The 55,593-nt window shown below is 65.4% G+C and carries 56 protein-coding genes and 1 tRNA gene (2 of these 57 cut by a window edge); 26 read left to right on the top strand and 31 right to left on the bottom strand.

The window, feature by feature from the left end; translation table 11 throughout:
* A protein-coding gene (locus GRI99_RS11585) for a coiled-coil domain-containing protein (RefSeq protein WP_160772194.1) crosses the window boundary here: on the bottom strand, positions 1-194 show its beginning. 2,131 nt of this gene lie to the left of the window's left edge; only the first 194 of its 2,325 coding nucleotides appear in the window; its start codon is at positions 192-194; its stop codon lies off the left edge, out of view.
* 70 nt (positions 195-264) lie between these two features.
* On the opposite strand from GRI99_RS11585, the gene GRI99_RS11580 reads away from it, so the two are divergent.
* Genes GRI99_RS11580 through GRI99_RS11565 form a run of 4 tightly spaced genes read left to right on the top strand, consistent with a single transcriptional unit; the run spans position 265 to position 4,197 of the window.
* On the top strand, positions 265-570 hold the full coding sequence (locus tag GRI99_RS11580; protein ID WP_160772193.1) for an Hpt domain-containing protein: 306 nt from the start codon (positions 265-267) through the stop codon (positions 568-570).
* A gap of 43 nt (positions 571-613) precedes the next feature.
* Positions 614-1,795 carry a hypothetical protein gene (locus GRI99_RS11575; protein WP_160772192.1) on the top strand — a complete coding sequence of 394 codons (1,182 nt, stop codon included), beginning with the start codon at positions 614-616 and terminating at the stop codon, positions 1,793-1,795.
* A gap of 34 nt (positions 1,796-1,829) precedes the next feature.
* Positions 1,830-2,786 (top strand): hypothetical protein, encoded by a 957-nt coding sequence (locus GRI99_RS11570; RefSeq protein WP_160772191.1) that lies wholly within the window; start codon positions 1,830-1,832, stop codon positions 2,784-2,786.
* Between the two features lie 4 nt (positions 2,787-2,790).
* Positions 2,791-4,197, top strand: a complete 1,407-nt coding sequence (locus tag GRI99_RS11565; RefSeq protein ID WP_160772190.1) for a sensor histidine kinase — start codon at positions 2,791-2,793, stop codon at positions 4,195-4,197.
* 58 nt (positions 4,198-4,255) lie between these two features.
* Here GRI99_RS11565 and GRI99_RS11560 read toward each other — a convergent pair whose 3' ends face one another.
* Positions 4,256-5,542, bottom strand: a complete 1,287-nt coding sequence (locus tag GRI99_RS11560; RefSeq protein ID WP_160772189.1) for a citrate synthase — start codon at positions 5,540-5,542, stop codon at positions 4,256-4,258.
* Between the two features lie 32 nt (positions 5,543-5,574).
* Positions 5,575-6,996, bottom strand: a complete 1,422-nt coding sequence (gltX, locus tag GRI99_RS11555; protein ID WP_160772188.1) for a glutamate--tRNA ligase — start codon at positions 6,994-6,996, stop codon at positions 5,575-5,577.
* 121 nt (positions 6,997-7,117) lie between these two features.
* Between gltX and GRI99_RS11550 the strand changes: the two genes are divergently transcribed.
* The gene (locus tag GRI99_RS11550) at positions 7,118-9,208 is read left to right on the top strand and encodes a ComEC/Rec2 family competence protein (RefSeq protein ID WP_337192912.1); all 2,091 of its coding nucleotides are present in this window, start codon (positions 7,118-7,120) and stop codon (positions 9,206-9,208) included.
* Between the two features lie 66 nt (positions 9,209-9,274).
* On the opposite strand, the gene lexA is transcribed toward GRI99_RS11550, so the two are convergent.
* The 9 genes from lexA to GRI99_RS11505 form a co-directional block, all read right to left on the bottom strand.
* Positions 9,275-9,961, bottom strand: coding sequence for a transcriptional repressor LexA (gene lexA / locus GRI99_RS11545; RefSeq protein WP_160772186.1), 687 nt, complete (start codon positions 9,959-9,961; stop codon positions 9,275-9,277).
* A 111-nt stretch (positions 9,962-10,072) separates the two neighbouring features.
* A complete protein-coding gene (locus GRI99_RS11540) occupies positions 10,073-11,284 on the bottom strand; it encodes a molybdopterin molybdotransferase MoeA (RefSeq protein WP_160772185.1) in 1,212 nt (403 codons plus the stop codon).
* On the bottom strand, positions 11,281-11,751 hold the full coding sequence (moaC, locus tag GRI99_RS11535; protein WP_160772184.1) for a cyclic pyranopterin monophosphate synthase MoaC: 471 nt from the start codon (positions 11,749-11,751) through the stop codon (positions 11,281-11,283). The genes GRI99_RS11540 and moaC overlap by 4 nt, the downstream gene beginning before the upstream one ends.
* 10 nt (positions 11,752-11,761) lie before the next feature.
* On the bottom strand, positions 11,762-12,133 hold the full coding sequence (locus tag GRI99_RS11530) for a tRNA-binding protein (protein ID WP_160772183.1): 372 nt from the start codon (positions 12,131-12,133) through the stop codon (positions 11,762-11,764).
* A gap of 38 nt (positions 12,134-12,171) precedes the next feature.
* The gene (gene trpC / locus GRI99_RS11525; RefSeq protein WP_160772182.1) at positions 12,172-12,963 is read right to left on the bottom strand and encodes an indole-3-glycerol phosphate synthase TrpC; all 792 of its coding nucleotides are present in this window, start codon (positions 12,961-12,963) and stop codon (positions 12,172-12,174) included.
* Positions 12,960-13,883, bottom strand: a complete 924-nt coding sequence (trpD, locus tag GRI99_RS11520) for an anthranilate phosphoribosyltransferase (RefSeq protein WP_160772308.1) — start codon at positions 13,881-13,883, stop codon at positions 12,960-12,962. The genes trpC and trpD overlap by 4 nt, the downstream gene beginning before the upstream one ends.
* Positions 13,884-13,921: 38 nt before the next feature.
* Positions 13,922-14,521: an anthranilate synthase component II gene (locus GRI99_RS11515; RefSeq protein ID WP_160772181.1), complete on the bottom strand. Its 600-nt coding sequence runs from the start codon at positions 14,519-14,521 to the stop codon at positions 13,922-13,924.
* Positions 14,522-14,528: 7 nt separating this feature from the next.
* Positions 14,529-16,079, bottom strand: coding sequence for an anthranilate synthase component I (gene trpE, locus GRI99_RS11510; RefSeq protein WP_160772180.1), 1,551 nt, complete (start codon positions 16,077-16,079; stop codon positions 14,529-14,531).
* A gap of 5 nt (positions 16,080-16,084) precedes the next feature.
* On the bottom strand, positions 16,085-18,013 hold the full coding sequence (locus GRI99_RS11505; protein ID WP_160772179.1) for a peptidylprolyl isomerase: 1,929 nt from the start codon (positions 18,011-18,013) through the stop codon (positions 16,085-16,087).
* Positions 18,014-18,229: 216 nt separating this feature from the next.
* Here GRI99_RS11505 and tpiA point away from each other — a divergent pair, with 216 nt between their 5' ends.
* From tpiA to GRI99_RS11465, 9 genes are all read left to right on the top strand, one after another.
* Complete coding sequence (gene tpiA, locus GRI99_RS11500) at positions 18,230-18,991, top strand: triose-phosphate isomerase (RefSeq protein WP_160772178.1); 762 nt, start codon at positions 18,230-18,232, stop codon at positions 18,989-18,991.
* A 77-nt stretch (positions 18,992-19,068) separates the two neighbouring features.
* A complete protein-coding gene (gene secG, locus GRI99_RS11495) occupies positions 19,069-19,482 on the top strand; it encodes a preprotein translocase subunit SecG (protein WP_160772177.1) in 414 nt (137 codons plus the stop codon).
* A gap of 106 nt (positions 19,483-19,588) precedes the next feature.
* The gene (pyrG, locus tag GRI99_RS11490) at positions 19,589-21,229 is read left to right on the top strand and encodes a CTP synthase (RefSeq protein WP_160772176.1); all 1,641 of its coding nucleotides are present in this window, start codon (positions 19,589-19,591) and stop codon (positions 21,227-21,229) included.
* Positions 21,230-21,553: 324 nt separating this feature from the next.
* Positions 21,554-22,483, top strand: a complete 930-nt coding sequence (locus GRI99_RS11485) for an IS1595 family transposase (protein WP_160772175.1) — start codon at positions 21,554-21,556, stop codon at positions 22,481-22,483.
* Positions 22,484-22,595: 112 nt separating this feature from the next.
* Entirely contained in the window at positions 22,596-23,336 is a 741-nt protein-coding gene (locus GRI99_RS11480) for a hypothetical protein (RefSeq protein ID WP_160772174.1), read from the top strand.
* Complete coding sequence (locus GRI99_RS11475) at positions 23,333-23,797, top strand: PIN domain-containing protein (protein ID WP_160772173.1); 465 nt, start codon at positions 23,333-23,335, stop codon at positions 23,795-23,797. The genes GRI99_RS11480 and GRI99_RS11475 overlap by 4 nt, the downstream gene beginning before the upstream one ends.
* Positions 23,794-23,928 (top strand): hypothetical protein, encoded by a 135-nt coding sequence (locus tag GRI99_RS18865; protein ID WP_272917405.1) that lies wholly within the window; start codon positions 23,794-23,796, stop codon positions 23,926-23,928. Before GRI99_RS11475 ends, GRI99_RS18865 begins: the two co-directional genes overlap by 4 nt.
* On the top strand, positions 23,921-24,295 hold the full coding sequence (locus GRI99_RS11470; protein ID WP_160772172.1) for a hypothetical protein: 375 nt from the start codon (positions 23,921-23,923) through the stop codon (positions 24,293-24,295). The genes GRI99_RS18865 and GRI99_RS11470 overlap by 8 nt, the downstream gene beginning before the upstream one ends.
* Entirely contained in the window at positions 24,292-24,588 is a 297-nt protein-coding gene (locus GRI99_RS11465) for a hypothetical protein (protein WP_160772171.1), read from the top strand. Before GRI99_RS11470 ends, GRI99_RS11465 begins: the two co-directional genes overlap by 4 nt.
* A 55-nt stretch (positions 24,589-24,643) precedes the next feature.
* Here GRI99_RS11465 and GRI99_RS11460 read toward each other — a convergent pair whose 3' ends face one another.
* Positions 24,644-25,129, bottom strand: coding sequence for an Hsp20 family protein (locus GRI99_RS11460; protein ID WP_160772170.1), 486 nt, complete (start codon positions 25,127-25,129; stop codon positions 24,644-24,646).
* 165 nt (positions 25,130-25,294) lie between these two features.
* Between GRI99_RS11460 and grxC the strand changes: the two genes are divergently transcribed.
* Genes grxC through GRI99_RS11445 form a run of 3 tightly spaced genes read left to right on the top strand, consistent with a single transcriptional unit; the run spans position 25,295 to position 26,866 of the window.
* Positions 25,295-25,555: a glutaredoxin 3 gene (gene grxC, locus GRI99_RS11455; RefSeq protein WP_160772169.1), complete on the top strand. Its 261-nt coding sequence runs from the start codon at positions 25,295-25,297 to the stop codon at positions 25,553-25,555.
* A gap of 5 nt (positions 25,556-25,560) precedes the next feature.
* Positions 25,561-26,376, top strand: coding sequence for a carbon-nitrogen hydrolase family protein (locus tag GRI99_RS11450; protein ID WP_160772307.1), 816 nt, complete (start codon positions 25,561-25,563; stop codon positions 26,374-26,376).
* A 7-nt stretch (positions 26,377-26,383) separates the two neighbouring features.
* Positions 26,384-26,866 (top strand): DUF1178 family protein, encoded by a 483-nt coding sequence (locus GRI99_RS11445; RefSeq protein ID WP_160772168.1) that lies wholly within the window; start codon positions 26,384-26,386, stop codon positions 26,864-26,866.
* Positions 26,867-26,870: 4 nt separating this feature from the next.
* Here GRI99_RS11445 and GRI99_RS11440 read toward each other — a convergent pair whose 3' ends face one another.
* Entirely contained in the window at positions 26,871-27,200 is a 330-nt protein-coding gene (locus GRI99_RS11440) for a hypothetical protein (protein ID WP_160772167.1), read from the bottom strand.
* 59 nt (positions 27,201-27,259) lie between these two features.
* Here GRI99_RS11440 and GRI99_RS11435 point away from each other — a divergent pair.
* A tRNA-Arg gene (locus tag GRI99_RS11435) sits at positions 27,260-27,336 on the top strand.
* 47 nt (positions 27,337-27,383) lie between these two features.
* Here the strand turns inward: GRI99_RS11435 and GRI99_RS11430 are convergent.
* Together GRI99_RS11430 and GRI99_RS11425 are read right to left on the bottom strand one after the other, a co-directional pair.
* Positions 27,384-28,373 carry a zinc-dependent alcohol dehydrogenase family protein gene (locus GRI99_RS11430; RefSeq protein ID WP_160772166.1) on the bottom strand — a complete coding sequence of 330 codons (990 nt, stop codon included), beginning with the start codon at positions 28,371-28,373 and terminating at the stop codon, positions 27,384-27,386.
* Positions 28,374-28,479: 106 nt separating this feature from the next.
* The gene (locus GRI99_RS11425; RefSeq protein WP_160772165.1) at positions 28,480-31,797 is read right to left on the bottom strand and encodes a TonB-dependent receptor domain-containing protein; all 3,318 of its coding nucleotides are present in this window, start codon (positions 31,795-31,797) and stop codon (positions 28,480-28,482) included.
* Positions 31,798-32,459: 662 nt separating this feature from the next.
* Here GRI99_RS11425 and GRI99_RS18985 point away from each other — a divergent pair.
* Positions 32,460-33,767: a MarR family transcriptional regulator gene (locus GRI99_RS18985; RefSeq protein WP_160772164.1), complete on the top strand. Its 1,308-nt coding sequence runs from the start codon at positions 32,460-32,462 to the stop codon at positions 33,765-33,767.
* 19 nt (positions 33,768-33,786) lie between these two features.
* Here GRI99_RS18985 and GRI99_RS11415 read toward each other — a convergent pair whose 3' ends face one another.
* Positions 33,787-34,326, bottom strand: a complete 540-nt coding sequence (locus GRI99_RS11415) for a hypothetical protein (RefSeq protein ID WP_160772163.1) — start codon at positions 34,324-34,326, stop codon at positions 33,787-33,789.
* 202 nt (positions 34,327-34,528) lie between these two features.
* Between GRI99_RS11415 and GRI99_RS11410 the strand changes: the two genes are divergently transcribed.
* The 3 genes from GRI99_RS11410 to GRI99_RS11400 all read left to right on the top strand — a co-directional run bounded on the left by GRI99_RS11410 (position 34,529) and on the right by GRI99_RS11400 (position 37,447).
* Entirely contained in the window at positions 34,529-34,831 is a 303-nt protein-coding gene (locus GRI99_RS11410) for an FtsB family cell division protein (protein ID WP_237438304.1), read from the top strand.
* Positions 34,832-35,070: 239 nt separating this feature from the next.
* Positions 35,071-36,081, top strand: a complete 1,011-nt coding sequence (pdhA, locus tag GRI99_RS11405) for a pyruvate dehydrogenase (acetyl-transferring) E1 component subunit alpha (RefSeq protein WP_237438322.1) — start codon at positions 35,071-35,073, stop codon at positions 36,079-36,081.
* Between the two features lies 1 nt (position 36,082).
* The gene (locus tag GRI99_RS11400; RefSeq protein ID WP_160772161.1) at positions 36,083-37,447 is read left to right on the top strand and encodes a pyruvate dehydrogenase complex E1 component subunit beta; all 1,365 of its coding nucleotides are present in this window, start codon (positions 36,083-36,085) and stop codon (positions 37,445-37,447) included.
* Between the two features lie 57 nt (positions 37,448-37,504).
* Here GRI99_RS11400 and GRI99_RS11395 read toward each other — a convergent pair whose 3' ends face one another.
* From GRI99_RS11395 to GRI99_RS11370, 6 genes are all read right to left on the bottom strand, one after another.
* Positions 37,505-38,440 carry a TadE/TadG family type IV pilus assembly protein gene (locus tag GRI99_RS11395; RefSeq protein WP_160772160.1) on the bottom strand — a complete coding sequence of 312 codons (936 nt, stop codon included), beginning with the start codon at positions 38,438-38,440 and terminating at the stop codon, positions 37,505-37,507.
* Entirely contained in the window at positions 38,437-39,036 is a 600-nt protein-coding gene (locus GRI99_RS11390) for a TadE/TadG family type IV pilus assembly protein (protein ID WP_160772159.1), read from the bottom strand. Before GRI99_RS11390 ends, GRI99_RS11395 begins: the two co-directional genes overlap by 4 nt.
* On the bottom strand, positions 39,036-40,934 hold the full coding sequence (locus GRI99_RS11385; RefSeq protein WP_160772158.1) for a Tad domain-containing protein: 1,899 nt from the start codon (positions 40,932-40,934) through the stop codon (positions 39,036-39,038). The genes GRI99_RS11390 and GRI99_RS11385 overlap by 1 nt, the downstream gene beginning before the upstream one ends.
* 89 nt (positions 40,935-41,023) lie before the next feature.
* Positions 41,024-41,470 carry a TadE/TadG family type IV pilus assembly protein gene (locus GRI99_RS11380; RefSeq protein WP_160772157.1) on the bottom strand — a complete coding sequence of 149 codons (447 nt, stop codon included), beginning with the start codon at positions 41,468-41,470 and terminating at the stop codon, positions 41,024-41,026.
* Positions 41,467-41,931 carry a TadE/TadG family type IV pilus assembly protein gene (locus GRI99_RS11375; protein ID WP_160772156.1) on the bottom strand — a complete coding sequence of 155 codons (465 nt, stop codon included), beginning with the start codon at positions 41,929-41,931 and terminating at the stop codon, positions 41,467-41,469. The genes GRI99_RS11380 and GRI99_RS11375 overlap by 4 nt, the downstream gene beginning before the upstream one ends.
* The gene (locus GRI99_RS11370) at positions 41,928-43,514 is read right to left on the bottom strand and encodes a TadE/TadG family type IV pilus assembly protein (RefSeq protein ID WP_160772155.1); all 1,587 of its coding nucleotides are present in this window, start codon (positions 43,512-43,514) and stop codon (positions 41,928-41,930) included. Before GRI99_RS11370 ends, GRI99_RS11375 begins: the two co-directional genes overlap by 4 nt.
* 167 nt (positions 43,515-43,681) lie before the next feature.
* On the opposite strand from GRI99_RS11370, the gene GRI99_RS11365 reads away from it, so the two are divergent.
* Together GRI99_RS11365 and GRI99_RS11360 are read left to right on the top strand one after the other, a co-directional pair.
* Positions 43,682-44,347: a hypothetical protein gene (locus GRI99_RS11365; protein WP_160772154.1), complete on the top strand. Its 666-nt coding sequence runs from the start codon at positions 43,682-43,684 to the stop codon at positions 44,345-44,347.
* Positions 44,348-44,393: 46 nt separating this feature from the next.
* Positions 44,394-44,852 (top strand): EF-hand domain-containing protein, encoded by a 459-nt coding sequence (locus GRI99_RS11360; protein ID WP_160772153.1) that lies wholly within the window; start codon positions 44,394-44,396, stop codon positions 44,850-44,852.
* Here GRI99_RS11360 and trmFO read toward each other — a convergent pair whose 3' ends face one another.
* Positions 44,853-46,205 (bottom strand): methylenetetrahydrofolate--tRNA-(uracil(54)-C(5))-methyltransferase (FADH(2)-oxidizing) TrmFO, encoded by a 1,353-nt coding sequence (trmFO, locus tag GRI99_RS11355; protein WP_160772305.1) that lies wholly within the window; start codon positions 46,203-46,205, stop codon positions 44,853-44,855.
* A gap of 46 nt (positions 46,206-46,251) precedes the next feature.
* On the opposite strand from trmFO, the gene GRI99_RS11350 reads away from it, so the two are divergent.
* A complete protein-coding gene (locus GRI99_RS11350) occupies positions 46,252-46,926 on the top strand; it encodes a lysoplasmalogenase family protein (protein WP_160772152.1) in 675 nt (224 codons plus the stop codon).
* 20 nt (positions 46,927-46,946) lie between these two features.
* Here GRI99_RS11350 and gyrA read toward each other — a convergent pair whose 3' ends face one another.
* On the bottom strand, positions 46,947-49,688 hold the full coding sequence (gene gyrA, locus GRI99_RS11345; RefSeq protein ID WP_337192919.1) for a DNA gyrase subunit A: 2,742 nt from the start codon (positions 49,686-49,688) through the stop codon (positions 46,947-46,949).
* 298 nt (positions 49,689-49,986) lie between these two features.
* Between gyrA and GRI99_RS11340 the strand changes: the two genes are divergently transcribed.
* On the top strand, positions 49,987-51,288 hold the full coding sequence (locus GRI99_RS11340; protein ID WP_160772151.1) for a tetratricopeptide repeat protein: 1,302 nt from the start codon (positions 49,987-49,989) through the stop codon (positions 51,286-51,288).
* Positions 51,289-51,374: 86 nt separating this feature from the next.
* Here GRI99_RS11340 and ychF read toward each other — a convergent pair whose 3' ends face one another.
* From ychF to GRI99_RS11310, 6 genes are all read right to left on the bottom strand, one after another.
* Entirely contained in the window at positions 51,375-52,475 is a 1,101-nt protein-coding gene (gene ychF / locus GRI99_RS11335) for a redox-regulated ATPase YchF (protein ID WP_160772150.1), read from the bottom strand.
* A 158-nt stretch (positions 52,476-52,633) separates the two neighbouring features.
* A complete protein-coding gene (locus GRI99_RS11330) occupies positions 52,634-52,981 on the bottom strand; it encodes a PEP-CTERM sorting domain-containing protein (protein WP_160772149.1) in 348 nt (115 codons plus the stop codon).
* 161 nt (positions 52,982-53,142) lie between these two features.
* Positions 53,143-53,712: an aminoacyl-tRNA hydrolase gene (pth, locus tag GRI99_RS11325; protein ID WP_160772148.1), complete on the bottom strand. Its 570-nt coding sequence runs from the start codon at positions 53,710-53,712 to the stop codon at positions 53,143-53,145.
* Between the two features lie 76 nt (positions 53,713-53,788).
* Entirely contained in the window at positions 53,789-54,403 is a 615-nt protein-coding gene (locus GRI99_RS11320) for a 50S ribosomal protein L25/general stress protein Ctc (RefSeq protein ID WP_160772147.1), read from the bottom strand.
* Positions 54,404-54,506: 103 nt separating this feature from the next.
* Positions 54,507-55,370 carry a TraB/GumN family protein gene (locus GRI99_RS11315; protein WP_160772146.1) on the bottom strand — a complete coding sequence of 288 codons (864 nt, stop codon included), beginning with the start codon at positions 55,368-55,370 and terminating at the stop codon, positions 54,507-54,509.
* Positions 55,367-55,593, bottom strand: partial view of a TraB/GumN family protein gene (locus tag GRI99_RS11310; protein ID WP_160772145.1) — the 3' end only. Its footprint extends 697 nt past the window's final position; only the last 227 of its 924 coding nucleotides appear in the window; its start codon lies off the right edge, out of view — the gene reads right to left on this strand; the stop codon is at positions 55,367-55,369. Before GRI99_RS11310 ends, GRI99_RS11315 begins: the two co-directional genes overlap by 4 nt.

Genomic DNA, 55,593 nt, shown 5'->3' with positions numbered 1-55,593 from the left:
CCAAGCACTGCCAGCACTGCCAGGGAGGGCCACAGGCGCGAGGGCGGGGGAGCGGGCTCCTCCCACTCCTCCTCGAACACGGGCGAGTGGTCGGTGCCGGTGGCGGGCGTGTCCAGACCGAGGTCGGCATTGTCCGGCGCACTGGTGCCGGGATCCGTGCCGCCAAGGGCCGTCAGGGTCTTGCTTCTGTTCATGGCCGCGCAGGATAGCAGGCCTGCCCCAGGCATTAAACCCGCCTTAACCCCGATGGCGGAAGATAGCGGCATGACCATGGATCGCGCTGATTTCGAGGCCAATATTGCCGCCGCCGCCGGCGACGATCAGGCTCTGCGCGCCGAACTGCTGGCATCGTTTGCCAGCAGCCTCGACCACCAGATCGACCTGCTGCGCCGCTCGCGCTGCGACGGGAACTGGGAGGTGGCTGCCCGCCGCCTGAAGAGCCTGGGCGTCTCCTTCCACGCGTCCGACCTGGCCCTGCTGGCCGATGAGGCGCTGGAAGCGGCCCCCGGCGATCCGGTGGTGCTGCGCAAGCTGGACCGGCTCAATCTGGGATTTGCCGCGCTGGCCTGATCGCCGCTTGGCAGCCGCCTGCCACGGCCCTAGCTAGGCTGGCGTGAGTGACCTCCTGCCCTTCAATCGTCTGGCCCTGATCTGCCTGCCAGCCTTTGGCGGCGAAGGCGCGCCAGCACGCCAGGTGCTGGGCCGCTGGCTGGGCGAGTGGCAAGCCGATCACGCGGTCGATTGTGGGTGCAGCGCGCTGTTCATCCTAGGCGGCGGGGGCGGGGCGGAAGCCATTGCCGTGCGCCAGGCGGCTGAACAGCAGGGTCTGAAGGTGCGTGAAATCGCCACGCCCCATGCCCTTGCCGGCGCTGTCGCTCCGGGCGAATTGCTGCTGGTCATCCAGCCACAGGTGCTGCCATCCAGCCTCGCCTGGGCGGAAGGGACTGACCACCGGGGCCTCGTGTCGGTCTTCCCTTCGGCTCCCGGGGTCGAGGCCGGATTCGAGCGGATCGATCTTGGCCGTGCGTGGGCGGGCGTGATGCTGGTGCCGGGGCACGCGGTGAACCGCCTGCTGGAACTGCCCGAGGACGTGGAAGCCGCCCCGGCACTGCTGCGGATTGCCCTGCAGGCGGGTGTGCCCGACAGACGCCTGCCCGAAGCGATGATCGCCAGCGGTGACTGGCCGCTGCTGGGCCGCGGCGTGCCGGTGCACCTGCATGAGGAGAAGTGGCTGTTGCGCCGTTTCGCTGCCGAGGTGGGGGAGGGCGGTGGCTTGACCACGCGGCTGTGCCATTGGGCCTTGCGCCGCTGGGGAGCCAGCCTGCCGGGGCAGCCGGCGGCGATCCCGGCAGCGCTGGGCGCGGGCGTGGTTTTGACAGCGGGCGCCGTGGCGGCGGCGTGGTATGGCCTTGGGGCGGCGGGGTTTGCCCTGCTGGCCCTGGCCGCGCTGGCGCTGGAAGCGGCCGGAGCCGTGGCCAGCCTCCAGCGCGGTCGGGAGCGGTTCCGGCGGCGGCTGCCCCTGCTGCGCCGTGTAATCGATGCTGGCCTGCTCGCCTGTGGCTACCTGGGGGTGGAGGGCCGCTGGTTTCGCCAGGCTTTCCCGGCATTGGTGCTGGTGCTGGGCCTGAACCTGCCCGCTGCGAAAGACGCGAAGGGCTGGCAGGCCGCGCTGGGTGACCGGGCGCCGGTTGCGGCCGTGCTTGCCGGGCTGGCGCTGGTCACATCGCCCGAAGTGGCCATGATGCTGGTTTCTACGCTGTTGCTGGTGGCCAGAATTTGGCCCCATCGCGGCTAACGCGGATTTAACCCTGCTGGCGTAGGTGGGCAGGATGATCCAGCAAGGGCAAATTCCGACCGGTGCCGACGCAGTCGAGCAAGTGATGCGCGACGAGCTGGCCGAAGGGGACGGCGTGCTCGCCGCCGCGCGCCCGATTCTGGCCATGCTGCTGAACAATCGCGACCAAGCGCTTTTCAGCGACGAGGTGATCGCCCGGGTGCGCGGCATGATCGCGCACGTTGCCAGGCAATTGCTGGTCGCCTGCGGCGAGGCCGCGGGGGATGCCGATCCCTCGAACATGGTGGAGCAGGCGAACGAGGGCCTCACCCAGATGTTGCTGGGCGATGCGGCCATACTGGCCCACTCGCACGCGCTGACCCAGGAATTCGCCTTGGCCGAACAGCTCCAGCGTCGCAGCGGGATCGATGGCGTGCTCTCGCCGCTGTTGCAGGAACTGGCTGCCAGCAGCGATGCCGATCTGGCAGGCGGGGCGATGCGGGCAATTGCCGCGCAGGCCCGTTTCCTGCAGCAAATGCGCCGCATGGAACTGCCGCTGGGCGAGCTGCCGGGTGACCTGTTCCACAAGGCCTTGCTGCTGCTGCAGAACCACTTCGCGGATGATGATGTGGCCATTGCCGCCGGCGCTGCCCTGCGCGCCGGGTTTGACGAGGGCGAAGGTCGCATCGGCCAGTTGAGCCGCCTGGTCAGCGCGCTTGGCCCGCGTGCCACCCGCGCGCTGGCGATCGACCATGCCGGCCCCGCGCTGTTCGCCACGGCGCTGGGCATGGCCAGCAACCAGGAGCGCAACCTGGTGTTGCTGTCGTTCAGCGAAAACCAGCTTGGTCGCCTGGCCCTGTCGCTGCGTGCGGCGGGCCTGGGGCAGTCGGCGGTGGAAGAGCAGTTCCTTTACCTGCATCCCGATGCAGTCCTGCCGGCCGGGTTCGATATGCTCACTCCCGCACGGGCTGCCGCCCTCCTTGCAGAGGCTCCGGTGGAGCAGGCGATCTGAAACGATGGCCAGCACTGTCCCCTTGCTGACCCGGGCCCGCACCGATGGACGCGATTGGCTGGTCGAGGCGGACGAGCCGCTGGCCGGCCTGCAACGGCGCACCGGCGGTGACCTGCCGGGCATCATCATCGCTCCGGCCCTGCTGGAACTGGTCCGCAAGGCGCGCACCTATGGCCTGCGCCTGGCCCGTGCCGTGCAGGCGCGCGACGTTTCCGAGCAGGTCAGCGCCTGGGTGGAGGTGGAGCCCGACGCCGAGGGCGGGGGTTGCCGGATCACGATTTCCAACTGGCGCAGCATGCCTGTGTCCGACCCTGCCCCTTCGCTGGAGCGCGAACGGCAGGTTGCCCTGGCACGGATGACCGCAGAACTGACCGCCCGTCTTGGCCCGAAGCAGGAAGTGCTGGTGGCCGAGAGCGCCTCGCCCGAGCTCCAGCCGCTGCTGGCGCGGATGGTGGAAGGGCGCTGGCGGCCGTGGACCGATTTCGTGGAGCTGGAAGGCGACAGCCACCAGCAGCCGGTCCACTGGCGGCTGCTTGACGGGGCACGGCTGAAGCTGGCCGGATCGGACCGCGACTGGCGCGCCACGCTGGTGCCGCTGGGCAAGCCGATCGCCGGCAGCGGGGGATTCGAACTGCTGCTGAGCCCGGACCTGCCGCCGCCCGAAGCGCCGCCTGCTCCGCCGCAGCCCGAACCGGTGACCGACGCGCGCAGCCGCCAGCCGGGTCTGGGCCGTGATATCGCGCCGGTGCTGCGCCAGCCGGTCGCGCGTATCATCGCGAATGCCGAGACCATCCGAACCCAGATGGCTGGCCCCCTGGCCGACGAGTACAGCGCCTATGCAGCGGACATCGCCGCTGCCGGCGAGCACCTGCTGGCCCTGATCGATGACCTGACCACGCTGGAACTGGTGGAGGACGAACAGTTCACCACCGCTCCCGACAGGATCGACCTGGCCGACGTCGCGCGCCGGGCCGCGGGCATCCTGGGCGTTCGCGCGCGCGATCGCGGGATCACCATCGATGCGCCCAAGCCCGACGAGGCCGCGCCTGCCGTGGGCGAGTTCCGCCGCGTGCTGCAGATCCTGCTCAACCTGCTGGGCAATGCGATCAACTATTCACCCGAAGGCGCGGGCGTGTGGCTGCGGGTGGAGCAGGAAGGCGATCGGGCCCGCATCATCGTGGCCGACCAGGGCGAGGGGCTGGACGAGGAGCAGCAGGCCCGCGTGTTCGGCAAGTTCGAGCGCCTCGGCCGCAGCGGCGATGGCGGATCGGGTCTGGGCCTCTATATCTCGCGCCGCCTGGCCGAGGCGATGGGCGGATCGCTGGGCGTGGAAAGCGCGCGCGGGCAGGGCGCCCGGTTCATCCTGGAACTGCCCGGCTTTGCCGACCGGCGGGCCGAGCCGCGCGCCTGACCCCTAAGGAAAACGGGGCGACCGTGGCCGCCCCGTTTCAACCTCGCTTCGGCTACGTTCAGCGCTTCTCGACCGGCACGTAATCCCGCTCGGTCGGGCCGGTGTAGCGCTGGCGCGGGCGACCGATCTTCTGGCCGGGATCGCTGATCATCTCGTTCCACTGCGCCACCCAGCCCACGGTGCGGGCAAGGGCGAACAGCGCGGTGAACATCGTGGTCGGGAAGCCGATGGCCGAGAGGATGATGCCCGAATAGAAGTCCACGTTGGGGAACAGCTTCTTTTCCGCGAAATACGGATCGGACAGCGCGATTTCCTCCAGCCGCAGGGCGGTTTCGAACACCGGATCGGTCACCTTCAGCGCGTCGAACACCTCGCGCACGGTCTTCTGCATCACCGTCGCGCGCGGATCATAGTTCTTGTACACGCGGTGGCCGAAGCCCATCAGGCGGAACGGATCGTTTTTGTCCTTGGCGCGGTCGATGTAATGCTGGATGCGGTCGGGCGTGCCGATCTCGCGCAGCATGTTGAGCGCTGCCTCGTTGGCGCCGCCATGCGCCGGGCCCCACAGGCAGGCGATGCCGGCGGCGATGCAGGCAAACGGATTGGCGCCCGAGGAACCTGCCAGGCGCACGGTGCTGGTCGACGCGTTCTGTTCGTGATCGGCGTGGAGGATGAAGATCCGGTCCATGGCCTTCTCGACCGCCGGGATCACCTCGTATTCCTCGGCCGGAACGCCAAAGGTCATCTTCAGGAAGTTGCCGGTATAGGACAACTTGTTGTCCGGATACATGAAGGGCTGACCCACCGAATACTTGTAGGCCATGGCCGCAATCGTTGGCATCTTGGCGATCAGGCGGTGGCTGGCAATCTTGCGCTGCACGGGGTCGGCGATGTCGGTGCTGTCGTGATAAAAGGCAGATAGCGCGCCCACCACGCCGCACATGATCGCCATCGGGTGCGCATCACGCCGGAAGCCGCGATAGAAGGTCATCAGCTGCTCGTGCAGCATGGTATGGCGGGTGATCGTGGTCTCGAAGTTCGCCAGCGTTTCGGCGTCGGGCAGCTCGCCGTTGAGAAGCAGATAGCTGACTTCCATGAAGCTGGAGTGCTCGGCCAACTGGCCGATGGGATAGCCGCGGTGCAGCAGCACCCCTTCCTCGCCATCGATGAAGGTCAGCGCGCTTTCGCAGCTCGCCGTGCTGGTGAAGCCCGGGTCATAGGTGAACATGCCCGTCTGGCCATAGAGCTTGCGGATATCGACCACGTCCGGGCCGGTGGTGCCGGCCATGACGGGCAGATCGATCGTCTTGTCACCCACGGTGAGCTTGGCGCTGGTATCGGTCAATGGTGCTCTCCTGAAATTCCTCTGGGTCCTGTTCAGCCGCCAGCCTGGTCGGCGATGCGCGCCAAGCTTTCCTCGCGGCCCAGCAGGACCAGAACGTCAAAAATACCGGGCGATGTGGCCTGGCCGGTCAAGGCTGCCCTCAGTGGCTGCGCCAGCTTCCCCAAACCGGCCCCAAGCTCTTCCGCGTAAGCCTTGAGATTGGCCTCCAGCGCTTCGGTTGTCCAGTCCGTTTCAGCCGCAAAGCGTTCGTGAATCGCGCCCAGACGGGTGCGGGCTTCGGCGTCCAGCAGCGCGGCGGCCTTCTCGTCCAGCGGCAGCGGGCGCTGGCGGAACAGGAACATGGCGCCATCGGCCAGCTCGATCATGTCGCGGGCGCGGGTTTTCAATACCGGCATGGCCTGGGTAAGCAGTGCCTCGTCCGCCTCCGGGCCGATCCGCGCTGCCGCTAGCGTGGCCAGGCGGGCATCGTCCGCCGCGCGGATATAGTGCCCATTCATGTTGAGCAGCTTCTTCATGTCGAAGCGGCTTGCGCCCTTGTTGACGTCAGCGATGTCGAACAGCGCCACGGCCTCCTCGCGCGTGAACTCCTCCTTGTCGCCGTGGCCCCAGCCCAGGCGCAGCAGGTAGTTGAACAGCGCTTCGGGCAGCACGCCCAGCTCGTCGCGATAGGCGTCCACGCCCAGCGCCCCGTGGCGCTTGGACAGCTTGGCACCGTCGTTGCCATGGATCAGCGGCACGTGGCCATAGGTCGGCTCGGGCCAGCCCATCCCGCGAATGATCACGAGCTGGCGGAACGCGTTGTTGAGGTGGTCGTCACCCCGGATCACGTGGGTCACGCCCATGTCGTGATCGTCCACCACCACGGCGAGCATGTAGGTAGGGGTGCCATCGCTGCGCAGCAGGATGAAATCATCGAGCTCGGCATTGGCCACCGTGACATTGCCCTGCACGGCATCGGCAATGGTCACCTCGCCGGTCTTGGGGGCCTTGATGCGGACCACATAGGGTTGCTCCGCCGGCCACTGGTCGGGCGAGGTATCGCGCCATTCGCTGTCGATCCGGAAAGGCTTGCGCTCTGCCTGCGCCTTCTCGCGGCGGGCGGCGAGTTCCTCGGGCGTCAGGTAGCAGCGATAGGCGTGGCCGGCTTCCAGCAACTGGTGCGCCACCTCGGCATGGCGGGCCGAGCGGGCGAACTGGAACACCGGCTCCTCGTCCCCGCCAAGGCCCAGCCAGTCCAGCCCGTCGAAGATCGCGGCAATCGCCGGTTCGGTAGAGCGGGCGCGATCGGTATCCTCGATCCGCACCAGGTACTTGCCGCCATGGTGGCGGGCGTAGAGCCAGTTGAACAGCGCCGTGCGCGCGCCGCCGATGTGCAGGTAGCCGGTGGGCGAGGGAGCAAAGCGCGTGACGACCGGGCGGTTCTTGCCGGCGGGTGTTGCGCTGGTGCTTGCCATAAGGCCCGGGTTCCTGTGTTATCAATCAATGGCGACCGGCCAGGCCCCCTTGATCCCCATGGGCGGGGAAGAGCCCGACTATGCTGCGTTGCGGCATTCGCCTTGGCGAAAGCGATGGTCTTTGTCCAGCGCGCTTGATGGCGCGGAGCATTTTCTCGAAGCGGCCGGGTTTGATCGCGGGCCGTGGCTGGCGGTGGCGCTGGTGGGGGGCATCGCCGCGTGGTTTGCCCTGCCGGGGCCGCTGGCCTGGGTTATCGCGCTTTCCGGCGCATTGGCGGTGGCGCTGGGCGCGCTGGCGGCGTGGCGCGGGAATGATTCACGCGCGCGGTTGCAACAGGCGGCCGTGGTGCTGGCGCTGGTATTTGCCGCCGGGCTGGCGCTGGTCTGGCTGCGATCAGGGCTGATCGGCACTGCGGCGATCGAGCGGCCGCTGTCCGGCACCTTCCAGGGCCGCATCCTTGAGCGGATCGAGCAGCCGGCGGAAGACCGTGTCCGCCTGGTCCTGGCGATGCGTGAGCCGGAAACGGGGCGTGCGATCAAGGTGCGGGTCAATGTGCCGCTGGAACACGTCATTCGGGGGCTGGGCGAGGGGGCGCTGATCCGCTTCCAGGCACGGCTCATGCCACCTGCTCCACCCATGCTGCCGGGGTCCTACAACTTTGCCCGGGCGGCGTGGTTCGAGGGGCTGGCGGCCACCGGCAGCCTCCAGCGCCCGCCGCAGGTCATGGAGCCCGCGGGGCGGCCGCCCCTGCTGGCCAGCACCCAGCGCAGTCTGGCCGATCATGTGCGCAGCCAGGTGCCGGGTTCCGCCGGCGCCATTGCCGCAGCCTTTGCCAGTGGCGATCGCGGTTCGATCAGCCCGGCCGACGAGGAGGCGATGCGCGATTCCGGCCTCACCCACCTGCTCTCGATCAGCGGGCTGCATGTGAGTGCGGTGATTGCCGCCGCCTTCTTCGTGGCGCTGAAAGTGCTGGCGCTGTGGCCCTGGCTGGCGTTGCGGGTGCGGCTGCCGGTTGTGGCGGCGGGCATGGGGGCGCTTGCGGGGATAGGCTATACCTTGCTGACGGGCGGCGAGGTGCCGACGCTGCGCTCGTGCCTTGCAGCCCTGCTGGTGTTGGGCGCGCTGGCGATGGGGCGCGAGGCGCTGTCGATGCGGATGGTGGCCGTGGCGGCCTGCGTTGTCCTTGTCCTGTGGCCCGAAGCCCTTGCTGGGCCGAGTTTCCAGATGAGCTTTGCTGCTGTGATCGCCATCGTGGCCCTGCACGAAGCGCAGCCGGTGCGCGATTTCCTGGCCCCGCGTGAGGAAAGCTGGCTCGCCCGCGGCGGGCGGCGGGGCGTGATGCTGCTGGTGACGGGCCTGGTGATCGAGGTGGCGCTGATGCCGATCGTGCTGTTCCACTTTCACCGGGCGGGCGTCTATGGCGCGCTGGCCAACGTGGTGGCAATTCCGCTGGTCACCTTCATCGCCATGCCGATGATTGCCCTAGCTCTACTGGCGGACCTGGTCGGGGCCGGCGCGCCGTTCTGGTGGCTGACCGGCAAGGCGCTGGACCTGCTGCTGTGGATTGCGCACTTCACCGCCGGACAGCCCGGTGCTGTAAAGCTGATGCCGCAGATGACCCATACGGCCTTTGCCCTGTTCTTGGCGGGCGGGCTGTGGCTGGGCCTGTGGCACGGCCGGCGCCGGTTATTGGGCCTCCTGCCGGTGGGCGTGGCGACCGGCCTGCTACTGGCGACCCCCGTGCCGGACGTGCTGGTCTCCGGAGACGGGCGGCACGTGGGGATCACCGGCGAGGGCGCGGAATTGCTGGTCCTGCGTGAAAGCCGCAGCGACTACACCCGCGAGAACATGCTTGAACTGGCCGGTGTTGCGGGTGAGCCGGTGCCCCTGGCCGACTGGCCTGGCGCGGAGTGTTCGACCGACTTCTGCGTCATCACCCTGCGGCGCGGAGGACGAGACTGGCACCTGCTGATGAGCCGCAGCCGCTCGCGCATCGAGGAGCGCGCGCTGGCCGCCGCCTGCGAGCGGGCCGATATCGTCGTGTCGGAGCGCTGGCTGCCGCGATCATGCCGGCCGCGCTGGCTGAAGGCGGATGGCCGCTATCTGGAGGAGAACGGCGGCCTGGCAATTATCCTGGACGGCGCCGAGCTGCGCAGTGTGGCCCAGACCGAGCGCCAGCACCCATGGTGGCAAGTCACCGACCGGAGTTAGACTAAGCCAGTCGGCCCGGTGCGGCGGCCGGCCCCACCTGCAAAGGCGGCCCGGCCGTTCACACGATCAGTGGTAGCGGCGCAGCAGCCCCGCCAGCTTGCCCTGTACCTGCACTTCGTGATCGTCATAGATCTGCGGGGCATAGGCGCCGTTGGCCGGATCGAGGACGATCTTCCCGTTCTCGCGCCGGAGGAACTTGAGCGTCGCCTCCTCATTGCGCACCAGGGCGACCACGATCTCGCCATCGCGCGCCGTGCTGGTCTTGCGGACAAGGGCATAATCGCCATCGAAAATGCCGGCCTCGATCATCGAATCGCCCGAGACTTCCAGCGCATAGTGCTCGCCCGCGCCCAGCAGGGCGGCGGGAACAGGCAGCGAGCTGTAACCCTCCAGCGCCTCGATCGGGGCGCCGGCCGCGATGCGGCCATGCAGCGGCACCTCGATCACGTCATTGGCCGGCTGCGGCGCGGCGCGCGGCGGGGTAACGACATTGCCCACGGCATCGTTGGCGGCGCGCGCCGGGCGGGTGGCGGCCACGTCATCCGGCTGCTTGAGCACTTCGAGCGCGCGGGCGCGGTTGGGCAGGCGGCGGATGAAGCCCCGTTCCTCCAGCGCGGAGATCAGCCGGTGGACGCCCGACTTGCTCTTCAGGTCAAGCGCGTCCTTCATCTCCTCGAATGAAGGTGAAATCCCGCTGTCTTCCAGCTTGCGCTGGATAAACACGAGCAATTCGCGCTGCTTGGCAGTCAACATCTGTCTGTTCCCCTCTCTGCAGCGGAACCGGCAAGCGGCCCCGTGAGAACCAGTGAGTTCGCTCCATTAAGTGAACGAACAAGGAACAATTATGAAACATCATTTACCAAGTCAAGCATTACCGCCATTTTCGAGCCAGTAGACCGGAACGGGCGTTCCCTTCTCTGCCGGTGGCGAGCCGGCTTCGCGCCGGATCAGGGCGTCGGCTTGGGAAAGCGCTCGCAGGGCGCTCGAATCCCGCTCGGAAATGGGGGCAATTCCCGAGCCATGGCGGCGGGCGCGGAAGAATTCGGTCCGGTTGCCGACTGCGGGCAAGGGGTCGGCCAGCGGCAGCATGACGGGCAGCGGGAACGGCTGCCTCGATCCCGCAAGCGCTCGCAGCAGCGGCAGCAGGAACAGGGTGGCGGTAACGTGGCTGGAAACGGGGTTGCCCGGCAGGCCCAGGATGTGGCGATCGCCCTTGCTCGCCACCAGCAGCGGCTTGCCGGGCCGCAGGGCGATGCGCCAGAAGTCAATCTGCGCGCTCCACGCTTCCAGCGCCGGGCGCACCAGGTCATGATCTCCCACCGAAGCGCCGCCGCTGGTGACGATCACGTCGCACCCCGCGGCCGCCTCGAAGGCGTTGATCAGCGCATCAAGCCGGTCAGGCACCGGGCCCAACCGCACCGCTTCGGCGAGTGGCGCGGTCATGGCGGCGAGCATGGCGCCGTTGCTGGCCGGGATCTGGTGAGGCAGCGCTGCCGCGGGATCGGCGGCCAGTTCGTCCCCGCTGTCAATGATCGCGAGGCGGGGATGGCGATGCACCAGCACGCCGCTGGTCCCGCTCATCAGGCCAAGGGCAATGCGGGCAGGTGACAGGCGGGTGCCTGCCGCCAGCACGGTGTCGCCGGCGGCGAAATCGAACCCCTTGCGGCGGATATGGCGCGGGGTGGGTCCATCGGCACCGGCGAGAGCCAGCAGGTCGCCATCACGCAGGGCGTTTTCCTGCAGCAGTACCGCCCCGTCACCCGGCGGCATCAGCGCCCCGGTGGATAGCCGCACAGCCGTTCCCGGAGCCAGCGCGTCGGGCCACGGATGTCCGGCAGCGCTCTCGCCCACCACCCGCCACGGTCCTGCCTGATCGTCTGCCCGGGTGGCATAGCCATCCATCGCGGAAAGGTCCGCCGCGGGTTGGGTGCGTCCGGCGATCACATCCTGCGCCAGCCACCGGTCACAGGCATCGACCAGCGCCAGCGGCTCGGCGGGCAGGGGGGCAACGCCAGCAATGAGGCGCGCCTGGGCCTCGTCCAGCGCCAGCAGAGGAGACGGCGCAGAAGCGCTCATTCCGTGTGCCAGTCGCCGCTCTTGCCGCCGGTCTTGGCCACCAGGCGCACCTGCTCGATCACCATGCCCTTTTCCAGCGCCTTGGCCATGTCATAGATCGTCAGCAGGGCGATCGAGGCGGCGGTGAGGGCTTCCATTTCGACGCCGGTCTTTGCGGTCAGGCTTGCGGTGGCTTCCACCACCACGCCGCCATCGTCGAAAGTGAAGGCTACCGTCACGCTGTCCAGCGCCAAGGGGTGGCACATGGGAATCAGCTCACCAGTCTTCTTGGCCGCCATGATACCGGCAATACGCGCGGTGGCGAGCACATCGCCCTTGGGGCCAGAGCCTTCGCGCACTGCGGCAAGGGTGGCGGGCTGCATCGCGATGCGGCCGCGCGCCGTGGCGCTGCGGCGCGTTTCCGCTTTGCTGCCAACGTCCACCATGCGGGCGGCTCCGGTTTCGTCCAGATGGGTCAGCTTGTCCATGCCACCGGTCCTAGAACAGCCGGCCGCCGTTTGGCACGGTTTTTGTGGGGGTGAACAGGACCACGCTGCCATCCTCGGCCGGGAAACCCAGCGTCAGCACCTCGCTGACCATCGGGCCGATCTGGCGCGGCGGGAAGTTGACCACCGCTGCCACCTGCATACCGAGGAGGTCCTCCAGCCGGTAGTTCTCGGTGATGCGGGCGGAGCTTTTCCTGAGGCCGATCGCCGGGCCGAAGTCGATCAGCAGGCGAAAGGCCGGGTTGCGCGCTTCGGGAAACTCCTGCGCATCGACAATAGTGCCAATCCGAATGTCGACCTTCAGGAAGTCGTCGAAGGCAATTTGCGGGGCGGCGGGCGCGTCAGGATCGTGATTGATATGCATCCCGGTGCGGTAGGGCGGCGCGCACCGGCGGGCAAGTTTCAGCCTTCCAGCAGGGCGCGGGTGGCCGCAGCCACATCGTCCTGCCGCATCAGGCTTTCCCCCACCAGGAAGCTGCGCGCGCCGCACGATGCCGCCAGGCGTTGGCAGTCGGCATGGCTGTTGATGCCGCTTTCGCTGACCAGCAGGGTGCCTTCGGGGGCCAGCGGTGCAAGCCGTTCGGTGGTCGACAGATCGGTGACGAAGCGGCGCAGGTCGCGGTTGTTGACCCCGATCAGGCGCGAATGGAGGCGCGCAGCACGCTCCATTTCCGCCTTGTCGTGCACTTCCACCAGCACGTCCATCCCGCGTTCGCGCGCGGCAGATTCGATTTCGGCCATCTGGCCATCGTCCAGTGCAGCGACGATGATCAGGATGGCGTCGGCGCCGATGGCGCGGGCCTCGGCCACCTGCCAGGGATCGATCATGAAGTCCTTGCGCAGCACCGGCAGGGTGCAGGCAGCGCGGGCATCCATCAGGTAGTCCTCATGCCCCTGGAAATAGGGCGCATCGGTGAGGACCGAGAGGCACGCGGCACCCCCCTGCTGATAGGCCAGCGCGTGCTCCGCCGGGCGGAAGTCGGGGCGGATCAGGCCCTTGCTGGGGCTGGCCTTCTTGATCTCGGCAATCAGGGCGAAGCCGGTGGCGGCGCGGGCACGCAGAGCCGCCTCGAACCCGCGCGGGGCGGTCTGTTCGGTGGCCTGCCGGTCAAGGTCGGCCACGGTTGCCAGGCCCTTGCGGGCGACCACTTCCTGGGCCTTGGTGGCGCAGATTTCGATCAGCTTGTTGGTCATTTGCAGGCATCCACCCAGCAGGCGAGCAGCGCTTTCGCAAGCCCCTTGTCGATCGCCTCGGCGGCTTCTTCCGCCCCTTCGCGCCAGTCGCGCACTTCACCTGCCACCAGCAGCGCGGCGGCGCTGTTGAGCAACACGGCATCGCGATAGGCACCGCGTTCCCCATCGAGCAGGCGGGCAAGGGCAGCGGCGTTGAAATCCGCCTCTCCGCCGCGAATGGCGCTGAGCGGGTGGCGGGTGAGGCCCGCGTCCTCCGGCGACACTTCCGGCGCGATGCCCGGAATGCCGATGGTTGCCACCTTGCTGGGACCGGCAATCGACAACTCGTCCAGCCCTTCCAGCCCCGCGACGATCATCACCTTGTCCATGCCCAGCAGCTTCATCGCATCGCGATAGATGTCGACATAGGCCGGGCTGGCAATGCCGATAAGCTGGCGGCTTACCCCGGCCGGATTGGCGATGGGGCCGATCAGGTTGAAGATGGTCCGCCGGCCCAGCGCCTTGCGGATCGGCATGACGTAACGCATCGCCGGGTGGTGCGTCTGCGCGAACAGGAAGGCGATGCCGATGTCGGCCAAGGTCTGCTCGGCGCGCTGGCCCGCATTGTCGAGGTTGAGGCCCAGCGCCTCCAGCGTATCGGCCGTTCCCGCCTTGCTGCTGGCGGCACGGTTGCCGTGCTTGGCCACGGGCACCCCGCAGGCGGCCACCACCAGCGCGGTGGCGGTGGAGATGTTCAGGCTGTGCTGCCCGTCACCCCCGGTGCCGCACACGTCAATGGCATTGGCGGGCGCGCTGATCCGTGTCATCCGGTCGCGCATCGCCTTGGCTGCGCCGGCAATTTCCTGCGCGGTTTCTCCGCGCTCGGTCAGGGTCAGCAGCGTATCGCGGATCTCCTCATCCGTCATGCCGCCATCGAGCATGCGCGCAAACAGCGCCTCGGCTTCGGAGAAGGTCAGGCTCACGCCACTTCCCGCGTCTTGATACCGCAGATGTTGAGGAAATTGGCCAGCAGTGCATGGCCGTGTTCGGTGGCAATGCTTTCGGGGTGGAACTGCACACCATGGATCGGCAGGTCACGGTGGCGGAAGCCCATCACGGCGGTGCCATCAAGGCCCGGTGTCTCGCTGGTTGCGTTGACCACCAGGCAGTCGGGAATGTCTTCCACGATCAGCGAATGATAGCGCGTGGCGGTGTAGGGGCTGGGCAGCCCTGCAAACACGCCTGTGCCGTCATGATCGACCAGCGAGGTCTTGCCGTGCATCAGCCCCCCGCGCACCACCTTGCCGCCGAAGTGCTGGCCGATCGACTGGTGGCCCAGGCACACGCCCAGCAGCGGCACTTTCTGCTCCGCACAGGCTGCCACCATGTCCAGGCAGATGCCGGCATCGCTTGGCGTGCAGGGGCCGGGGCTGAGCAGCACGCCGGCCGGCTTCAGCGCCAGCGCCTCGGCCACGGTGATGGCATCGTTGCGCACCACCTTCACCTCGGCACCCAGCTCCATCACATAGTGGACCAGGTTGAAAGTGAAGCTGTCGTAGTTGTCGATGACGAGTATCATGGCGCGCTCACTGCCCGAAGGCCGCTTCGCCCGCAACCCTGGCGGCTTCGCGCGCGGCGGCGACCAGGGCGCTGGCCTTGTGGCGGCACTCGGCGGCTTCGTAGGCGGGTTCGCTGTCGGCCACGATGCCGGCCCCGGCCTGCACATGCATCACTCCGTCCTTCACCACGGCGGTGCGCAGCACGATGCAGCTATCCACCGAACCATCGGGCGCGAAATAGCCGACGCCGCCGGCGTATGGCCCGCGCGTTTCCGGTTCAAGCTCGGCAATGATCTGGCAGGCGCGCACCTTGGGCGCGCCGCTGACCGTGCCCGCCGGGAACCCGGCAAACAGCGCGTCGATCGCGTCCTTGTCAGCCGCCAGGCGGCCCACAACGTTGCTGACGATGTGCATAACGTGGCTGTAGCGCTCGATGGTGAAGCTGGCGGTCACCTTCACACTGCCTTCGCTGGCCACCCGGCCCACGTCGTTGCGGCCCAGGTCGAGCAGCATCAGGTGCTCGGCGCATTCCTTGGGATCAGCGAGCAGGCTGGCCTCGTTGGCACGGTCCTCGTCGTCGGTCTTGCCGCGCGGGCGGGTGCCGGCGATGGGGCGGATGGTCACCTCCGCATGGCCTTGCGCATCGGGGCGCACCCGGACGAGAATCTCCGGGCTGGAGCCGACAACGGCAAACCCCGGCAGGTCGAGGAAATAGAGGAAGGGCGACGGGTTCACCCGCCTGAGCGCGCGATAGAGTGTGAACGGCGGCAGCGGGAACGGACAGGTGAAGCGCTGCGCCAGCACCACCTGGAAGATGTCACCGGCGGTGATGTAGTCCTTGGCCTTGAGCACGATGCGCTCGTAATCGGCCGGATCCATCACTGCTTCCAGGTCCATCTCCGGCAGGTCCAGCGCGCGCACCGGGGCGGGGGCGGCCTTGCCGAGCTGGCGCAGGGTTTCGTCGATCCGCTCGCCGGCGCGCTCGATCGCGTGGTCCGGGTCAGTGCCGTCGGCCCACAGCGGGGCGATGCAGAACAGCGCGTCGGTCAGGCGGTCGAACACCAGCACCAGCGTGGGGCGGGCGAACAGCATGTCCGGCAGGGCCAGGTCGCTCTGCGGTGCGCGCGGCAGCTTCTCGACCAGGCCGATGGTCTCATAGCCGAAATAGCCGACCAGGCAGGCCAGGGCACTGGGCAGTTCCTTCGGCACGTCGATCTGGCATGACTGGGCAAGGGCGCGCAGTTCATCGAGGCTGTTGCCGGGAAGCGGCGCGAAGGCCTCGCGATCATGCTGCCACTGGCGGTTGACCTCGGCCGCGGCGCCGGTAGCGCGAAACATCAGGTCGGGATCGATGCCCAGCAGCGAATAGCGCCCGCGCACCTCGCCGCCTTCAACCGATTCGAGCAGGAAATCGCCCCGACCGGGCACGATCAGCTTCAGCGCCGCGCCCACCGGCGTTTCGGTGTCTGCCACCAGCTTGCGCCAGACGAGCGCGTGCCGCCCTGCGCCCAGCGCCGTGCGCGCAGATTCGGCGTTGCTGGGAAGGCCCGCCAGCGGCTGTGGTTCACTTGCGGACATCAGCGTCAATTGCCGTTTCCGGCCAGGAGCTGACCCAGCGCGGTCACGGCCTCGTCATCGATCTCGACGTCGACTTCCTGGCGCATCGCGGCGATGAACTGCTGGGTGTACTCGTCAGGCAGCAACTGCGCCAACTGGGCGCGCTGCGCCTGTACCCGAGGATTGTTGGCGGGCACGCTTTCGGTCTCCACATCGCTCAGCTGGATCACGTACCAGGCTTCGGCTTCGGCCACTTCCAGTGCCTTGGTGGTGCCCTTGGCCATCGAGAAGAACAGGATGGTGGGGCGCGTCACCTGGGGCTGGCGCTCGATCTCCTGGCGCGAGAGATTGAGCGGGGTCACGCCGGGCAGGCTGACCTGCTCGACGGCCACCGCTGCTGCAAGCGTAGTGCCACCTTCCACGCGGCGCTGGATGCGGGTGGCGGCAGCGGCGGCGCGCTTCATTCCTTCGTCAACCCGCCAGGCGGTGGCGACGTCGTTGCGAATCTGGGCCAGGGGCGCGGCGGCAGACGGGGTCACGCGGCTGACATCGAAGATCAGGAACTGCTGGCCCGGCACGGATTCCACCAGTTGCGGCTCGCTCTCTTCCATTTCGAAGGCGGTGGGCAGCACGGGGCCCAACGCGGCAGGCGCGGCCTCGGTGGTGCCATAGACCTGCCCGCCGGCGGTGAGCGGGCGGGTGGTGGTCAGCGTCAGGCCCAGTTCGCGGGCGACCTCGGCCAGCGACTTGCCTTGCGAAAACTCCTCGTCGATCCGCGCGGTCGCTTCGTTCAGGGCCTCGCGGCGCTGCTCGGCGGTCAGCGCGGCGGTGATCTCGGCGCGGGCCTGGTCAAGGGTACGCGCGGGCTGCTGCACCACCTCGTCCACCCGCAGGATGTACCAGCCCAGGCTGCCCTGCGCCGGAGCAGACAGGCTGCCCTGCTGCGCACTGAAACCGGCATTGGCGACGGCGGCAGACGTGGCCGTGGTCAAACCGGCCTTGGTGGTGGAGGCGATCGAGGTGGTGGACAGGCCCTTGGCCCGCGCCGACGCTTCCAGGCTGGTGCCGCCATTGACTTCGGCGATGATCGCCTGGGCAGCGGCGCGGGTGGTCACCACCAACTGGGTGAAGCGGCGCGTCTCGCTGGCAGCATACTGGGCCCGGTCACGGTTATAGCGCGCCGCCACCTGCGCAGCGGTGGGGGCGGGGATGTTGCCGAAGGCGTCCTCGCCGAACACGGCATAACGGATCACGCGCCGTTCCGGCCGCAGGTAGCGGTTGCGGTTGGCGGCATAGAAAGCCTGCAACTGCGCGTCCGTGGGCGCGGCGGTTGGGGCGAAGGCCGAGGCGGGCAACTGGATGAACGATCCGGTGCGCGTTTCCAACCCCAGTTCCGAATAACGCCGGGCAATGCTGGCGGGAAGCTGTGGCACCGCCTGGGCAGGGGAGACCACCAGCTGGGCCAGCAGCCGCACGCTGATATCCTCGCGATAAGCCTGCTCGGTCACGCCGATCTGGGTCAGCACCTGGCGGAAGGTGTCCTGGCTGAAATTGCCATCCGGTCCGCGCATGTTGGGGTCCTTCACCAGCTCGCTGTCGACCAGGCGCTGGCCGGTGCGGAAGCCTGCCATGGCGGCGAACTGCTGCAGCACGCTGCGGGTAACCAGGCCATCCATCACCTGCTGCAGGCCATCGGCGGCGACGAAGGCCTCCATGGTGATGCCCGGGTTCTCCTGCCGCTCGCGCTGCAGCGATTCACGGGCCGCGCGGTCCAGATCGGTCACGTCGATCCGGTCATCGCCCACCACGGCCACCTTGTCGGTGGCAGAGACCGATCCGGTCAGCGTGCCGAGCGAATCCGCGCTGACAAATGCCACCGCCATCAGCACCAGAAAGGCCAGCGTTACGCCGACGCCCAACTTGGACTTGAAGAAGTTGCGGAACATTTGCAGCATTTGGTGTGACTCTTTTCGATAATTGCGCCGCCGGTGGCCCCGGAGAGGCTTTCGGGCAGGCGCTTGGGCAGGCGCTTTATCGCCCCTGCGGCGTGCCCGCAACAGCCGAAGCCGCATTGTCCGCCTCTCTCCAACTGGCCCTTTGACAAGCGGCCCCGCGCAGATTAGCGGCGATGGCCTTCCCCCCCTGAACTGCACAGATTGCAAGGTATCTTGATGGCCATGCGCCCCTACATCGTCGGCAACTGGAAAATGAACGGCACGCGCGCCATGCTGTCCGAAGCGCGCGCGATCGATCGCGGGGCCGAGCGTCTTGTGAAGGTGGAAGTGGCTCTGGCGCCGCCGTTCACCCTGATCCACGCCACCCGCAAGGAAGCTGCGCTGATCGGCGTTGGCGCGCAGGATTGCCACGCGGCCGAGGGCGGGGCCCACACGGGTGACATTTCCGCCGCCATGATCAAGGACGCCGGGGCCGGCTTTACCATCGTCGGCCATTCTGAGCGCCGCGCCAACCATGGCGAGAAAGATGCCGACGTGCGCGCCAAGGCCGAGGCCGTGCTGGCCGCCGGCATGGCCGTGATCGTGTGCGTGGGCGAAACCGAAGACCAGCGCGATGCCGGCAAGGCCGAAAGCGTCGTCGCCCGCCAGCTCCGGGGCTCGCTGCCCCAGGGCGACAATGCCGGCGAAAAGGTCACCGTGGCCTATGAGCCCGTCTGGGCCATCGGCACCGGCCGCACGCCTACCGTGGAAGAAGTCGGCGCGATGCACCGCTCGATCCGCGCCGTGCTGAAGGATCTTTACGGCGAGGAAACGGGCGGCAAGGTGCGCATCCTCTACGGCGGCTCGGTGAAGCCCGAGAACGCCGTGGAATTGCTCGGCGCTGACGAGGTGAACGGGGCGCTGGTGGGCGGTGCCAGCCTGACTGCGGAAAGCTTCCTGGGCATCGTGGTGGCCGCTGCAGAGTCGCTGGAAAGCTGAAAACTTGCCCTGCGGGGTTCCTGTCCCTAAATGAGCGGCGCGCGAGCCCGCGCCAAGCTAGCTGGAATTGTCGTCACATGAGCCTGTTCATCTTCCTTACCGTGGTCCAGGCGCTGGTCGCTCTGGCGCTGGTTATCGTGGTGCTGATGCAGCGCTCAGAAGGTGGCGGGCTGGGCATTGGCGGCGGCGGCAGCCCCGGCGGCCTGATGTCGGCCCGTGGCGCGGCGGACTTCCTGACGCGCACCACCAAGTGGCTGGCGATCGTCTTCGTCGCCTTGTCGATTGCGCTGGCCATCGTTTCCATCCGCGCCAACTCGGGCGGTGATGTCGATCAGTCGCTCGACCGTTCGGTGACCCCGGCCCAGCAGGGCGGCGTACCGCAGGGGCTGGAAGGCGTGCTGGGTCAAGGTCAGTCTGGCGGGGCTGCGGCCCCGGTTGTGCCGGCTTCGGCTGCGCCGCAGGACGATGCCCAGTCGGGCGTTGCCGAATAAGCGATCTGCGGCTCATCAGGGGCAATGTGAAAAATCGTTTCAGTGGTGAATAAGGGCATTTGCCCGCTTGCCACGAATCCGGTTTGGTCCCTAAGGCCCGACTCCCATGGCGCGGTACATTTTCATCACCGGCGGCGTGGTCTCCTCGCTTGGCAAAGGTCTTATGGCGGCAAGTCTTGCTGCCCTTTTGCAGGCGCGTGGCTACAAGGTCCGCATCCGTAAATTCGATCCCTATCTCAACGTCGATCCGGGGACGATGAGCCCCTACCAGCACGGCGAAGTCTACGTGACCGATGACGGCGCGGAGACCGACCTGGATCTGGGCCACTACGAGCGTTTCACCGGCGTTTCCGCACGGCAGAGCGACAACGTGACCAGCGGCCGCGTCTATCGCGACATCATCACGCGCGAGCGCCGGGGCGACTACCTGGGCGCCACCGTGCAGGTGATTCCGCACGTCACCGATGCCATCAAGCAGTTCGCGCTGGACGACCAGGGCGACCATGATTTCATCCTGTGCGAGATCGGCGGCACCGTGGGCGATATCGAGAGCCTGCCGTTCATCGAGGCTATCCGCCAGTTGCGCAACGAGCTGCCGGCCGATCACACCTGCCTGATCCATGTGACCCTGGTGCCCTATGTTTCGGCGGCGGGCGAACTGAAGACCAAGCCCACCCAGCATTCCGTGCGCGAGCTGACCAGCCTGGGCGTGCAGCCCAACGTGCTGCTGTGCCGCTGCGAGCATCCGCTGCCGGACAACGAGCGGGCCAAGATCGCGCTGTTCTGCAACGTGCGCAAGGAAGCGGTGATCCAGGCGCTTGATGCCAGCAGCATCTATGCCGTGCCGCAGCAGTACCACGCTGAAGGGCTGGACCGCGAGGTGCTGCGCCACTTCGCCATGCTCGGCACCTCCAACCCGCCGGACATGAGCCGGTGGGATGACGTTCTCGACCGCTACGAGAACTACGAAGGTGAGGTGACCATCGGCGTGGTCGGCAAATATGTCGGCCTGCCCGATGCCTACAAGTCGCTCAACGAAGCGCTGATCCACGGTGGCATGGCCAACCGCGTGAAGGTGCACATCCGCTGGATCGACGCCGAAATCTTCGAACTTCCCGACAACGACATTGCCGCCCACCTGGAGCCGCTGCACGGCATCCTGGTGCCCGGCGGATTCGGCACGCGCGGCAGCGAGGGCAAGATCGCCAGCGTGCGCTTTGCGCGCGAACGCAAGGTGCCGTTCTTCGGCATCTGCCTGGGCATGCAGATGGCCTGCATCGAAGGCGCGCGTAACACGGCGGGAATCGCCGAGGCCAGTTCCACCGAGTTCGGCGAGACCAGCGAGCCGGTGGTGGGCATCATCACCGAGTGGATGAGCGCCGAAGGCCTGCAGCAGCGCTCTGCTGAGACGGACCTGGGCGGTACCATGCGCCTGGGGGCCTATGAGGCGAAGCTGGGGGCTAACAGCCACGTCTCGAGCATCTATGGCGGCGCCACCTCGATTTCCGAGCGTCACCGCCACCGTTACGAAGTGAACTCGGCCTACAAGGATGCGCTGGAGCAGGGCGGGCTGGTCTTCTCCGGCATGTCGCCCGATGGCCTTTTGCCCGAGATCGTGGAGCGGCCGGATCACCCGTGGTTTATCGGGGTGCAGTACCATCCGGAGCTGAAGAGCAAGCCGTTCGACCCGCATCCGCTGTTCGCCGGATTTATCGAAGCGGCGGTGAAGCAGTCACGCCTGGTCTAAGCGATTGAGCGCAAACGCGTTCGATTCTTGCTTAGCGCCTATGGTTAATCAGCGACTAGTTGCGCAGGAAATTTCCCTTGCGTTACGCTGTTGCGTGGCCCTAGGATTTGCGTGGCTTGGGGCGGCCGCACTTTCTTAAAATCAGCTTGTGCGCCGGAAAGGTTCCTCACTGCGACCCGGGGAACTTGGTCGGCGAGCGGGTCGGCGTTACACGCGCCGAGGGGGCGGCGTTCTTGGTAACGCCGCCCCCAATACGTTTGGCGATAATATACTTTGCAAACACGGCGCGTTGGTGTTATAAGACTCCCATACGGAGTTAAGCCAATGTCTGCCCTTTCCCGCCCCGAGTTTCACAGTGAAGAAGCTGCCTTCGCCCACCTCGAAAAGGTGATCTGGGCAGGTGAGCCGGTTTGCCCGCACTGTGGTTCTGTGGACCGTATCACGAAGGTGAAGGCCAACCCTGCGAAGCGCATTCGCGTTGGCCTCTGGCGCTGTGGAAACTGCAAGGGCCAGTTCACCGTCAAGGTGGGCACCGTGTTTGAACATGCCCGCATTCCGCTGCACAAGATGCTCCAGGCGGTTTACCTGATCACCAGCAGCAAGAAGGGCGTAAGCGCCCACCAGCTGCACCGGACGCTGGAAATCACCTACAAGAGCGCGTGGTTCCTGATGCACCGCGTTCGTGAAGCCATGCGCGATGGAAACCTTGCCCCGTTCGGCGGCAATGGCGGCATTGTCGAGGTCGATGAAACTTTCATTGGTCGCAAGAAGGGCGCTGAAAAGAAGCGCGCCTTTCACCACAAGATGAAGGTGCTTGCGCTGGTGGACCGCGACACTGGCAAGGCTCGCACGATGGTCATTGACGATGTGCGGGCCGAAACCCTCATGCCGCTGGTGATTGCCAACGTGGAACGTGAGGCGCGGATCATGACCGACGAACATAGCGGCTACCGTGATGTGAAGCGCTATTTCGCCGGTCATGGCACCACCAGCCACGGCAAGGGCGAGTATGTAAACCTTGAGGATCGCAGCATCCACAGCAACACCGTGGAAGGCTATTTCAGCATCTTCAAGCGCGGCATGAAGGGCGTTTATCAGCACTGCGGCGAGGGCCACCTGCACCGCTATCTGGCAGAGTTCGAGTTCCGCTATAACAATCGCGCGGCGCTTGGCTGCAATGACGGGGACCGTTCCAGTGCGGCGCTTGCTGGCATCACCGGCAAGCGCCTCACGTATAAAACAACTCATTGCTAAAAGTGAGAAAGCCTATGAAACTCAATATGAGTTTGATTTCATGGGGGATTAGTCGTGGTTGCGCCAAGGAATCTGGTCGTGTAGAATCTCCCAAAGGGAGATTTTAGGGTAAGTGGCGACCGAGAAGGACATTGAAGCGCCGCTCACGCTTGAGTTGAACGGCGAAGATCTAACCCCCGAACTTTTTGTTCGGGGGGTCCGTTCGTTCTTTGCCGTCCTAAACCAACTTACCGACCAGATCGACGATACTGTTGGCTGGAGGGTCCAAGTCAAACAGGGCAGCAACCTGATCGGAGTTTACCCTAACGGAGGCGCAAACTCCGCCTCTGTAGGCAGTATCTACAGCAGCATTGAAGCGGGCCTTTCGTCCCTTGAGAGGGATGCTGAGGAGCCTGAGAATTTTCCTCCACGCGCCCTCGAAGGTGTAAGGGATTTGGCCAAGATTTCGCTTGGTGCCGATGCCGATATTGGAGTCAGGGTGTGGGTCGAGAAGCGGCCCCACGGGTTGTCTGCCCATTCGATTGCCAACATCGATGACATTCTCAAGTCGGGCTTCGAAGAACACGGAGCGGTCGTCGGGCGGATCGAAACGATTTCCGAACATGGGAATGCAAAATTCATCATCTTCCAACCGCTGGACGGAAATGCGGTCCATTGCATTGTCCCCCCTGAGCGGTTGCCTGATGCGCTCAAAGCATTTGGCCATCGAGCCGAAGTTTATGGTTTAGTGCGATACGGGAAGGATGATAAGCCGAAGCGCATCAAGGTTGAGGATATTACGATATTCCCGCCTGACGATGAACTTCCCTCCGCTTATGACGTGGTGGGGCTCTTGAGGAATTCGCCACGGTGAGCGCTGTTTATTGGGATAGCGTGTGCTTTTTGGGCTGGCTCCAAGACGAGCTAGACAAGGTGGATTCCTGTCGCGAGGTGCTAGACGAATGTGAGGCTGGACGGCTGATGATCGTTACGTCCGCTTTGACCCTTGCGGAAGTTCTCGCGATGCGCGGTAAACCGAGGGTGCCAACCACTGACCTTGGTAAGGTTGAGGCGTTTTTTAAGCGAAGCTACATCGACGTCCACAGTGTCACTCGAAAGACTGCAGAGGATGCCAGGCAACTGGTTTGGCATCACAACGTTGCACCCAAAGATGCCATTCATATGGCGACGGCACTTCGTCTTGGCATGGATGAACTGCACACGTTTGACGGACCTCTAATTGACCAAAGTGGCTTACACGGAACCCCTACTCTCATCATTCGCAAGCCATCGATCGCGCAACCCAAACTGAAGCTTGTTGGGGGCATTCATTGACCGACGAACCCAAACAAACTGACAAGTTCAAACGTCTCGCCCGCGAACTGGAAGCGGATGAGGACGAAGCCCATTGGGATGAGCGGCTCAAGAAGCTGGCGAAGGTGAAGCCAGAGAGACCCGATGCCTGATTTTCTGAGGTTAGTTTCCACTCTGCGAGAGCAGATGCAGGCCGAATTGTCTCGTTCGGATGTGCTGCGAGTGCTTATATGGCCCATCCTAATCCTGTTGCTGATTTTCATCTCGGCGACCTACGCGAAAGCGCCAGGCTGGGCTTTGGTTGCTATTGCGGCATTCGCTGGCCTATTTCTGGCTATCTACGCAATCTCCTTCATCTATCTTCTTTTCACTGATCGCGACGCCCTTCGCTCCGAGAAATACAGCTTGCACAAGATGGCGATTCAACACGGCATTTATGGTGACAGCAACATTGGCTTGATAGAGGCCCCGAAACGAAGTGCTCAGAACCTTGAGCCAGATACCGAGACGGGTCGATGAGCAAAAAATTCATTCTCTCGACGGACGTGCTCAGTGCTGAGGAAGAGCGGCAACTCAAAGAGAAGCTGAAAGGCATGGGGTATTGGCATTGGCTGCCAAACTTCTGGCTCATCAAGTCGATTAGCGACACCGTGACCGCCTCTCAGATAAATTCGATGATTGAAGAAGTTGCCCCGCATGCCCGATGCTTTGTGACAGAAGTCGAAGCTATGACTTGGGCCGCAAGAACACTTCCAGACGCCAATGGAAACGACATGGGCAAATGGATCAGGAATGAGTGGCAAACGCCCTAGGCTCATTCTGTTTGCAAAGTATACAATCGCCATACGTTTTACACCTGAGGTATCGTCAGGCTGCGTCAGCCTCGTCGCCGGTCTTGACCACTTCCAGCCTGGCCTGGTCGGACTTGCCGACCCCGCCGATGGCGATCTTCTTCGGCTTCATCGCTTCGGGCACTTCGCGCACCAGGTCGATCACCAGCAGGCCGTCGGCCAGGTCCGCATTGGCCACGCGGACGTAGTCGGCCAGTTCGAAGCGGCGCTCGAACCCGCGGTTGGCGATGCCGACATGGAGCATTTCGCCCTCGGTCACCTCGTCACGCTTGCGGCCCTGCACCACCAAAAGGTTCTGCTGCGCGGTGATATCCAGGTCCTCACCACGGAAGCCGGCGACTGCGATGGTGATGCGGTAATCATCACCACCCCGGCGTTCGATGTTGAAGGGGGGGTAGTTGTCACCGCCGCCGGCGCTGCGGGCCTGCTTTTCGAGAAGATCGAAAATGCGGTCGAAACCTACGGTGGAACGGCGATAGGGGGTAAGGTCGATACGGTTCATCGCGAAACAAATCCTCTTCTGAGCAATTTGGGATGACGGGGCCCGCATTCGGCACCCCGCCTGTCCACCACGCCTCGCGCAGCGAACCGTTTTGAGATAAGGCAGGGCAAACAGGTTTCAACCCCCGCCGGTCGCGCGGCGGAAGCAGACGGAAGGACGTTGCCAGTGGCCGCGAAGGTCGAAATTTTCACCCGGATGATGTGCGGCTACTGCACCCGCGCCAAGCACCTGCTCGACAGCAAGGGTGTCGACTATACCGAGTATGATGTGACGATGGGCGGGGAGGCCAAGCGTGACATGCTGGCCCGCAAGCCCGATGCCCGCACCGTGCCGCAGATCTTCATCGACGGGCAGGCCATCGGCGGCTCGGACGATCTCGCCGCGCTGGAACGCGCCGGCAAGCTGGACGCGTTGCTGGGACTGTGACTGCCATGCGCGTCGCCGTGCTGCAGATGACCAGCGGGATCGACCCTGCTGCCAATGCCGCAACCATCGTTGATGCCGTAGCCACAGCAAAGGCAGGCGGAGCGGCCATGCTGTTCACCCCAGAGATGAGCGGCCTGGTTGATCGCGACCGCGAGCGGGCGAGGGCGCACATCGTGTCGCCGCAAGCCGATCCGGTACTGGCTGCGGTGCGCGACGCTGCGGCCGCGCAGGGGATATGGGTGGCGCTCGGCTCGCTTGCCGTGCTGCGTGAGGACGGACGCTTTGCCAACCGCACCTTCGTGATCGACGCGCAGGGTTGCATCGCGGCGACCTATGACAAGCTGCATATGTTTGACGTGGCGCTGGCCACGGGCGAAAGCTGGCGCGAGAGTGCGGCCTATGCACCCGGCGATGCCGTGGTTACAACGGCCGTTCCCGGCCTTGGAACCTTGGGCTTGGCGATCTGCTACGATATCCGGTTTCCCGCTCTGTTCCAAGAACTTGGCAATCGTTCCTGTGATGTGATCGCCATTCCTGCCGCCTTTACCAAGCCCACCGGCGCCGCCCACTGGCACCTGCTGCAGCGCGCGCGCGCGGTGGAGGCAAGCGCCTATGTGATAGCTGCCGCGCAGGTTGGCCGGCACGAGGACGGGCGCGAAACCTATGGCCATTCGCTGGTGGTCGATCCGTGGGGTGAGGTGCTGCTGGACATGGGTGGCGACAACGCGGGGCTGGGCTTCGCCGAGATTGATCCTGCGCGGATTGCCGAGGTCCGCGCGCAGCTTCCCAGTCTTGCCAACCGCCGCCCGATGCCCAAATAGCACGACAATGATTGTCTATGACCTTGCCTGTGGCCAGGGGCACCGGTTCGAAGGCTGGTTCGGCTCCTCGGCAGATTTTGACCGTCAGTGCTCGGCGGGCCTGCTCGCCTGCCCGCAGTGCGACAGCAAGGACGTGGCCAAGGCACCGATGGCCCCGGCCGTGCCGCTGAAGGGCAACCAGCGCCCCGAGCCACTGCCAGGCCGCCTGCCGGGCCCGCCACCGATGCAGGGCATGGCCAACATGCCGATGCCGCCCGAGGTGCAGCAGGCGCTGGTCAAGCTGGCCGAGGCGCAGGCCAAGGCACTGGCCAACAGCACGTGGGTGGGCAAGCGCTTTGCCGATGATGCCCGCGCCATGCACTATGGCGAGCGCGATGCCGCTCCGATCCACGGTGAAACCACGCCCGATGAGGCGATGCGCTTGCTGGAGGAGGGGATCGAGATTGCGCCCCTGCCGTTCCCCGTGGCTCCGCCCGATGAGCTGAACTGACGCGTCAGTACTCGCGCCCGTACTGGTGCCAGTAGTCCAGCGCCTCTTCCCAGGTAGGCTGCCGGTCCGCTTCATAGCCGCAGATTCGCCCGCTGCCGATTTGGCGGAATGCCCCGATGGCCTGGAGGTGCGCGCCGGACGTGAGGTAGGCGCGCATGGCCGCCCGGTCTTGCCACACCGACAGCGTGTGCTGGACGCCGGCCACCCGGCGGACATCGGCAAACAGGTTGCCCGGGGCCTTGCGGGCCTGCGTGAGGGAAGGCACCGCATGACGGAAGAACAGCGGGAGCAGCAGCAGCGAACGGACCTTCAGGCCGGTGATCGAAACGTACATGCAGGCGGCGTCCCCAACGAATTGCCAATCCTGCCCGATCGCATTAGGGCGATCAAGGCGCACCCGTAGCTCAGCAGGATAGAGCATCGGATTCCTAATCCGGGGGCCACAGGTTCGAATCCTGTCGGGTGCACCAAGGGCGGGGCTTCGCAAGGAGCCTCGCCCTTGGTGTATCGCCGGATGCTAGAGGCGCACCACCACCTTGCCGATCTGCTGGTTCGACTCAAGGAAAGCGTTGGCTTCGGGCAGCGATCCCAGTCCGTGGAACTCGCGGGCGATCACCGGCTTCAGCCGGCCGCTGGCAAGGCCCGCCAGGACCGTTTCGCGCGCGGTCTTGAACCGTTCGGGGTGGTTCCAGATCTCGCTGGCTACCCAGCCGCGCATCGAGGCGCCCTTAAACGCCATCGGCCAGTGCGGGTAGGGCGTGGGCTGGCCGCTGAGGCCACCGTAGACAAACAGGATCCCGCGCGGCGCCAGCGCCTGCGCCAGCGTGTCCACGTACGGCCCTCCTACCGGATCGAAGGCACAGCGCGCACCCTTGCCGCCGGTAATGTCCATCACGCGAGCGACCAGGTCTTCCTCCTCCGAGGCGATGACATGGGCCGCCCCCAGTGCCTTCAGGGCGTCTGCCTTGGCGCTGGTGCGGGAAACAGCGATGGGCACCGCGCCCGCCCAGTTGCACAACTGGATGCAGGCAATGCCCACGCTGCTGGATGCGGCAGGGATGATCACCGCATCGTTGGGGCCCACCTCGGCCACTTCGTAGACGGCATAGGCGGTCATGTATTGCATCCAGATCGCCGCAGCCTGGGCCACGTCCATGCCATCGGGCGCGGGCAGCAGGATGCGGGTGGGGACGATCGCTTCTTCGGCCCAGATGCCATACTGGCCCTGGTGGATCATCGGCAGCACGCACACGTGCTGGCCCACGGCATAGTCCCCGGCATCCGGCCCGACAGCCGTGATCGTGCCCACGCCCTCGTATCCGATCAGGCTGGGGAGCTGCGGCTTGGTGGGATAATTGCCCGCCCGGTACATCGCTTCGGCCCGGTTGAGGCCCACGGCCTCCACGCGAATGCGGACATGGCCGGGGCCGGGCGCGCCGATGTCCAGTTCCTCGATCTGCAACTGCTCGGGCCCACCGGTCTGGTGGAAGCGGATCACCCTGGTCATTCCTGCATGTCTCCCTTTGTTGTCATTCTGCCGCCGGCGTGCGGCAAAAGAAAGGGGCCCCTCCCGAAGGAGAGGCCCCGATCCGTCAGTCTATCCGATCGCTGGATCAGAAGGACATGTTGGCGCCGACGTAGAACCGGCGACCGACGATGTCGTAGTTCTGCGCATCATAGCCTCCGCCGCTCAGCTGGAAGGCTGCCGGGTTGGCCAGCGGGTTGGTGTTGCCGAACACCGGGCCGCGGTTGAACAGGTTGTCGATACCGAAGCGCACCGTCACGTTATCGGTCGCGGCATACGAGCTGTTCAGGTTGAACAGGTCGTACGAGCCGTAGCCGGTGTTGGTGTTCCCCGACTTGATCGACGGCAGGTGACGCCACTGCAGACCCACCGAGAACTGATCGAGGCGATAGTTCACGTTGGTCAGCACCTTGTAACGGTAGGCGAACGACTGCAGCCCGGCATCCGGAGCCGCGAAAGTGCCCGCGAGCTGACGGAACGGCGTCTGCGAAGCGGCCGGCACACCCGAGTAGAACGGCGAAGACCGCAGCGACATCAGGTAGTTGAACACGGTGTTCAGGCTCAGCGTGCCCGGACCCACGTCCATCCGCCAATCCAGCTGGGCGTCGATACCCGACGTGCGGAACGCCGCCGAGTTGGTGTAGGCCAGGCGCACTGCGCCGATGCCGCCACCCGTACCACGCTGGAAGTTTTCGCAGGCGAAGCTGTTCGGATCGAACGTCGGGTTGAAGGCCGGGTCCAGACACAGCTGCTGCAGCGTCTGACCGGACAGCAGACCGATCGCATCGTTCACCTTGATGTTGTAGTAGTCGACCGCCAGGCGCATGCCGCTGAAGGCGCCGCTGGCAACCGGCGATTCCAGCACCATGCCCGCCGTGATCGTCTTGGCCGTTTCGTTGGTCAGGTTCGGGTTGCCCACGAAGTAGGGGAACGCGAAGCCCGGAGCAGTCGACGTGCTGGTCGAACCCGCCGACGGGGCGATGTACGCCGGATCGGTGGAGGGCAGGCCGTTGCCGTAGTACAGCTCGGAGTTGAGCGGCTGACCCGGGATGCGGGTCTTGTCCATCAACTGCACGCACAGGGCCTTCACGCGGTTGCCGTTCGCATTGGCCGGGTTGGCCGAATACGAGAACGGGTTGCCGGTGGAGCAGGCATCGCCGCCCGTCAGCAGGCCGAAGTTCTGGGTGAACGAGTAGAGTTCGCCCATGTTCGGCGCACGCTCTGCGCGGTTGTAGCCGCCACGGAAGCGCAGCCAGTCGGTCACTTCCCAGCTAGCCTCAACCTTCCAGGTGGTGCTGCCACCGGTCTGACTGGAGTCGGTGTAGCGGATACCGCCGACCAGGTCGAACTGCTGGATCAGCGGCAGATCGTGCAGCAGCGGGATCGAGACTTCGCCGTACACATCGCGGTTGCTGATCTGCTCGTCGATGCTGCGGGCGGGGTAGATGCCCAGAGCCTGGTCGAGGAAGCTGCTGGTCACTTCCTTCAGCGTGTCTTCGCGGAACTCATAGAGATTCTCGCGATACGACGCGCCGATGGCTGCGCGCATTTCACCGGCGGGCAGGTCGAATAGCGACCCTTCCATGTTGGCTTCCCACACGGTCTGCCGCATGGTGCCGGTTTCCTTCAGGTCGGCGTTCACCGCATCGATACAATCCTGCGACGGCGTCACGCCCGAGAACGGGTTGAGGCCGGTGGTGCAGGTTGCCCGGTTTGCACCGAAGCCACCACCCGCAGCGTTGCCCTGGCGCACGAAGCCAGCGCCGAAGTTCGGCGCAGACATCACCGCGCGCAGGCGCTCCAGCGAGGCAACACCGGTGGTGATGAAGTTGGTGGCCGATTCACCGCGGTTCCATGTGATGTCCCAGCTCCAGTCGGAACCCGGGATCACGCCCTGGAGGCCAAACACCATGTTGTACGTGTAGTTGTCGGTGATAACCTCGCGGTTGCCGAGGCCTGGCACATAGCCGGTCGGCGACCACGAACACGCCCGCTGCGAAACGAAGTTGTTGGCATCCGCCGAGCCCTGGCCGGCCGCGAGGCACGCCGTCGAGTCAAGCAGCCGCTGATACGCTGCCTGACGTGCCGCGTAATCCACAGCGGATTCTGCTGCGCCCTGAGGAGCCAGCGGAGCAACAGTCGTTCCGCGAGCGTTGAGCAGCGCCGTCAGGTTAGCCGGCAGCCAGGTCGCATCGTTCACCGTGGCGCCGTTGACGCCGCTGATGTAACGCGGGACCACCACGTTCCAGCCACCCACGATCGGACCCGGCTGCTGGACGGTTTCGGTGTGCGAGGTGCTGAAATAGCCCTGGGCAATCGCCGACACCCAGTCATTGATGTCGTACGAACCGCGCACATAGAAGTTGTAGCGGGTCAGCGGCAGGTTCAGGTAATCGTCCTGGAAGTTCTGCGAGATGCCGCCCAGCGACGAACGCACGGTTTCCTGGCCATCGATCAGGCTGGTCGGGAAGTTCGACACGCCCGAAACGCCTGCCGCGCTGTTGCCGAAAGTGAACGGCGTGCCGTCCGGCAGGAAATACAGCGAGCCGGTGGCCGACACGTTGGTGCCCGGCGTGCGGTTCGGGAACATGGCGTTCAGCAGCGCCTGGTATTGGGCGTTGGCACCCGTCTGGGTGATGCCCGAATAGGTCGGGAAGAAGTAGTTGCCGCCCACATTGGGGTTGGCCCACAGCTCGTTGTACCAGCTGCGGTCTTCACGGTAGGACGCCTTGCGGTCCGAGGTCGACATGGCGAGGCTGATGTTGCCGCGCCCGTCTGCGAAGTTGGTGCCCATCAGCGCGCTGAGGTCGTATTCCGCCCCGTCGCCTTCCTGGGTGATGCCGTAACGGCCGCTGAACTCGATACCCTCGAAGTTCTTCTTGAGGATGAAGTTCACCACGCCGCCGACGGCGTCGGCACCGTAGGTGGAGGACGCACCACCCGAGATGATTTCGACGCGCTCGATGGCGGCCGAAGGCAGGGTGTTGATGTCCACCGCCATGCTGGCGCTGCCGGGGGTTGCACGGCGACCGTCGATCAGCACCACGTTGCGGTTCGAGCCGATGCCGCGCAGCGACACGGTGGCCGAACCCGGGGTGTTGGTCGGGGTTGCCTGGATGTCGCCGCCCTGGGTCGGGGTCTTTTCAGGCACGAACTGCGGCAGGCGGTTCAGGTTCACTTCGACCGACGAAGTGCCCGAGTTCTCCAGCAGGTCGGCACCGACGGTGACGATCGGGCTGTTGGACTCGTAGTCCTGCACGCGGATGCGCGAACCGGTCACGACGATGCGGTCGTCCGAGTTCGCACCATCTTCCTGTGCCGCTGCCGGAATGGCAGTGACAATGGCGCTGGCTCCACCTGCCAGCAGCAGGGCCTTGACGACCCGCTTGTTGTTAAAACCTCTCACTTCGTGCTCCCTTCACTTTAACGTTGGCGGCTGATGCCGCCCGCGATTTTGCGTTCCTTCCGTTCCGGTCGCGCGGCATCGGGCCACGCACGATGCTCACCTGCAGAGCAGGGCGGGCACACCGAAAAGATAGGACAGGTTGCGGGAATCATCCGCCCGGAGCGCTACAGCGCTCCGCATGCGACTGGCGCAGGAATATGCTGCACTCATTGATTCCTTCCCCCAACGGTCAGGCCATGAATCGCCTGTTGCCGTGCCTGGCCTGCATATTGTCGCTTGTTGACTGTGTCTAGCCTGCCTTCCCCCACATTCCGGAGCGCCGTTTGACTATGTCCCGAAAAATGCGGCCAAAACCGGCGCGCCGCAGGCCTCGTCACCGATCGTAATACGAATAAAAGTGCTTTAAACACAACATGGTAACATGTGATAGAGTGTGGCGAGCCCGGCCGGGTGTTGCTTACCTGCATCGCCCTGCCAACTTCCGCCGGGTGAAAAGGTTGATAACATCCGCTCCAATTCGCCGCCCTTCGGGCCCTTCGGGGCGACCTGTCAGGCAGAAGGCAGATTTGCCGAATGGTTGACAACGTCCGCCATAGCCAAAGCAGGCGGAATGTGCTGTCTTACTTCGGATAGTTTGGGGAGTTCGGGGTTTGGGAAAAGGGGTGCACCAGGATCGCGACGCGGTCGCCGGCCCTGACTGGCGCAGCAGCCTGATCGAACGTGCGCTGGACTTGCGCTCGGCCATCCTGACCGGTCAATGCGGCACGGATGATCCCATGCCCTGTGCACCCCCGGCGATGGAAACGATCGTCGCAGGCCTTGGGCCGATGGCAGCCGAAGCTATCCAGATCGTCGAGGCCTATGTTATCGGCAGCGTTTCGTCAGAACGCCAGGCGAGTGGCGGGGGCGCACCCGACTCTCCGCCCTCGGAATTCGCCCTTCGCCTGAACATCATCCTCAACGGGCTCGAGCCGGCCAAGGCATCCGGCACCGCCGGCCGCCCCGCCACCTCGGTGATCCAGAGCGAACTGTGGCAACTGCTGTTCAAGGTGCGCGAAAGTGCCGAGATGGCCTATGCGCGCGAGCTCGACCTGATCGAGCTGGACCGGCGCATCCTGTTCCTGCTGCATAATCTTGGCCCACTGGTGCCGGCCGGCATCTCGGCGGCGGTGGGGGTGGACAAGGCCCAGGTCAGCCGGTCGGTCAAGCGGCTGCTGGAGATCAGGCTGGTCGAGCGCGAACAGCTTCGCTCGCCGCTTTCGCTCACCCGCAAGGGGCAGGAACACGCGGTGCGCCTGTTGCGCCTGGCGGACCTGCGCAACCGTGAGCTGACCTTCGACATCGGCGATGCCGAACTGGCGCGCTTCTTCAACGTGATCGAGAAGCTGCTGGAACAGTCCGTGCTGCTCTATGAGCAGGAGCGCAGCCTCAGCCAGGGGCAGGAGCCGTCCAACTTCCCGCGGCCCGGCGCAGCGGTGGAAAGCGAGGGCAGCGGCGATCGGATCGTGATGGACCGCAGCCGCATCATCTCGCCGTTGATGACGCTCAGTTCCTATTTCAGCCGCAGCGGCTCGCTGACGTTCAAGCGGCTGACGGGCCTGTCCAGCTTCGAAGCCTGGGTTCTCAACGAGATCGGGCTGGCTCCGCCGATCGACTGGCACGTGCTGGTCGACCGGATCGATCGCGATCACAGCCAGGCGGGACGCACGGTCAACGCGCTGATCGAGCGCGGGCTGGTGGAACGCGAGGGCGGGCCGGGCCGGCGCCACGGACGGTTCAGCCCAACGGAGGAGGGCGCCCGCCTGTTCAACGTGATCCAGGATGCCAGCCGCCAGCGCAGCGCATTCCTGCTGGGGCCGCTATCCGAAACCGAGCGGGACGAATTCCTGGCGACCTTCGACAAGATCCGCCGCAACGCCGTGATCCAGCTGGAGCGCGAACGGGCCTATGAGGAACTGGGGCACCGCTGAAGCGGCAGCCCTGCAAGCCTCACTGGACCCGGCGGACGCGCACCGACTCCTGATTGTCGAACCGAAGCAGGAAGCTGTCCATCGCGCCGCGCATGATTTCCACCCGCGATCCGCGACGCGGCGGGTTGTACGACATGCTGACGCCTTCCGTGAACACCCACTGCGCGTCGCCTTCCAGCGTCAGCAGATAGATGCCGGGGCCACGCTGGGTCACTTCGGTGACCGTGGCCGTAATCTCGTCCGGACCATAGCTCTGGGCCTGTGCTGCCTGCGGCACGGGCAGGTCCTCGCGCCCGAAACCTGCCGGGCGGCCGTCCGTGCTTACCGCACCGCCACCTTGCACCTGTACCTGGCCCGGGATGGTGTTCCGGGCCTGGCCGCCAGCCGCGCGCATGTTGTTATCATAGCAGGCCAGGCGAGCAGAGGGATCATCGATCCGCGAACACTCGCGCAGGATATTGAGGGTGACCCCTTCCGGCACCTGGGCAAAAGCCGGAGCAGGCAGGCAGGCGAGGGCACTGCTGCCGGCGAGAACGATGGCTACGCGCTGCGCGAACATGATCGGATGGGTCTCCCTTGCGATGCCCCCTAGTGGCCTTGCCCGGCGTTACAGGCAAGTAACTTGCGCTGGGCTTAATCAACAATTTGGCAGCCTGCGCTCCGGAAATTCGCAAGGCACTACGGGGGAGATGTTCTGGCACCGTCAACGAACACCGGCGAAAGTGCTTGAATCGCCGCCTGAAGTATGATTCTGTTGCATCATGAACGCTCAATCGGCCCGGCGCGAGAAACGCATGCAGTGGTTCTCCCTGGCATGGCTGCTGGGGCTGGGGGCCATGGCGCTGATTGGCCCGTTCGGCCTGCTGGCGTGGAGCGAGCAGTCTGCCCTGCTGGATCATCGCGAACAACAGATCGCCGCGCTGGAACAGCAGCGTGCCGTGCTGCGCAACCGGGTTGACCTGCTGGACCCTGATCATGTCGATCCGGACCTTGCCAGCGAGCAGGTGCGGCAGAACCTCAACGTCGCCCACCCTGACGAATACGTCATCGATCTGGAGCAGTAGCTCCCTCCGCGCAAACCGCGCGGGTACCCACTTGCAGCTTTTCTAACCGCATCGGTTCATTGCTGATTCGCCCCGTTGCATGGCCGCCGATGATCTGCCTATAGCCGAACGGCAAGCGGCGCCGGCCCCTCCGGCGCGCATCGGGATGGTGGATTTTGGCACGATCAGCTTCTTCTTCTGCATCTGGCGGCAAGACCGCAAAGTCTGCGGCAAATGCCGGTAATGGCGACAATTTCGAGCTGCGCAGCCTGCAGGAACGGTTCGAGAAGGACCGCCGCTTCAACGCCAGCGAGGAAGAGTTGCTGGGCTTCTACCAGAAGATGCTGCTGATCCGCCGGTTCGAGGAGAAGGCCGGCCAGCTATATGGCCTGGGCCTGATCGGCGGTTTCTGCCACCTGTACATTGGCCAGGAAGCGGTTGCGGTGGGTCTGCAAAGCGCGCTGAACGAAGGCAAGGACAGCGTGATCACCGGCTATCGCGACCATGGCCACATGCTGGCCTATGGCATCGATCCCAAGATCATCATGGCCGAACTGACCGGGCGCGAAGCCGGCATCAGCCGGGGCAAGGGCGGCTCGATGCACATGTTCAGCACCGAGCATGCCTTCTACGGCGGCCACGGCATCGTCGGCGCGCAGGTGTCGCTGGGCGGGGGCCTGGCCTTTGCCCACAAGTACAACGAGGATGGCGGCCTGTGCATGGCCTACTTCGGTGACGGTGCGGCCAACCAGGGCCAGGTCTATGAAACCATGAACATGGCCAGCCTGTGGGGCCTGCCGATTATCTTCGTGGTCGAGAACAACCAGTACGCCATGGGCACCAGCGTCAAGCGCTCCAGCGCCGAGACCGAGTTCTATCGCCGCGGCACGGCTTTCCGCATTCCCGGCATGGAAGTGAACGGCATGGACGTGCTGGAAGTGCACCAGGCCGCCCGCATCGCGGTGGAACACGTGCGCGGCGGCAACGGGCCGGTGCTGATGGAGCTCAACACCTATCGCTATCGCGGCCACTCCATGTCCGACCCGGCCAAGTATCGCACCCGCGAGGAAGTGCAGGGCGTTCGCGAGAAGAGCGACCCGATCGAGATGGCCAAGGCCGAACTGCTCAAGCTGGGCGTTTCGGAAGACCGGCTGAAGGATATCGAGAAGGACATTCGCACCAGCGTGGCCGAGGCGGCTGACTTTGCCGAAAAGTCGCCCGAACCGGCTCCGTCCGAACTCTATACCGACGTGCTGGTGGGGACCTACTGAGATGGCGATTGAACTGAAGATGCCCGCGCTCTCCCCCACGATGGAGGAAGGCACGCTGGCCAAGTGGCTGGTGAAGGAAGGCGACAGCGTGAAAGCCGGCGACGTGCTGGCCGAGATCGAGACCGACAAGGCGACGATGGAGTTCGAATCCATCGACGAGGGCACCGTGGGCCAGATCCTGGTTCCCGAAGGCTCCGAAGGCGTGAAGGTGGGCACGGTAATCGCCGTGCTGAACGGCGAGGGCGAGGTGGCGGCGCCCGTTGCATCGCCTGCGGCCGCAGCAAAAAGCGCTCCGTCCCCGGCTCCCGAGGCGGCGGCACCCGCCGAACGCCCGGCCCCGGCCGCAAGGGTGGAAGACCCCGCAATTCCCGCCGGCACCAACATGATCAAGCTGACCGTGCGCGAGGCGCTGCGCGATGCCATGGCCGAGGAAATGCGCCGTGACCCGCGCGTCTTCGTAATGGGCGAGGAAGTGGCCGAATACCAGGGTGCCTACAAGGTGACGCAAGGGTTGCTGGAGGAATTCGGCCCCAAGCGCGTGATCGACACGCCGATCACCGAATACGGCTTTGCCGGCATCGGCACGGGTGCGGCGATGGGCGGCCTGCGCCCGGTGGTCGAGTTCATGACCTTCAACTTCGCCATGCAGGCGATTGACCACATCATCAACTCGGCGGCCAAGACCAACTACATGTCGGGCGGCCAAATGCGTTGCCCGGTGGTGTTTCGCGGCCCCAACGGCGCGGCCAGCCGCGTGGCCGCGCAGCACAGCCAGAACTATGCCCCGTGGTATGCCAGCGTTCCGGGCCTGATCGTTATCGCTCCGTACGATTCGAGCGATGCCAAGGGCCTGCTGAAGGCGGCCATCCGCAGTGACGATCCGGTGATCTTCCTGGAAAACGAGCTTGTCTACGGCAACAGCTTCGAGCTGGCCCAGCTTGACGATCACGTGCTGCCGATCGGCAAGGCGAGGATCATGCGCGAAGGTGCCGACGTGACCATCGTGTCCTACTCCATCGGTGTGAAGTTTGCGCTGGAAGCAGCTGAAAAGCTGGCGGAAGAAGGCATCGATGCCGAAGTGATCGACCTGCGCACCCTGCGCCCGCTCGATAGCCAGACCATCCTCGACAGCCTGGCAAAAACCAACCGCCTGGTGGTGGCCGAGGAAGGCTGGCCGGCCTGCTCGATCGCGTCGGAAGTGATTGCAGTGTGCATGGAGCAGGGCTTCGACCTGCTCGACGCACCGGTCATTCGGGTGTGCAACGAGGACGTGCCGCTGCCCTATGCCGCGAACCTGGAAAAGCTGGCGCTGATCGATGCCTCGCGCATCGTCACGGCCGCAAAGAAGGTCTGCTACAAGGGCTGAGTCGATAGGGCAGCAATACCGGCGCGGGGCGGTGTGCCCCGGCCGGTTACCTGCCTGTCAGCAGAGGAACAGCAGCCGCATCAGGAAGGTGCAGGTCGTCCCGCCCGAAGTGCTGGAGCCGCCGGACGTGGTGGTCGAGCTGCCCGATGTCGTGCTCGTTCCTCCGGTGGTTGTGCTGCTACCCGTGGTTGTAGTGCCGCCCGTCGTAGTGGAGCTAGCCGAGGTTCCGCCACTGGTTGTGCTGGTCGACGATGTGCTCGATGTGGAGCTGGAACTGGATCCGGCAGGCAGGGGATCGCTGTAGCTGGTGGTGCCATAGCTGCCGCAGGATGCCACCGTCGCCGGGTTCGATGCGTCCTTCTGGTAAATCTGTGACAGGTCGCGGTCATCGCGCACGGTGAAGCTGGCGCGCGAATGAATCTGTGATGGGCTGCCAAACGGATTGCCGATGATCGGCTTGTATTCGTAATGCAGCTCCACGAACATGACCGCTTCGTCGGGAAAGGCGAGCACTTCCTCGCCCGGGGGGCCCATGCCGGGAAAGCCGCCGTTCCGCCCGTCACCCTCATTGCCATAGGTTGAATTGGAACGCAGCGCGCCCATGCAGCGCTGCCAGTGAATATACTGGTTGTTGGTGCCGGGCACCACTTCCAGGCTGCTGAGGATCACCCGCCCCTGGCCATAGAGGTTCAACGACGGGCCAGCCTGCAGCTCCGCGCCATAGAACAGGTCCTGGATATCGCTTTCGTAGATCCGCCGGTCCTGGAGCATGGATTCGTCACCGATGCGCGAGGCGTTGTCGGCCAGCTGCACGGCCAGCTGGTTGACCTGCATGGTCACGATCGTGCGGTTGCACAGCTCCAGCCCGGTCAGCCCCAGGGCGAGGATGATCGGAAAGGTCAGGGCAAACTCGGTCGCGGCCAGGCCGGCGGTGCAGCCCCGCAGGCGGGCGGCGAGGGCGCGCAAGGGGCGGGCAGGGGGGCTTGCGGTCATGTGCAGTTGCCCACCCGCACCGAAGTCTGCTGCATGCCAAAGGGCTGGTTGCGCAGGATCGTGCGCGCCACGGTCGTCACCCGTGCGTCCATGCCCGGGACAAAGCGCGAAATGGGGAAGGGCCGCGGATAGCTGACCGTCACCTCGTACATCACCGCATCGCGCGCGCCGCCGAAGCCGGAGCTGCCCCGGTCCCGGTCCCAGGTGTTGTTGCCGTTCACGTCCTCGAACGGCTCGCCGGCATTGCAGGCCCCGTTGTTGTCAAGGTCGGTAAAGTCTTCCGGCTGCGCGACATTGGCATAGGTGTCATAGGCGCGGCGGCTGAAGGTAAGGGTGGCATCCGGCGCGATGGACTTCACTGCGCTGGTGACGCGGTTGTCCACCACGGCATCGGCATCCTCTACCGAGGAATCGCGCGCGGCCTTCTGGATCGATCCTTCCAGCATGGCGGAGGTGTAGATGTTGTAGGTGAGGTCGAACATGCCCATCAGGGCCATGATCAGCACCGGGGCGATCAGGGCGAACTCCACCACCGCAGCCCCGCCGGTGTCGGCACGCAGGGCGACAATGCGGCGGTAAAGGCGGATGCGGGCCATCAGCGGGTGATCCGCAGCGCCGCCATGCGACGGGCGATTTCGCTGAAGGTGTTCTGCAATTCGGCGGCATTGGCGGCCACGAAATAGTGGCCCGAGCCGGCGCAGTTCTGCATGATCGCATTGGCACTGGTGCCGAAGCTGACCACCCAGACCTGGATGTTGCGGCGCTTCACTTCCTCGCAGGCGAAGCTGAAGCGCGCTTCCACCGTCTGCGTCAGGCTCATGCTGGAGGTGGGCCGCCAGCGCCGCCGGTCGAGGGGCTCGATGCCGTAGGAGCCATAGGAGATGTCGAGCGGCGCGGTCTCGCCGTCGGTCAGGAAGATCATGTGGCGGGTGGTGGGCACGTTGCCCACGTCTGCGTTCTCAGCGGCGAACAGACCGGTGGCGGAAAGCAGGCGGCCGCCCCAGATCATGCCGATATCGTGGTAGGTGCTGCCTTGGGGCACCAGATTATCGACATAGGTGGCAATCTGGGCGGCCGTCATCACCTGCAACTTCTGCGCCGGTTGCGGGCAGGCGCCATAACCCCACCACCAGGAATTTACGAATTCCAAAGGACTCCTGACTGGTCCGGGCGTGAACATGCCCTGCCCGTTGGTGCGAACCTCACGCAGATAGCTCAGTTCGTTGAGCATGGGGCGCCATTGGGTGTCGGGATTATTGCGATCTGGCACGCGGTCAATATCCAGGTCCAATGCCCGGCCAAGATCGACGTTGCCGTAGTTGTTGATCTCGTATGTGCTGCGCTCCTCGATGCAGCCTCGATAAGACACGGTGACATCGGTGGGCGCCAGCGGCGTGCCCCCCATCGGCACGGTGGTGCTGTTCGAGCTTTCAAGGAAGTCGAGGTCTACCGGCATCGAGGCATAGCGCCATTCGAAGTTGTCGACAGTCTCCATGCCGGTCTGACGGGATGCCCAGGCGAACCGGTGGTCGTTATAGGTTGTGCCCGACACTGTGTAGGTGTTGGCATCGATCTGCGAGCAGTTGTAGCGGGTTCCGGTTTCCTTGATTTGCTGGACGGTCCAGCCGTCGGCATCAACGGTTTCGCTAAGCACCTCGCGCGCTTGCGTAGAGGCAGGGCACGAGGACGCGACGTAGGATGAGGTGTTGGTGAAGGTGCCGCTGATGTAGGTGTATCGGGTTTCGTAGATCGGCCTGGTCGTTGTGCCACCGGCCGAGCGGGGCAGGCGGTAGTTGTAGTTCCACTCGTCCACCAGCCAGTCGTCCTGAAGCAGGTGGCCAACATTGACGTTGGTGGAATAGGGCACGAAGCCATAGCGGATGCGCGAACCCGGGGTCTTGCTGGCCTCCATCTGGGCATAGAAGCTCTTCACCGTGGCGCGCAGGGCCTGGATGCGGGTCTGGCTGTCACCGGGATTGGTCCACGACATCGAGCCGGTTGTATCCAGCACCATCATCACGTCCATGTTGCCCATGTTGATCTGGGCCTGGCAGGCGACGGAGACGGGGATGCTCTCGAAGCCGAACACGGCCATCACCGTGGTCTCGATATCGGCCGTGGCCGTGCCGCTGACCGAATAGTCCTCGTTCAGCCGCATCGAGAAGCTGCGCGTATTGCTGCCGTAGGACCGGTTGCGGAAGTTGAGGTTGAAGAACCGCTGCCCGGTGTCTGCCGCGGACGAAGGGATGGTGGTGCTTACCGCAGCCGCGGTACCCAGGCGCTTGCGGGCGGCCAGCACGCCGGCATCGCAGGCCTGCTGCAGCCGCGTCTCCGCAAGATAGCCGCGCCCCATGTCGATCCCGCTGCCGACCAGTGCCAGCAGCGGAAACAGCGATGCCGCCACAATGATGATGACGTTACCCGCCGTCTCGCGCGATAGCCGCGCAAGGAACCGGGCTGCCCCGCGTCGCCATGATTGGAAGGACACTGCCATCATGCTCGGCCTCATAGGGCACAGGGCGTAAGGCTATCCCCAAGGGACATGGTTAATATGCTTACACTTCTGGCCTTTTCGCCAAGGTGTCAGGTCGTGCTGAGGAAGACTGGGCGCGTGTAGGTGAAGAAGGGGGCAGGGATGCCGGCGAACTCCAGCATGTTGTCCACCTGGTAGGTTACCACGATCTCCAGTTCGCGCACGCCGGTAATCCGCTGGGTGGCGGCATCATCCACCCGCACCTCCAGCCGCGAAGGATCGAGCATGTAGGGCGCGCCACCCGCCCGCGAGAACGCGAAAGTGCGGATCTGCGAAGGGGACAGCGTATTGCCGTTCTGCTGCTGCACCAGCGCCTGGCGCGCTATGTCGGCCGAAAGGTTGCGGATTGCGTTATAGTTCTGCAATCCCATGCCTACGTACATCACCCCGAAAATCATGACCAGGAAGGCCGGCGCCAGCAGCGCGAATTCCACCACCATCGCCCCGCGATCATCGCGCCGCAGGCCGGCCAGGGTGGCGAGCAACCGACGCATCATCCCACCTGCACCGTACGGGTGACGTCAAACGTCAGCTCCGATCCGATGCCGAATTCGGCCCACAGCGGATGATAGGTATCGGCAATGGCCAGGCGGATGAACTTGTTGATCACCACGCCGGTGCTGCAATCGGCCTCGCTGGTCACATAGGCCGTGGCATCGGCGCAGCGGTAGATTTCGGTTACGCTGACTTGGCCGGTGCTAAGGCCGGTAGACGTCGCCACCACGTCGCGGATGGCGGTGCGCTCCTCCGAGGTTGCAGGCGTGGCCGCACGCACGATGGCCGCAGCCTCGGCCGCCGCGCTCTGCAGTTCCGTCTGGCGGGCCACGATCGAGCCGATCTCGAACCCGCCGATCGACAGCGCGATCAGCACCGGGGCGATAATGGCCGTTTCGATGGCCATCGATCCGGCCTGGCAGCGCAGGGCCCGGCGCAGCAGGGAGAGGGCGCGGCGCATCATGCCACCAGCTTCACTTCGCCGATGGTGGTTGCCACCGTGGTGTCTTCCGAAGAACCGCTGGGGCAGAAGGTCGACATGTTGGTGGTGCCGGTCAGCGTGATGGTGTTGGCAGCGATCATCAGGCACTGGCTGGTCACCTGTGCCGTCCCCGAGAAGGTGATGTTGCTGACGGGGAAATAGAGCGTGCCGTTGAGAATGGTCGTGGAATTGCCGTTGATGTCGTTCCGGCTCGTTCCCTCGGAATCGCGGTCCTCGAACACCAGCATCCCTGCCAGGGCGTTCGCATCGGTAGTGCTGACGCCGCGGGCAATCAGGTCCGATGCCTGGATCGCGGTAAGGTTGATCGTCGAGCCGCCGCGGATCTTTATGTAAGCGCCGTTCTTCAGCACGAACATCACGCCATTGCCGGTCACCTCGTACTGGCTGGTCAGGTCCAGCCCGCCGCCGTCGATGATGTAGACCCCGGTGGCGAAAGTGGTGTTGCAGCTCACGAAGATGTCGCTGTAGGTGCCGGGCACCACGCTGCCGCCCACCGTGCCGCCGGTTGTCACCACATCGGAATAGGTGGTGGTGATCTGGGTGATCCGCCGTTCCCAGATTTTGTTGCTGCCGCTGCCAGAAACGTGCGTCCACGAGGTCGACGTGGCGGTACTGGACCCCGCCTGGGTGGAGTTGCTGACGATCTGGTTATACTTGGTGTTCGAACTTGTCGTGTTCGGCTTGGGGCTGCCATAGGTGTAGGCCGTCGCGTTGTTCGAGTTCGAACCACGGAAATAGGCATAGGTCATCGTGGTGACCGTGCCCACCGTGGCGCTTGTGGTGCCGGCCGAGGTTGCACAGCTGTACGTGCGCTGCACCTGGCTTTCAGTCGGGTTGGGCGGGGTGAGATTCTCGAACGGATCGTACAGCCCATCCATGTTCTCGATGATGACATCATCGGTATTGGTCGAGAACCAGTCGTCGATCCCGCCCCGCGCCAGGATCCAGCCGGCATCCACCGTGGGGTTACCGTTGGCGATCACCGCATTCGGGTCACTCGAGAGGGCGGCCATGCCGCAGCCCGCAGTAAGGCTGGCGCTGCCGCCGATGGTGATGGCGCCGTCCTCGTCCTCGTCCACCGCGATCAGGCACGAAGTGAACGTGGCCCCGCGCGTGAAACTGGCCTGGGCATAGGCGGTGATCGTGGCCGTGGTGCCGCTGACGAAGCTGCTGAAGGGCAGGGCCTTGGTGGCTGAGGCCGAGACGATCACCGAGTTGTTGCTGCCGCCCGAATAGTTGGCCAGCGACACCTGCGGCGTGGCGGCAAAGTCCTCGGTAACCGAAAGGTTCGCGGTGAATTCCTGCGTCGCGCGGGTGGCATAGGTGGCGGACGTGGCATCGTTGGTGCGCGCCCAGGCCCCGGCCACGGCGGCCTGGTCCACGGCGAACTGCAGCTCGCGCTTCCACATGTACCACTGGGTTAAGTCGACACCCAGGCCCGCGCCGCCGATCAGCACCGGCGCGCCAAGAGCCACGATGAGCGTGGCATTGCCGCTGGAGCAGTTACGCAGATCGTTTGCGAGACGCTTGAGGGAGCTTAGCATTGCACTTGTTTCCCGCCTTGGCACCTAGTTCTGAACGGGCTTTGCAAGGAATTTGGTGTCCTTCGTGTTCCCAAAACTGGTTACCGGTCTGTAAACCACCGTCTTGCGCGATCATGGCTGCGCGCGCTGCCTTGACCTTTGGGCGGGCGGGCCGGAAGGGTGCGCCGATGTCCGACCCCGCCACCGATTTCGCCGCCGATGCGCTGCCGTTGCCGCAGCGACTCGCGCTCAGCTATGCGCCGCGCGGTGCCCGCACGCTGGTGGGGGCGCTGTGGCTGCTCGACCGGCGACTGGCGGGCATCCTGCAGGCGCAGGGCGAGGTGATGATCGCCCAGATCAAGCTGGCCTGGTGGCGCGACCGGCTGGGCGAGGATCCGGCACTGTGGCCTGCCGGTGAGCCGCTGCTGGGCCTGTTGAGAAATGGTGAAGTGGCACCCCGGGACTTCGTGCCGCTGGTTGACGGATGGGAAGCCCTGCTGGCGGAGGACCTGACTGCCGCCGGCGTGGACGAATTCGCGGCAGGTCGCGCCGCTGCCTGGCGTGCCCTGGCGCTGGCCTTCGGGGCCCCGCAGGCGGCCGATGCAGCGGCCCAGGCGGCCCGCGAGACCAGCTATTTCGACCTGGCCATGCATCTGGGAACCGAAGCTGAGGCCGCGGCCGCGCGGCAACTGGCGCTGGCCTGCAAGTGGCAGAAGCCCAACCTGCCGCGCGCGCTTCGTCCGCTGGCCGTGATCCATGCCCTTTCAGCCCGCGCGCTGCGGCGGGGATCGGCGGAGCTTGGCGGGGCGGGCGCCGGATTGCTGGCCTTGCGGACCGGGCTGTTGGGGCGCTAACTGTCTGGCGGGCAACGGGTCTGGCAGGAATTGGGGGGAGCGGGGCATGAACCGCCTGGTCTTGGGAGCGTTCTGTGCACTGGTGATGGTCGCCGTGGGCCTGTTCTGGTGGCAGGGCAGGGCAGCGGTGGAACGCGGCGCGCCGCCGCCGGAGCCTGCCGCGAGCAGCCCTGACCCCAACGCGCTGCCAAGCGCCAATGTGGCGGACATGCGCGGGCCCGCGCCGCCCGAAGCCAGCGAATTGACGCGCGAGGAGCAGCGCTTCTTCCGCTATGACCGCGACCGGGACCGGCGCATCACCCGCAACGAAATGATGTCCACCCGGACCGACGGGTTCCGCGCGCTCGACAAGGATGGCAACAACCTGCTGACCTTCGAGGAATGGGCCGTGGCCACCAGCACCCGCTTCTCCGGGATGGACAGCGATGGCAACGGGTGGCTGAACCCGGCCGAGTTCGCCACCAGTGCGCCGCGCCCTGCGGCAACGCCGCGCTGCCGCTGCTGATCAGGCGGGCACAGGCTCCAGCGCGGCCAGCCACTGGCCGAAATCGGACTTTGCGCGCGCGGTATAGGCCTCCTTGCGGGCCTTCTTGTTGACATCGGGCAACGGCGGGAAGAGGCCGAAGTTGATGTTCATCGGCTGATAGCTCTCGCCCTCGGCATCGCCGGTCACGTGCGCCAGCAGGGCGCCCATCGCCGAAGTGCGCGGCGGGCCGATCCATTCGCGCCCCGTCACCTGATAGGCGGCCATCATGCCCGCCAGCAAGCCCACGGCGCTCGATTCCACATAGCCTTCGCAGCCGGTAACCTGCCCGGCAAAGCGGATGTGTTCCGCTCCCTTCAGCCGCAACTGCCGGTCAAGCAGCACTGGCGAGTTGATGAAAGTGTTGCGGTGCATCCCACCCAGGCGGGCAAATTCGGCATTCTCCAGCCCTGGGATGATGCGGAACAGGCGGACCTGCTCGGCATATTTCATCTTGGTCTGGAAGCCGACCATGTTCCACAAGGTGCCCAGCTTGTTGTCCTGCCGCAGTTGCACCACGGCATAGGGCCAGCGGCCGTTGGGATGCTCGGGCGTGGCCCAGTGCGGGTTGTCCAGCCCCACCGGCTTCATCGGGCCGAAGCGCAGCGTTTCTACCCCGCGCTCGGCCATCACCTCGATCGGCATGCAGCCCTCGAAATAGGGGGTGTTAGCCTCCCATTCCTTGAACTCGCCCTTTTCGGCGGCGTTCAGGCCATCGACGAAGGCGAGGTACTGCTCCTTGGTCATCGGGCAGTTGATGTAGTCCTTGCCCCCCTTGTCCCACCGCGCGGCCATCCAGCAGATCGACATGTCGATTGTCTCGTGGTGGACGATGGGGGCAATGGCATCGAAGAAGGCCAGCCGGTCCTCGCCGGTGGCCTTGACGATGGACTGGGCCAGGGTGGGAGCGGTCAGCGGGCCAGTGGCGACGATGGTGAGGCCGGCCTGCGGCAACTCGTCTACCCTCTCGCGCACTATGGTAACGTTGGGGTGCGCCTCCAGCGCGTTCTGCACCTCGGCGCTGAACACGTCGCGGTCCACCGCCATTGCGCTGCCGGCGGGAACGCGGGCCACTTCGCCCGCGCGCATGATCAGGCTGTCCAGCCGCCGCATCTCATGATGCAGCAGGCCCACGGCGTTCTTCTCGTCATCGTCGGAGCGGAAGGAGTTGGAGCAGACCAGTTCGGCCAGCCCGTCGGTCTGGTGGGCATCGGTCCCACCCTGGCCGCTGCCGCGCATTTCCGACAGGCGCACCCGCATGCCGCGCTGCGCCAGTTGCCAGGCCGCCTCGCTGCCCGCCAGGCCGCCACCAATGATGTGCACATCGAATTCCATCCGCGCGGCTTGCAGACCGGCGGGCTTGGGGTCAAGAGTGCGGGCCATGTCGAGACGTGCCCTGGCCGAAAAACGCCCGCTTCTGCTGCTGTCCGTGGTGGCGGCGCTGGCCTATTACTACCTGCGCTTCACCGGTTTTCCGGAGCTGTTCCTGATGCTGGTGAAGGGCGCGGCGGTGGGCAGCCTGGCGCTCTATGCCTTTCTGCGCCATTCCGGACCGGACGTGAAGCTGCTGGGCTGGGCGCTGGCGGCGGCCGCAGCGGGTGACATGGCGATGGAGTTCGACACGCAGATTGGCGGGTTGCTGTTCCTGCTGTTCCACTTCTTCGCCGTGATGCTGTTCCTGCGCCATCGCCGCGCGGCGTTAACGTCCAGCCAGAGCTGGGTGGTGGGAATGACGTTCTGCCTTACCCCGCTGATCGCCTGGCTGCTGCCGGCTGATCGAGAAGGGGCATGGCAGGTGGCGCTCTATGCCGTCGCCCTGGGCGCAATGGCCGCCAGCGCCTGGGCCAGCGCCTTTCCACGCTATCGCGTGGGGGCAGGGGCCATGCTGTTCCTGTTCAGCGACCTGCTGATCTTTGCCCGCATGGGCCCGCTGGATGGGCACTTCCTCCCCGAATACATGGTCTGGCCGCTGTACTACCTGGGCGTGCTGCTGATCGCCACCGGCGTGATCGACACCGTACGCAAGAAGGAACCGGAACTGCGGGTGGTGAAGTAGGGCAGGGACGCCGGCGAGGATTACTCGCCAGCCTCGTCCTCACTTTCGTTCGCCGCGCGCTCGGCCATCTCCTCAGCCACCGCCTCCTCAGCCGCGTTCTCCGGCTCTTCCTCCTCGTCAAGGCGCACGGCGGAGACCACATGCTCGCCCTCGGCCACGGTGAACAGGCGCACGCCCGCCGACCCGCGCCCGATCACGCGCAACGAGCCGAGTCCGATGCGGATCAGCTTGGCCTGGTCGGTCACCAGCATCAACTGATCGCTCTGCGTGGCGGCGAAGCTGGCCACCACCGGGCCGTTGCGGCCGATGTTGTCGATGTTGGTGATGCCCTGGCCACCGCGCCCGGTGCGGCGGTATTCGTAGGCACTGGACAGCTTGCCATAGCCATTGGCGCAAACGGTGAGGATGAACTGCTCGCGCGCCGCCAGCTCGGCATAGCGCTCGGCCTCCATCGTCAGCTCGCCTTCCTTCTCCGGCTTCCACGGGGCGAAGCGGACATATTCCTCGCGCTCCTCGCTGCTGGTGCCCACGCGGTGCAGGATGGAGAGGCTGATCACCTCGTCATCGCCCTTCAGCGTCATGCCGCGCACGCCTGTGCTGGTGCGAGAGGTGAATTCGCGCACCTCGTCCCCGGCAAAGCGGATGGCCTTGCCCTGACGGGTGGCCAGCAGCACGTCGTCACTGGCATCCAGCAGGGCCACGCCGATCAGCTTGTCATCGCTGCCCTCGTCGAAGCGCATCGCGAACTTGCCGTTGCTGGGCACGTTGGCGAAGGCATCCATGGAGTTACGGCGCACGTTGCCCTTGGCCGTGGCAAAGACCACGCTGAGCGAACCCCAGGTGCTCTCGTCCTCCGGCAGCGGCAGCACGGTGGCGATGGTCTCGCCCGTGTCCAGCGCCGGCAGCATGTTGACGATAGGACGCCCGCGCGTGTTCGGCCCGCCTTCGGGCAGTTTCCAAACTTTCAGGCGATAGACCTTGCCGGCGGTGGAGAAGAACAGCACCGGGTTGTGGGTGCTGGTGACGAACATGTTCGACACCGCATCCTCGTCCTTCGTGCTCATGCCGCTGCGGCCCTTGCCGCCCCGGTTCTGGGCGCGGAAGGTGGAGAGCGGGGTGCGCTTGATGTAGCCGTCGAGGGTCACGGTCACGACCATGTCCTCGCGCTCGATCAGGTCCTCGTCCTCGATCCCGTCCCAGGCAGGCGCGATGGGCGACATGCGCGGGGTGGCATAGAGATCGCGGATTTCGACCAGCTCGGTCCGCATCACTTCGTACAGGCGTGCACGGTCGGCCAGGATCGCCAGGTATTCCTCGATGGCGACGGCCAGTTCCTTCAGCTCGTCACCAATCTCGTCGCGGCCCAGGGCCGTCAGGCGGTGCAGGCGCAGGTCCAGGATCGCCTTCACCTGCCGGTCCGACAGGCGATAGGTGCCGCCACTTTCGTCAAGCGAAGGCTCGATCGCTTCCACCAGGCGAATGTATTGGGCGATATCGCCGATCGGCCATTCCTTGGCCAGCAGGCGGTTGCGCGCCTCTGCCGGATTGGGCGAGGAGCGGATCATCGCCACCACCTCGTCCATATTGGACACGGCAACGACCAGGCCCAGCAAGATGTGCGCCCGCTCGCGCGCCTTGTTCAGTTCGAACTTGGTGCGCCGCGTGATCACCTGCTCGCGGAACTGGATGAAGGCCTGGATGATGTCGCGCAGGGTCAGCGTTTCGGGCCGCCCGCCGCGGATCGCCAGCATGTTGGCCGGGAAGCTGGCCTGCGCCGGGGTATAGCGCCAGATCTGGTTGAGCACGACCTCGGGTGAGGCATCGCGCTTCAGGTCCACCACCACGCGCACGCCTTCGCGGCTGCTCTCGTCGCGGATGTCGGAGATGCCCTCGATCCGCTTGTCCTTGGCGGCTTCGGCGATTTTCTCCACCAGGCCGCTCTTGCCCACCTGGTAGGGGATGGAGGTGAGCACGATCGACTGGCGATCACCGCGCGTGTTCTCGATCTCGTGCGCGGCGCGCATCAGGATGGAGCCACGGCCGGTGGTATAGGCCTGCCGCGCGCCGTGCTGGCCCAGGATCAGCGGGCTGGTGGGGAAGTCCGGCCCGGGAATGAACTGCATCAGCTCTTCCGAGGTGATGGCCGGGTTATCCATATAGGCCAGGCAGCCATCGATCACCTCGCCCAGGTTGTGCGGCGGGATGTTGGTGGCCATGCCCACGGCAATGCCGCCGGTGCCATTGACCAGCACGTTGGGGAAGCGGGCGGGCAGAACGGAAGGTTCCTGCCGCGAGGCATCGTAGTTGTCGACGAAATCGACCGTATCCTTGTCGAGATCGTCCAGCAGCATGTTGGCCACACGTGCCAGGCGGCTTTCGGTGTAGCGCATGGCCGCCGGCGGATCGGGGTCCATGGAGCCGAAGTTGCCCTGGCCGTCGATCAGCGGAACGCGCAGCGACCACGGCTGCACCATGCGGGCCATCGCGTCATAGATCGCGCTGTCGCCATGCGGGTGGTACTTACCCATCACGTCGCCGACGATATTGGCGCTCTTGCGGTAAGGCCGCCCGGCGACATAGCCGCCTTCCTGCGCGGCATAGAGGATGCGGCGGTGGACGGGCTTCAGGCCGTCGCGAACATCGGGCAGCGCGCGGCTGACGATCACGCTCATCGCGTAATCGAGGTAGGACGTCTTCATCTCATCGACGATGTCGATGCGCTCGTAATCGCCCGGAACTGCAGAACCGTTGCCGGACGGGATAATGTCGTCGTTGTCGCTCACCTGCGGGTGTCGCCTGTTGTTGTTGTCATTTGCTTGAAAAGGCCTCCGGACCCTAGGGGAAGGGGGGTGGTTAGGCCAGCACGCCGACCCTCATGTGGGGACTGTAGGGCCCTTTATCCACACTTGCTGAACGGGAGGGGTGCACCGGCGTTAAAACACCGTTCAGCGCAGGATACCTAGTGCCCAATTGCAATCGGGATCGATCCCATGCATGGGCGCATTGTCCCCCACGAATGTCGGCTGGAAAAGCCGGTTTTGCCTTCAGGAGAGCTTACAGATGGGTGCCATTTCTGTTTCCACCGGCGGTCGCAAGGTTGCCAGCCTGGCGCGCGCGCTTGCCCTTGCCACCGCGCTTGCCAGCGTGGCCGTGGCCGGTGCCGCCGATGCGCAGAACCGCCGCGAGCGCCAGCAGCGCGCGCCGCAGGCCGAATACAGCGAAGCCTTCGTCACTGCCTACAACGCCGTGCAGGCGGTGACCCAGTCGGGCGCTACCGATTTCAGCGCGGCCCGCCCGCTGATCCCGGCGATGCTGGCCGCTTCCGTGTCGAATGACGAGAAGGATGCCGCCGGCAACATGCTGTTGCAGGTGGGCCAGAACCTGCGCGATGTAGCCCTGCAGCGCCAGGGCATCGAAATGATGCTGGCCAGCGGCAAGGTGGCCCCGGAAAACCAGGGCCAGTTCTACTATTACGTCGGCAACTTCGCGCTGCAGGCGCGTGAATTCGAGGCCGGCCGCACCGCGCTGCGCCAGGCCGTGGCTCTGGGCTTCACCCCGCCGCAGGCCGCCACCGATCCCTCGATCGATCCGCGCACGCAGATCCTGCAGAGCTTGTTCCTGGAGCAGAAGTTTCCCGAACTGAGCCAGTCGGCCGAGGAACTGGTGACCGCCGCCAACGGCGCTGCAGTGCCCGAACTGTGGCTGACCTATGGCCTTCAGGGCGCGATCGAAACGCAGAACCCGCAGGCTGCCGCCACCTTCTCGGTGCCGCTGGTCCAGCAGTATCCCAACCCGCGCAACGTGCGCAACGCCGTGCGCGTGGCGCTGAGCCAGGATGGCGTGCGCAACGGCCCGATCATGGCCGACGCCATGCGCCTGCTCTACGAAGCCAATGCCATGACGGCGGAAGCCGACGTTGCCGCCTATGTCGGCAGCCTCGACGCGCGCCTGATGGCCAACGAAGTGCTGCGCGTGCTGGAACGCAGCAGCAGCACCAACGTGATCCCGGCCAGCGACTCGTTCCATACCGAGAACTTCGCCACGGCATCGGAGCGCGCCGGGCCGGAACGCAGTGCCGCCCCCGGACTGCTGCGCGAGGCGCAGTCGGCCGCGACCGGCCTTGAAGCCTACGAGGCGGGCGAGATCTACATGTCGCTGGGTGACTATGCCCAGGCCGAGGCGTTGTACGAGATGGCCCTGACCAAGGGTTCGACCGATCGCGACCGTGACCTGATGCGCCAGGCCATTGCCGAGTATCGCGGCGGCAAGAAGGCCGAAGCCAGTGCCACCCTTGCCCAGGTTGGCGGTGCCCGCGCGCGCCTGGCCGCGCTGTGGCAGGCCTTCATCGCCTCGCAGGGCTGATCGCCCGCAGGCTCAGGCCGGAAAACAGGGAAGGCGCGGGAAGGGGTAACCCTCCCGCGCCTTTCCTTTTGCCCTTTAGGGCCGCGTCAGACGTTGAACTTGAAGTGCATCACGTCGCCGTCCTGCACCACGTATTCCTTGCCTTCCTGCCGCAGCTTGCCGGCGTCCTTGGCACCCGCTTCGCCGTTGAGGGCGATGTAATCGTCGTAGGCGATGGTTTCGGCACGGATGAAGCCGCGCTCGAAGTCGGTGTGGATCTCGCCGGCCGCCTGCGGGGCCTTGGCGCCGGTGTGCACGGTCCAGGCGCGCGCTTCCTTGGGGCCGACGGTGAAGAAGGTGATCAGGTGCAGCAGGTCATACCCGGCGCGGATCACGCGGGCGAGGCCGGTTTCGTGCAGGCCCATCTCTTCCAGGAAGACCAGCCGTTCTTCCGGCTCCATGCCCACCAGCTCGCTCTCGATGGCGGCAGAGACGATCACGGCATTGGCGCCTTCGGCCTTGGCCTTCTCGAATACCCTGGCGGAAAAGGCGTTGCCATTGGCGGCGCTTTCTTCCTCCACGTTACACACGTAGAGCACCGGCTTGGCGGTGAGGAGCTGCGCCTGCTTGAACACGCGGGCTTCCTCGTCATCCTTCGGCTCGACCAGGCGGGCGGGCTTGCCCTCGCGTAGCAGGTCGAGCGCCTGGCCCAGCACGGAGGCGACGATCTTCTGTTCCTTGTCGCCCTGGGCGGCCTTCTTCTGCGCGGCCGGGACGCGCTTCTCCAGGCTTTCCAGGTCGCTCAACATCAGTTCGGTTTCGACCGTTTCCGCGTCGCTGATCGGGTCCACCTTGTTGTCGACGTGCTGGATGTCATCGTTCTCGAAGCAGCGCAGCACGTGGACGATGGCGTCCACCTCGCGGATATTGCCAAGGAACTGGTTGCCCAGGCCTTCGCCCTTCGAAGCACCGCGCACCAGGCCGGCAATGTCGACAAAGCCGAGCTGGGTGGGAATGATCTTCTGGCTGCCGGCAATCGCCGCCAGCTTGTCCAGCCTCGGATCGGGCACGCCCACGTTGCCCACGTTCGGCTCGATCGTGCAGAACGGATAGTTGGCCGCCTGCGCTGCCTGCGTTTCGGTAAGGGCGTTGAACAGGGTCGACTTGCCGACATTGGGCAGACCCACGATCCCGCAGCGGAATCCCATTTTGCGTGTCCCGTCAGATTAAGGAGTAGGGCTGCGCCTTAGGTGAGGCGGGCAGGGGCCACAAGTCCGAAACACCCGGACCCAGACGGGTGCGGGCGGATACCCCGAAGGATACCCGCCCGCCGAAGAAAACCAGGAGAGGTTTTCGTAAACTTGGCTCAGCGCGCCGCGCGGCGCATCCGGCGACGACCGAAAGCGATGCCGGCTAGGCCCAGGCCGAACATGCCCAGCATGCCCGGTTCCGGCACCGGGGTGCCGCTGGTGCTGCCGGTGGTGCCGCCCGTGGTCGACGACGAGGTCGAGCTGCTGGTCGAGGAAGAGCTGGACGAGCTCGACGAGGTCGAGGTGCTCGAGCCGGTGCTGGAGCTGCCGGTGTAGTGGCCGCAACCCGGGCTGTGGGTATGCCCGCCCGACGAACCGCCCCACCACGAGAAGGTGGCCGAAGCCGGCGTAGCTGCGAAAGCGGCAGTGGCGAGAGCCATGGCGATGAACGACTTCTTGATCATGAGTTACCCCCAAGATTGGCAAATGACGAAGCTAAACAAACTTGTGCCAAAAACGTCGCAAAGGCCGTGCCAATCGCAGAATTCTGCGGTTTTGGTTGGTTAACGGTGATGTGGACACCTTGTTACTGTCAAGAATTCCGACGGTTTGCCCGCGGGTGCGATCAATCCTGCATCCGCAGGGCCACATCGCTCATGAAGCGGGCATCGTCGCCCTCGGCCAGCCACGGGGCCTCGGCAGAAACGGCCGCCAGCATGTCGGTCAGGCGGTCTAGCTCCGCCTTGGCGAAGTTGCCCAGGACGTGGCCGTGGACCCGGTCCTTGTGCCCCGGATGGCCGATACCCAGCCGCACGCGGCGGAAATCGGGGCCCAGGTGCTGATCGATCGAGCGCAGGCCGTTGTGGCCCGCCGTGCCGCCGCCGCGCTTCACCTTTACCTTGAAGGGGGCCAGGTCCAGCTCGTCATGGAACACGGTCAGCGCGTCCGGCCCAAGCTTGTAGAAGCGCATGGCTTCCCCCACCGCGCGGCCGCTCTCGTTCATGAACGTGGCGGGCTTCAGCAGCAGCACCTTCTCGCGCCCGATGCGGCCTTCCTGCAGCCAGCCCTGAAACTTCTTCTGCACCGGTCCGAACCCGTGCATATCGGCCATCACGTCCAGCGCCATGAAGCCCACGTTGTGGCGGTGCATCGCGTACTGCGGTCCGGGATTGCCGAGGCCGACCCACAATTGCATCGCTGACAGGCTCCTGAAAAAGAAAGGGGCCGGCATCGCTGCCGGCCCCCTGCTGTGTCGCAAATGCCGGAAAGGCTCAAGCCTCGGCGGTTTCCTCGGCAGCTTCCGCGTCAGCGCGACGGAGAGCCGACGGGGCCACCACGGTGGCGATGGTGAAATCGCGGTCGGTGATGCCCGAAGCGGCGCCCTGCGGCAGCTTCACGTGGCTGATGTGGATCGAATCGCCCACGTCCAGGCCGGTCACGTCGATCTCGATCTCGCTGGGGATGTGCTCGGCATCGCACACCAGGTCCAGCTCGTGGCGGACAACGTTCAGCACGGCACCGCGCTTCAGGCCCGGGCTGGCTTCCTCGTTGATGAAGACCACCGGAACCGAGACGTGGAACTTGGCGTCCTTGCCCAGGCGATAGAAGTCCACGTGCAGCGGGCGATCGCTCACCGGATGCAGCGCAACGTCCTTCGCCAGGGTGCTGACGGTCTTGCCACCGACCTCGATCTTGATGATCGAGTTCATGAAGTGGCCGGTCATCAGCTGCTGCATCAGCAGCTTCTCTTCCACGTGGATGGTGGTGGGTTCTTCATTGCCGCCATAGATCACGGCGGGGACACGGCCTGCGCGACGCAGTGCACGGGAGGCTCCCTTGCCAGCCCGTTCGCGCGCTTCGGCCGGCAGGTTCAGAGCGTCGCTCATGGTAATGCCTTTCGAATACGGATACACATTTCGCCCGCCACGCCTCCAGGGATGACCATGTCGGGGAAGGGCGGGCCATTAGCAGGCACGAGTGGAAAAGCAACTACTGTATGCGTTCCACCCGAAAGCCGCGCGCCGCCAGCAGCGCCGGCAGACCCTGCGGCCCCAGCATATGCGCCGCGCCGACAGCCACGAACGGCTTGCGTCCGCCATCGATCGCGGCGGCAATCCGCCCGCTCCAGGCGCGGTTGCGGCCGTCCATCAGCGCATCGCGCAGTTCCGCATCGCCCATCATTCCCGCATCGGCACGCCGTTCCAGCGCCGCGATGTCGCCGCGCAGCCAATCCTCCAGCGCCTGCTCGCCGTCGTCGGCGGCGGTTTCGCGGGCGACGGCCACCAGCAGATCGGCCTGTTCGCCGGCTGGCAGGGTATCGAAGATCGCCAGTTGCGAGCGATGATCTTCCAGCCCCTCGGCACGCGGCCCCCGGCGCAGCAGTGCGCGGTCCACACCCAGCGCCGGATCGCCCACGCGGCCTGACCCGGAGAGCATCAGCGCCGCCGCCCAGGTCTCGACATCGGCAAAAGCATCTTCGGACTGCCCACTGGCAGCGAGCAGAGTGGCGACTTCGGCTCGCCTTGCTTCATTTACGCGCGACAGCAGCGGAGGCAGGCGGGGCGAATGGGCGAGATCCTCGAACGCCTCGGATGCGCCGGTGGTGTCGTTCAGCCCGGCGATCTCGACCAGTAGCAGGCCAGCCCTGGCCAGTTCCGCCTCCAGCAGCGGGGTTTCCCAATCCGCTCCTTCGGGCAGGGCATGGACGGTGCCGAACAGCCAGCCTTCCGCCCCGTTATCGGACGAAACGTGCCACAGGGCAGGCCGGGGATCGGGCCAGTCGCGCGCCGGTTCCTGCTGGCAGGCGGCAAGCCCCAAAGCCAGCGACAGCGACAGCAGGAAACGCGCGATCACTTCCAGATGCGGGTGACGGTCAGCCCGCGGGTGCGCAACTGGTCCTGCACGCTGCCTTCACCGGCCAGGTGCCCGGCACCCACGGCCACGAACACGCGACCGGGCTGGGCCAGTCGCCGTTCGATCCAGCCTGCCCAGTTCATGTTGCGGTTGATCAGCAGGCGATTGACCAGATAGGCATCGTCCATATCGTCGTTCAGCGTCTGGCCGAGCTGGTCCACGT

The organism is Alteraurantiacibacter buctensis, from assembly GCF_009827655.1.
Lineage (GTDB): Bacteria > Pseudomonadota > Alphaproteobacteria > Sphingomonadales > Sphingomonadaceae > Alteraurantiacibacter > Alteraurantiacibacter buctensis.
Note: the sequence above shows the minus strand (reverse complement) of the source record. Positions and strands in the feature narration are given on the sequence as shown.

Excerpts from the sequence above, each read along its gene's own strand:
- GRI99_RS11580 (WP_160772193.1), top strand. The coding sequence starts at position 265 with ATGACCATGGATCGCGCTGATTTCGAGGCCAATATTGCCGCCGCCGCC.
- GRI99_RS11570 (WP_160772191.1), top strand. The coding sequence starts at position 1,830 with ATGATCCAGCAAGGGCAAATTCCGACCGGTGCCGACGCAGTCGAGCAA.
- GRI99_RS11565 (WP_160772190.1), top strand. The coding sequence starts at position 2,791 with ATGGCCAGCACTGTCCCCTTGCTGACCCGGGCCCGCACCGATGGACGC.
- gltX (WP_160772188.1), bottom strand. The coding sequence starts at position 6,996 with ATGGCAAGCACCAGCGCAACACCCGCCGGCAAGAACCGCCCGGTCGTC.
- lexA (WP_160772186.1), bottom strand. The coding sequence starts at position 9,961 with ATGTTGACTGCCAAGCAGCGCGAATTGCTCGTGTTTATCCAGCGCAAG.
- GRI99_RS11540 (WP_160772185.1), bottom strand. The coding sequence starts at position 11,284 with ATGAGCGCTTCTGCGCCGTCTCCTCTGCTGGCGCTGGACGAGGCCCAG.
- moaC (WP_160772184.1), bottom strand. The coding sequence starts at position 11,751 with ATGGACAAGCTGACCCATCTGGACGAAACCGGAGCCGCCCGCATGGTG.
- GRI99_RS11530 (WP_160772183.1), bottom strand. The coding sequence starts at position 12,133 with ATGCATATCAATCACGATCCTGACGCGCCCGCCGCCCCGCAAATTGCC.
- trpC (WP_160772182.1), bottom strand. The coding sequence starts at position 12,963 with ATGACCAACAAGCTGATCGAAATCTGCGCCACCAAGGCCCAGGAAGTG.
- trpD (WP_160772308.1), bottom strand. The coding sequence starts at position 13,883 with ATGCTCGATGGCGGCATGACGGATGAGGAGATCCGCGATACGCTGCTG.
- GRI99_RS11515 (WP_160772181.1), bottom strand. The coding sequence starts at position 14,521 with ATGATACTCGTCATCGACAACTACGACAGCTTCACTTTCAACCTGGTC.
- trpE (WP_160772180.1), bottom strand. The coding sequence starts at position 16,079 with ATGTCCGCAAGTGAACCACAGCCGCTGGCGGGCCTTCCCAGCAACGCC.
- GRI99_RS11505 (WP_160772179.1), bottom strand. The coding sequence starts at position 18,013 with ATGCTGCAAATGTTCCGCAACTTCTTCAAGTCCAAGTTGGGCGTCGGC.
- tpiA (WP_160772178.1), top strand. The coding sequence starts at position 18,230 with ATGGCCATGCGCCCCTACATCGTCGGCAACTGGAAAATGAACGGCACG.
- secG (WP_160772177.1), top strand. The coding sequence starts at position 19,069 with ATGAGCCTGTTCATCTTCCTTACCGTGGTCCAGGCGCTGGTCGCTCTG.
- pyrG (WP_160772176.1), top strand. The coding sequence starts at position 19,589 with ATGGCGCGGTACATTTTCATCACCGGCGGCGTGGTCTCCTCGCTTGGC.
- GRI99_RS11485 (WP_160772175.1), top strand. The coding sequence starts at position 21,554 with ATGTCTGCCCTTTCCCGCCCCGAGTTTCACAGTGAAGAAGCTGCCTTC.
- GRI99_RS11470 (WP_160772172.1), top strand. The coding sequence starts at position 23,921 with ATGCCTGATTTTCTGAGGTTAGTTTCCACTCTGCGAGAGCAGATGCAG.
- GRI99_RS11465 (WP_160772171.1), top strand. The coding sequence starts at position 24,292 with ATGAGCAAAAAATTCATTCTCTCGACGGACGTGCTCAGTGCTGAGGAA.
- GRI99_RS11460 (WP_160772170.1), bottom strand. The coding sequence starts at position 25,129 with ATGAACCGTATCGACCTTACCCCCTATCGCCGTTCCACCGTAGGTTTC.
- GRI99_RS11450 (WP_160772307.1), top strand. The coding sequence starts at position 25,561 with ATGCGCGTCGCCGTGCTGCAGATGACCAGCGGGATCGACCCTGCTGCC.
- GRI99_RS11445 (WP_160772168.1), top strand. The coding sequence starts at position 26,384 with ATGATTGTCTATGACCTTGCCTGTGGCCAGGGGCACCGGTTCGAAGGC.
- GRI99_RS11440 (WP_160772167.1), bottom strand. The coding sequence starts at position 27,200 with ATGTACGTTTCGATCACCGGCCTGAAGGTCCGTTCGCTGCTGCTGCTC.
- GRI99_RS11430 (WP_160772166.1), bottom strand. The coding sequence starts at position 28,373 with ATGACCAGGGTGATCCGCTTCCACCAGACCGGTGGGCCCGAGCAGTTG.
- GRI99_RS11415 (WP_160772163.1), bottom strand. The coding sequence starts at position 34,326 with ATGTTCGCGCAGCGCGTAGCCATCGTTCTCGCCGGCAGCAGTGCCCTC.
- GRI99_RS11410 (WP_237438304.1), top strand. The coding sequence starts at position 34,529 with ATGAACGCTCAATCGGCCCGGCGCGAGAAACGCATGCAGTGGTTCTCC.
- GRI99_RS11400 (WP_160772161.1), top strand. The coding sequence starts at position 36,083 with ATGGCGATTGAACTGAAGATGCCCGCGCTCTCCCCCACGATGGAGGAA.
- GRI99_RS11395 (WP_160772160.1), bottom strand. The coding sequence starts at position 38,440 with ATGACCGCAAGCCCCCCTGCCCGCCCCTTGCGCGCCCTCGCCGCCCGC.
- GRI99_RS11390 (WP_160772159.1), bottom strand. The coding sequence starts at position 39,036 with ATGGCCCGCATCCGCCTTTACCGCCGCATTGTCGCCCTGCGTGCCGAC.
- GRI99_RS11385 (WP_160772158.1), bottom strand. The coding sequence starts at position 40,934 with ATGGCAGTGTCCTTCCAATCATGGCGACGCGGGGCAGCCCGGTTCCTT.
- GRI99_RS11380 (WP_160772157.1), bottom strand. The coding sequence starts at position 41,470 with ATGATGCGTCGGTTGCTCGCCACCCTGGCCGGCCTGCGGCGCGATGAT.
- GRI99_RS11375 (WP_160772156.1), bottom strand. The coding sequence starts at position 41,931 with ATGATGCGCCGCGCCCTCTCCCTGCTGCGCCGGGCCCTGCGCTGCCAG.
- GRI99_RS11370 (WP_160772155.1), bottom strand. The coding sequence starts at position 43,514 with ATGCTAAGCTCCCTCAAGCGTCTCGCAAACGATCTGCGTAACTGCTCC.
- GRI99_RS11365 (WP_160772154.1), top strand. The coding sequence starts at position 43,682 with ATGTCCGACCCCGCCACCGATTTCGCCGCCGATGCGCTGCCGTTGCCG.
- GRI99_RS11360 (WP_160772153.1), top strand. The coding sequence starts at position 44,394 with ATGAACCGCCTGGTCTTGGGAGCGTTCTGTGCACTGGTGATGGTCGCC.
- trmFO (WP_160772305.1), bottom strand. The coding sequence starts at position 46,205 with ATGGAATTCGATGTGCACATCATTGGTGGCGGCCTGGCGGGCAGCGAG.
- GRI99_RS11350 (WP_160772152.1), top strand. The coding sequence starts at position 46,252 with ATGTCGAGACGTGCCCTGGCCGAAAAACGCCCGCTTCTGCTGCTGTCC.
- GRI99_RS11340 (WP_160772151.1), top strand. The coding sequence starts at position 49,987 with ATGGGTGCCATTTCTGTTTCCACCGGCGGTCGCAAGGTTGCCAGCCTG.
- ychF (WP_160772150.1), bottom strand. The coding sequence starts at position 52,475 with ATGGGATTCCGCTGCGGGATCGTGGGTCTGCCCAATGTCGGCAAGTCG.
- GRI99_RS11330 (WP_160772149.1), bottom strand. The coding sequence starts at position 52,981 with ATGATCAAGAAGTCGTTCATCGCCATGGCTCTCGCCACTGCCGCTTTC.
- pth (WP_160772148.1), bottom strand. The coding sequence starts at position 53,712 with ATGCAATTGTGGGTCGGCCTCGGCAATCCCGGACCGCAGTACGCGATG.
- GRI99_RS11320 (WP_160772147.1), bottom strand. The coding sequence starts at position 54,403 with ATGAGCGACGCTCTGAACCTGCCGGCCGAAGCGCGCGAACGGGCTGGC.